This is a genomic window from Pseudothioclava arenosa (assembly GCF_002358085.1).
GTDB lineage: Bacteria > Pseudomonadota > Alphaproteobacteria > Rhodobacterales > Rhodobacteraceae > Pseudothioclava > Pseudothioclava arenosa.
In genome coordinates this window covers 108,888-156,733 of the sequence record NZ_NTJD01000009.1, presented here as the reverse complement: position 1 = coordinate 156,733, position 47,846 = coordinate 108,888, and the positions used below count along the sequence as shown (strand labels likewise).

The following is a 47,846-nucleotide window of genomic DNA, read 5'->3' as shown; positions in this document are numbered from 1 at the left end:
GCGCAGCGTTGTAGTCGGACCAGTTCGTCGTGCGATAGCGGGCGGGCTTGGGCTTGCTCATACCACGCGTCTAACTGCATGGATTCGCGATGTGAATCCTTCGCAGCCAGAGTTCTGCAACAATGCCGATCGAAGGCGCCGTCCTCGTAGGGAAGATCCGCGGCGCTGCCGATGGTGCAGCTGCATTTCTCATAAAGCGCCCCGAGCGACTCGCGCGCGGCAACGAGCATGTCGCCCGAGGCGTCGAGCCCGTGCACCTGATATCCGAGTTCGTCGTAGAAAGGAACGAAACGGCCGGTGCCGAACGGGATGTCGACGACTTTCAGCCCGCGGGGCAGGGTCTCGAGCAGGGATTTCATCTCGTCCTGTTCGACATGCCACCATTCTTGCTTGAGGCGGCGCGCCTCGTAGTTCCGGGCCCGTTTGTTGTAGTAGGTATCGCCCTTGGGCGGGGTCTGTTTCATGAGAATACCTTGCTTTCCGTTTGCGGAAGATAAACAGGTTGATGACGGAAATGTCTAGGTTTTATACGCTCGCAAGCGAAGCCTTGCCGGTTCTCGACCCCCACACCCGCCCATGCGTCACACCCTTGACGCAGATCAACGCGAGCGGGGGCGCTTCGTGCGCTTATGGGCGTCGGGGCGGGTCAGGCTGGACCGCGCCCCGGTTGAACGACGGAGGTGCCGTATGAGTGACGGGGTTCCTCTTGAAACAGGGCCGGGACGAGCCGGCTGGAACTGGCATCTTGCGGTGCTGGGGTTTGCGATCTTGTGGTGGAATATCTATCGCAACCTGCAGCCTGCCGCCGAATGGATGACCGCGCAGCTTCCGCTTGAGCGACATTCGCATGCTGGCGAGGCGGTCGCGTTTTTCCTCTATGATGTGCCCAAGGTGATGATGCTGCTGACGCTGATCGTCTTCGCGATGGGCGTGGTGCGCAGCTTCTTCTCGCCCGAAAAGACACGCGCGTTCCTGTCGGGCAAGCGCGAGGGCGTGGGCAACATGATGGCCGCGGGGCTCGGGGTTCTGACGCCATTCTGTTCGTGCTCGGCGGTGCCGTTGTTCATCGGGTTCGTGTCCGCGGGCATCCCGCTCGGGGTGACGTTTTCCTTCCTGATCGCGGCGCCGATGGTCAATGAGGTGGCGCTGGTGCTGCTGTTCGGGCTGGTCGGCTGGCAGGTGGCGCTGACCTATCTGGCCTTTGGCCTTGCCATCGCGGGCGTCGCGGGCTGGGTGATCGGGCGGCTGCGCCTTGAAGCCTGGTTGCAGGACTGGGTGCGCGAGATCCATGCCGGCGACGGCGCCGAGGGCCTCGATGAGGCGCATCTGACGATGGTCGATCGCTATCGTCTCGGGATTGCCGCCGTGCGCGAGATCTTTGCCAAGGTCTGGGTCTGGATCCTGCTGGGCATCGGGCTAGGCGCGCTGATCCACGGCTATGTGCCGCAGGCGCTGATGGAGCGGATCATGGGCGCCGAAGCCTGGTGGTCGGTGCCGGCGGCGGTGCTTCTGGGCATCCCGATGTACACGAATGCCGCCGGGGTCATCCCGATCGTCGAGGCACTTTTGGGCAAGGGCGCGGCGCTGGGCACGGTTCTGGCCTTCATGATGAGCGTGATCGCGCTCAGCCTGCCCGAAATGATCATCCTGCGGCAGGTTCTGACGCTGCGCCTGATCGCCGTGTTCATCACGGTGGTCGCGGGCGGTATTCTGGCCGTGGGCTACCTGTTCAACCTGATGTTCTGAAGGAGAATGCGATGAAATCCGTCAAGGTCTTTGGCCCGGGCTGCAAGCGTTGCGAAACCACCGCCGAGATGGTGCGCGCGGCGGCCGCGAAGCTGGGCGTCGAGGTCGAGGTCGAAAAGGTCACGGACCCGCGTGCGATCGCGATGGCCGGGGTGATGTCGACGCCGGGGATTTCGATTGATGGCAAGCTCGTGCACGCGGGCGGGCTGCCCGATGCCGCGAAGCTGGAAGGCTGGCTGGGCGTCTGAGGGGGCCTAGAAATAGCTGCGCACCAGCGCGTCGGACAGAAGTGTCCAGCCGTCGGCCACCACGAAGAAGGCCAGCTTGAAGGGCAGGGCGACCACGGCCGGGGGCACCATCATCATCCCCATCGACATCAGGATCGCTGAAACCACGAGGTCGATGATCAGGAACGGCAGAAACACCAGAAAGCCGATTTCAAAGGCGCGGGTGATTTCGGATAGCAGGAAGCTCGGCACCAAGGTCGCCAGCGGCGCGTCGGGCAGGGCGCCCTGAAAGGCGCGATCGGGGCGCAGGTCGTTCAGACGCGCGAAGGTTTCGGGGTCGGCGCGGGTCGCCATGAACTGCCGGAACGGCGCGAGGCCGCGCGTCAGCGCCTCGTGCATTTCAATCTGCCCTTCCATCAGCGGCTGCGCGCCTTGCTCCCAGGCTTCGGTCAGGGTGGGCTCCATGATGAACCACGTCAGGAACAGCGCGAGGCTCACGATCAGCATGTTGGGCGGCGATTGTTGCAGCCCCAGGCCTTGGCGCAGGATCGAAAGTACGGTGACGATGAAGGGAAAGCTGGTGACCATCACCGCGATCCCGGGCGCGAGGCTGATCAGGGTGATCCCCGCGATCAGGAGCATCGAGCGAGAGGCGAGGCTGTCGCCCTCGCCAAGGTTCAGTGTCAGTTCCTGCGCGCCCGCAGGTCCGGCGAGAAGCAGGAAGGCCAGCAGCAGAAATCGCAGGTCAGAGCCCGTTCGAAACATCGGCCACCTCGATCAGCCGCACGGCCAACTGGCCCGCGCGCTCGCCTTCAAGCTCGGTCAACTCGCCGCGGGCGATCAGCCGGTCGCCGACGTAAAGCTCAACCGGGTCGTCGACGCGCCGGTCAAGCGGCAGCACCGCATCGCGCTTGAGCCGCAGCAGGTCGCGCACCAAGGGGCGCGCCTTGCCGACCGAAATCGTGATCTCGATCGGCACCTGGGTGAACGGGTTGGTGCCAGCGGCCTCGGTCTCGTCAGCTATGGTCATGGGCGGCGTCCTCTTCGGTGATGTTGAAATAGGTGCGCACGGCGGTGCCGATGCGCGCGATCAGCCCGTCGATGTCGATCTGCCGCTCGCTGTCGTCGAAGCGCAGGAAAACCTGCCCCTCGGTCAGAGAGGGTTCGGCGCGAAATGCGAGCGGAAGGGTGCTTTTTTCGGTCAGGATGTCGCGCAGTTGCGCCAGCGTATCCGGGTGGGTGACGACCGTCACCGGCAGGGCGCAGACCTCGTCGGCCAGCGCCACGATTTCATCGGTGATCAGCCCGCCCAGCGTGTCGCGCGACACCGCGGGCAGGACCTTGGACGTCATGTCCAGAAGCAGCGGGCGCAGCGCACCCAGCATGGCTGCGCGCGCCTCGTGATAGGTGAAGGACAGCTCCTGCAAGGAGCGCCCAAGTTCGCCATTGAGGCGCTTCATCTCGGTGTTTTGCGCCGCGACCGCATCCTCCCAACCGGCGGAGAAACCTTTTTCGAAGGAGGCGAGGCGCGCCTCTTCGAAGGCGGCGCTGTCGAGGGAAACGAGGTCGCTTTGGGGGGCGGGGTCGTCGAAGGATTCAAGCTGCAAGGGGCGGGCCATCAGGCGGTCTCCTCTTCATCTTCCATCCAGCTGCGCAGGATTTCGATCGTTTCGGCCTGTCGCTCGTCGATCAGGCGCTTGATCCGCGCGACGGGGTCTTCGGTGCTGAAATCATCGTCGAATGCGGAGGCCATCGGCATCGGCAGCTGATCGAGGCCGAAATCGGAGACGATCTGCATGTCCTGCTCGGGCAGGTTGCCCTCGGCGATTTCGCCTGCCAGCGCGGGGGGCGTGTCGGGGCTGGGCGCGGCAAGCGCCGGGGCTGCCGGGTAGGGGGCTTGCGTCAGGATCGGGCGCATCACGAACAGCCCCAGCACCACGGCGACCAGAGCCAGAAGGGCGATCTGGATGATCTGCATCAGGTCCAGCTGCACCCCGGCCAGCAATCCCGCCTGAGCCTCGCTGCCCAGCATCGCGACGGGTTCGAATTCAAGCGAACGGATCGTGATCACGTCGCCGCGCGCCTCGTTGAAGCCGACGGCGGAGGCAACCAGTTCATGCAGATCCGCCAGTTCCTGTTCGGAACGCGGCTGCCATTGCGTCTCGCCAGTGGCCGAAGTGACGCGCATTCCGTCGACCAGAACGGCCACGCTCAGGCGTTTGAGCGCGCCGGGGGTGCGCAGGATTTCCCGTGTCGTCTCAGAGACTTCGTAATTCGTGCGCTCGCGCGTCTCGCTGGAGCTGCTTTGCGATTTGCCGCTGCCGCCTGCGTCGCCCTCGGGCAGGTTCGAGGCGATGGTGACCGCGCCGGGCTTCACGTCATCGGCGTTCTTGCTGCGCTCTTCGAGGTCGGTCGAGATCGCCACGCGCGCCGCCGGATCGATCACGCGTTCGGTGATTGCCTCGCGATCGGTAACGGTTTCAACTGCGACTTCCACGATCGCGTTGCCATAGCCCACACGCGCTTCCAGCAGGCGTTCGACATTGCGGCGCAGTTCCTCGGCGCGCTCTTCGCCTTGGGGCAGCGTGTTGGCTTCGGGCGCGCCGATCAGGCCCTTTTCACTGTCGATGATCGAGACGTCGTCGGGGTGCATCCCCGCGACGGCAGAGGCCACGAGGAATTTCAGCGCCTTGGCCTGCGGCGCTGAAAGCCCGCCCGCCGCCGTCGAAATGCTGACCGAGGCGGTCGGGCGCAGATCGGTCCGGAAGCTGCGCGCGGGGGCGGCGGAGATATGCACGCGCGCGGCCCGGATTGCCGGGTTCGACAGGATCGTGCGCGCGAGTTCCCCCTCTTTCGCGCGCCAATAGGCGGCATCGAACATCTGCGAGGTCGTGCCAAAGCCCGAAAGCGTATCAAGCAGCTCATAGCCCGCGTTGCCGGTGGCGGGCAGCCCCTCGGCGGCGAGGGTCATGCGCAATGCGTCGCGCTGGGCGGCCTCGACATAGATCGAGTCGCCGCGCACCTCGAATTTCGCGCCGCGTTGTTCCAACGCGCCAACAACCTCGCCCGATTCCGGCCCTGCCAGCCCCGCATAAAGCAGCGCCATCGAGGGTTTCGAAGCGATGGCCGAAAGCGCCAGAACGGCGGCAAACACCGCTGCCGTCGCGCCCAGAACGATCGCGCGGCGCCGCGCGTCGAGCGCCTGCCAGACGGTGAGAAGCTGTTGCACGAGCACCTCCTGAATGCGGACATTCTGTCCCTCGTCAGCGCCGAGATTCCCCTATCTGGATTAACAATCGGTTAGTGGGTTTTCGGTAATGCTGCCCTTGGAACGAAGAAATCGGTGATCCCATGGCAGAGACTGATCCGGCCGCAGAAGAGCCTCCGAAAAAGAAGTCGAAACTCCCGTTGCTGATCGGGCTGGTGCTGATGCTGGCGCTTGGAGGCGGCGGGTTTTACGCGGTCTATTCGGGGATGATCCTGGCGCCGCACGCGCCCGAGGCGCAGGCGCATGGCGATGGCCATGAAGCGCCGGGGGCACTTGGCGATGTGGCCTTCGTCGCGCTTGATCCGATGGTGATTTCGCTGGGCAGCAGCGGCGCGCGGCACTTGCGCTTCAACGCCCAGCTTGAGGTGCCGCCCGCCTATCAGCCCGATGTCGAACTGTTGCGCCCGCGGGTGATGGATGTGCTCAACGGCTATCTGCGCGCGGTGGATATAACCTTGCTTGAGGACCCGAGTGCCCTGATGCGCCTGCGCGCGCAGATGCTGCGCCGGGTGCAGATCGTGGTGGGTGAGGGGCGCGTGCGCGACCTTCTGATCATCGAATTTGTCCTGAATTGAGGAGGGCGCGATGCAACTGGTGCAATTGATCTCCGACGTGCTTCTGGGATTCGGGGCCCTGGCCGCTGCGGGCTACTGTTTCGTGCTGTCACGGCGGCTGAAACGGTTCAACCAGCTTGAATCGGGTATGGGCGGCGCCATTGCGGTGCTGTCCGCTCAGGTCGATGACATGACCAAGGCGCTGGAGCGGGCGCAGGCGACGGCGAGCCTCTCGGCGGAGCAACTGCGCGCCCTCACCGAGCGGGCCGAGGTCGGGGCGGACAAGCTCGAACTTCTGCTGGCCTCGCTCCATGACCTGCCCGAAGGCGATGCCGAGGCCCGGCGTTATCGCGTTCAGCGCCGCCGCCTCCGGGACCGTGACCTGGAGGCCGCGGAATGACCCGCCCGCGTGCAAAGCCCGCCAAGCGCAAACGCAGCCGCATTTGGCGTTTTGGCCTGCAGGCGGTGTTCGTTTTGTTGATCCTGTCCGGGGTGCTGCGGTTTGGCGACGCGGCCTGGGGCGCGCTGGCCGAGAGCGGACATACCGCGTCCGAGGCCACAGGCGCGGGCGAGTGCGTGACGGATGAAGCGGTTCTGGCGATGATGTCGGAACTGACGCTCCGCGAGACCCGCCTCGACGCGCGCGAAGCGAGCCAGGCCGCGCGCGATCAGGCCATGCGGACCGCCGAAGGGCACCTTGAGGCGCGACTGGCGGAGCTGAAAGCGGCCGAGGCAGAACTAGCGCGCACCATCGCGATTGCAGATCGGGGTGCCGAGGATGACGTCTCGCATCTGGTCGCGCTTTACGAAAGCATGAAGCCCAAGGAGGCGGCGCCATTGTTCGAAGAAATGGCGCCTGATTTCGCGGCGGGGTTCCTTGCGCGCATGCGTCCGGATGCGGCGGCGGGGGTGCTGGCCGCGCTCGACCCCAAGACGGGCTACGCGATCAGTGTCCTGCTGGCCGGGCGCAACGCCGATGCGCCCCGAAATTGAGGCCGCTCAGCCTTTCTTAAGCTGTCTCTGCCATCCTGCCCCCGAACCAGAGGAGACCCTGCAATGATTGCGATCATCGGCATCGTCATCATCTTCGCCATGGTGTTTGGCGGATATGTCGCGGCGGGCGGCAAGATGGGGATTATCCTGAAATCCCTGCCGTTCGAGATGATCATGATCGGAGGCGCCGCTGCGGGTGCGTTCGTGCTGTCGAATGACGTCCCCGCGATCAAACATACGCTCAAGGACATAGGAAAAGTGTTCAAGGGGCCCAAATGGAAGCCCGGTGACTATCGCGACCTGCTGTGTCTCTTGTTCGAACTGATCCGTCTTGCGCGGCAGAATCCGGTTGCGATCGAAGAACATATCGAAACCCCTGACAGCAGCTCGATATTCGGGAAATACCCCAAGATTCTGCATGATCACGAAGCGATCGAAATGATCTGCGACACGATGCGTTCGGCGTCGATGAACTACGACGATCCGATGCAGGTCGAGGAGGTTCTGGAGAAACAACTCGAAGCGAACTATCACCATGCGCTGCATTCCAGCCATGCGATGCAATCGGTTGCGGATGCGATGCCCGCGCTGGGGATCGTGGCCGCCGTGCTTGGCGTGATCAAGACCATGGGCTCGATCGACCAGCCTCCGGAAATTCTGGGCAAGATGATCGGCGGCGCCCTTGTCGGAACGTTTCTGGGCGTGTTTCTGGCCTATGGTTTCATCGCGCCATTCGCGACACGGATGAAGGCGGTGATCGACGAAGACAGCCATTTTTACAAACTGATCCGCGAGGTTCTGGTCGCCAACCTGCATAATCACGCTACGAATATCTGCATTGAAGTCGGGCGGCAGAATACGCCCCATCATATCCGCCCGAGCTTTTCCGATCTGGAAGAAGCACTGAAATCGGTGAAGTCGGAGGCGGCATGATCGCGCGGCTCTTTGCGATTTTTATGCTGATCGCGACGCAGCTTGCGGCGGAGCCGATCCTCGTGCGCTCAGGGGAACATGCCGATTTTTCGCGCCTCGTCGTCATGACCCCTACGGGAACCGATTGGACCCTTGAGCGGCAAGCCGACGGGTATCGGCTTGATCTGGATATTGAAAACCCTGAGTTTCTGCTGGAGCAGGTGTTTAATCTGATTCCCCGAACCCGGGTTCTGGACGTTTCCAGAAGTAACCGTCCGTCGGGGCTTACGTTTCGAACTGCGGACTCGGTTTCCGCCGCAGCTTTTCAGCTTTCGGATGGCGGTATTGTACTCGATTTCAGGTCCGAACCGGAGGACACGCATGCGAAGCTGGCGCCGGAGTCAGAGGGTGGCAAACTCGTCCAGGAAATCGCCCGATCTTATCCGAGCATTGCCGTGCATGCGGACTCTTTTCCAGGCGTTTGGGAGGCGGCAGGAACGCCTTCTGTTGTCACCATTCCCGAAGCTTTGCCCTCGGTTGTGCCGAAGCTTTCGGAGGCCCCGGACGCGCGACTGGCTGAGGCGGAATCGAACCTTCTGGAGCAGTTGGGGCGGGCCGCCGCGCAGGGCTTGATACATCTTCCTTTGTCGTCGGGCGAGGATGCGTCGGCTGACCCTGAGTTTGCATCGGATCCGAAGGACGGAATGAACGATGAGGAACAGGGGGCGGGCGAGGCTCCGGCTGGCCACCTCGCCGTGAAAAGCCTGACCGCGATTGATCGTGATGCCGGCGTCGAGGCAAGAGCTATGCCCCAGTTTGTCGGAGCTGGCAGTTGCCCCGCCGAGGGGAGCTTTGATGTCGCAAGCTGGATTGACGATGAACCCGCGACTGCGCAGATCGCAGCCGCGCGGAGGGACCTCTATGGTGAATTCGATCGGACGTCACCCGAGGATGTCGTGCGATTGGCTCGTATCCACATCGCTTTCGGGTTTGGAGATGAAGCGAGGGCGCTGGTCGAGGCGTTTGATCTGCCCGAGAAAGATGCATTGCCAATTCACCTGATGGCGGCAGTCCTCTCTGAAGGTTCAACGCATGAATTCACGGGGTTAGCACAGCTGTCGAGTTGCGATGGGCCGGTGGCCCTATGGGCGGTTTTGGCGACGTCGGAAGACATTGCGACGGTGATTAACTTTGAGGCCATAAAGCGCACCTATTCTGCGCTTCCTTCGCATTTCCGAGGCTTTATCGGGGAGCGGTTGGTGCAAAGGCTGATTGGCCTTGGCGCGAAAGAAGAGGCCAGGGCCATTCTGGCTGCGTTCGAGCGGGTCGCCCCTGCTGAAAGCGGTGCTGCAGATATGATGACCGCACGTATTGATCTTGCGACCGGGGCGAAAGACCGCGCGATCGACCGGCTCGGACATGTCGCAAGGACCGCTGAAGTGGAATCTCCTCAGGCACTTCTCCTTCTTGTCGAGGAAATAGTCGCACGTCATGATGTGGTCGAGCGGCATTTGACAGAAACGGCTGCGGCTCTTGCCTTCGAGCTGCGCAAGGACCAGTCCGGGGCGCCCTTGCAGCGTGCTTATGCTTTGGGGCTGGGGTCGGCCGGAGATTTCGAAGGGGCGTTCGGGGCGGCTACTGTTTTGCCTGAGTTTCCCGACGTAGAGAGTTTGTACCCGCAGACCCTTGCCACGCTGTTCGAGATGGTTGCGCGGATCGAACTCGATCCACTGTTCCTCAAGACCTATTTCAGCCATCGAGAAAAGATTCTGCGGGTTTCCCTGAAAGCGGATACTCGTCTGAAAATTGCGGAACGGCTGGTAGAACTTGGTTTTTCGGCGGCCGCGCGTGATGCGCTGAATGCGGAAACGCGCGCTTTGGGGCGGGGGCGTCGCGTGCTCGCTCAGACGGCTTTGGCCGAAAAGGATGGGCCCGCCGCGCTCGCGTATCTTTCGGGGCTCAATGGCGCGGCGGAAGACAGGTTGCGGGCAGAGGCTTTGATGCTCCTTGGCGATTACTCCGCCGCGCTTGAGCATTTTGAACAAACCGGTGCGCGCCCGGAGGCTGTGCAAGCGGCCTGGCTTGCCGGAAACTGGGGTGTGATCGAAGAAACGGGGGGCGCAGAGGAACAGGAGTTTCTGCGCGCGTTCGAGATTGCGGGGGGCGCCACGCCGCCGGGCTCAGATATGACGTCACAAGCGACAGGCAACGGGGAGGACGCGGCAGCCCTGACGCGCGCACGGGGGCTGTTGAGGAAGTCCGAGGCGGAGCGCGCGGCGCTTGATCAACTGTTGCGCGCTTTGGACGTCCCCGATGCCGGGGAATGAGCGACCACACCGCCATTGCGGCTGAGGAACCACCGTCGAGCGCCCGGTCCGAACTATGCTTCGCCGCTTTTTCGGGCAGTGCCGCTTCATTGGTCGCAGTCGATCCCTTGAAGCTCGGGAATGGAGCGATCCTGACTTTACCGCCAGCTCCGCGCGGCATTAATAGTTAATTGATAGACGTGCCAAGAGCTTGGGGGATGGGGCGATCGCGACACCGACACTTTCGACCGCTTTGGAAGGGCGTCTTCAGGCGCTGCTGCAAGAGATTTATCCCGAGCGGGATAGCCAGGAGTTGGTGAGTGCAGTGATCGCGGCCTATTGGCCCGAGGGGCGGATGCGGCGCCAACGGCAGCGGCGGCCCTCGAACAACCTGTGGAGCGAGTCTGACGCGCTGGTCATCACCTATGGCAACAGCGTCACGGACGGGCAGCACAAACCGCTGGATCTTTTGCTGGATTTCCTGACCGAGCGGCTCTCGGGTGCGGTCAACAGCGTGCATATCCTGCCCTATTTTCCCTACACCTCGGACGATGGCTTTGCGGTGACCGATTTCTACAAGGTCGATCCGGCGCTGGGCGACTGGCCCGACATTCGCCGGATCGTCGCGGAATTCGGGTTGATGTCGGACCTCGTGCTGAACCATGTGTCTTCGCAGGGCGCGTGGTTCAACGCCTATCGGCAGGGGCAGAAACCCTATGACGGGTTCTTCATGGAGGCCTCGCCCAATGAGGATCTGTCGATGGTGGTGCGCCCGCGCACGACGCCCCTGCTGCGCGAAGTGCAGACCGCGATGGGCCCGCGCCATGTCTGGTGTACCTTCAGCCATGACCAGATCGACCTCGATTTTCGTAATCCCGAGGTGTTGCTGGAAATGCTGCGCGTGATCCGGTTTCACGTCGATCAGGGCGTGCGCACGCTGCGCCTCGATGCGGTGGCTTTCTTGTGGAAGCAGCCCGGGACGCCCTCGATCCACCTGCCGCAGACCCATGCGGTGGTCAAACTGATGCGGCTTCTCGCGGATTTTTCGAGCGAAAAGCTGATCCTGATCACCGAAACCAACGTCCCCAAGGCCGAGAACCTGTCGTATTTCGGGCGCCGGGACGAGGCGCATATGGTTTACAATTTCCCGCTGCCGCCCCTGATCCTGCATGCAATGCTGTCGGGGCGGGTGGGTGCATTGCGCAGCTGGTTGCGCTCGATGCCGCCCGCGCCGCTGGGATGCGCCTATTTCAACTTTACCGCCAGCCATGACGGGATCGGGATGCGCCCGGTCGAGGGGCTTTTGCCGCCGACTGAGATCACGCGGATGATCGCGACTATCCGAGGGGTGGGGGGGCTCGTCTCGATGCGCTCGCTGACCGATGGCACCGAGGCGCCCTATGAAATCAACTGCGGCTATTTCGACGCGCTGACCCGCACCTTTGCGGGCGTCGAGGCGCTCAAGGTCGAGCGGTTTCTCTGTTCGCAGACCATCGTGATGTCGCTCGAAGGCATCCCGGCCTTTTACATCCATTCACTGACCGCGACGCCGAATGACAGCGAGTCGGTCACCCGGCGCGGCATGAATCGGGCGATCAACCGCCATCGTTGGCACTACCCAGACCTGCTGTCGCGGCTCGATGACCCGTCGAGCGATCAGGCGCGGGTGCTGTCGGAAATGGCGCGGCGTCTGCGGCTGCGCAGCCATCAGGCGGCCTTCCATCCGAATGCGACGCAGCTCACGTTGCAACTTGACGACCGGGTTTTGGGTGTCTGGCGGCAATCGCTCGATCGCATCCAGTCGATCTTTGCCCTGCATAATGTCTCGGATGAAGTCGTTGAAATGGAAGCCTTTTCGCTCAACCTGATCGCGGATGAGCATTGGCAGGATCTGCTCTCGGGTGAGGTGATCGACCCGGACGGGACGATCACGCTGGCGCCTTATCAGTGCCGCTGGATCACCAATCACGGCTGATCAGGCCGGTGCGAATTCCGCCTGATCGGCCGCGACCGCCGCCTTGAAATCAGCCAGAAGCGTCGGGTCGGCCGAATGCACGAGGTTCCAGTTCGGAATGAAGGGGGCCTCTTGCGGGTTATCAAGGAACACCTGCCCCGCGCGCATGATATTCTCGGCGAAGAGGTTGATCGACATTTCCTCGGCATGGCGGTCGAAGGTGAGCCCGTTCATCGCCGCGTCATGCGAATAGACGTCAAGCATATCGAGCGCGCGCCGGTAATAGGTGGCCTTCAGCGTGCGGAAAACGTTAGGCGTGAACACCGTGCCGTCTGCGGCAAGCTTGCGATAGATCGCCTTGCAGATATCCATCGACATCCGGTTCAGCCCCGCGCGCGCATCCTCGGGCGACAGGTCCTGATGCTTGTGATCGTAGATGTCGGCGATCTCGACCTGACAGACCGCGCGCGGCCCGAGGTTGCGCCAGGCCTCCGACAGCACGCCGATCTCCAGCCCCCAGTCCGAGGGAATGCGCAGATCGGGCAGCGAGGCGGTGCGCAGCGCGAACTCGCCCGAGAGCGGGTAGCGGAAGGCGCGCAGGTAGTCGATGTAATCGCGGTCCCCGATCACCTTCTTCAGCGAGATCAGGAGCGGGCTGACGAGGTTGCGCGTAACCCGCCCGCCCAGCTTGTTATTGCCGATGCGCGGGTAGAAGCCCTTGGCAAGCTGATAGGAAAACCCCGGATGCGCGACCGGATAGACCAGCCGCGACAGCATCTCGCGCGAATAGGTGGTGATGTCGCAATCGTGGATCGCCATCACGGCGCTGTCTGCGCAGGCGATCAGGTAGCCCATGCAGCCCCAGACGTTCTTGCCCTTGCCGGGTTCCTGCGGGGCAAGGTTCAGCGCCTCGAGCCGCGCCATCAGGGCTTTCATCCGCGGGCTGTCGTTCCAGATCACGACGTGGTTTTGCGGCAGGCGGGCAAAGAAGCTGCGCGCGTGGCGGTATTGCGCTTCGTCGGCACGGTCGAGGCCGATGATGATGCGGTGCAGATAGGGAACTTTTGCCAGTTCATTCAGGATGTTATCCAGCGCCGGCCTCTCAAGCTCGGAGTAAAGCGAGGGCAGGATCAACGAGATCTTGCGGGTCTGGGCGAAGGTGGAAATCTCGTAATCCATTTCGGCCAGCGGGCGGGTGCGCAGGTTATGGAACTGCGCGATATTGCCGTTCTGATGGAAGTCAGCCATGGGTCTTTCCTTTGGTCGCGGGCGCGGCTTCGGCCAGCCCGATCTCGTGCAGGATCGTCTCGATCCCTTCGCGCCAGCCCGCAGGGCCTTCGCGCGTTGTGCGCCGGATGCGCCCTTCGGCCTCGCCGGGCAGGGGCGGCAGGCCGGGGCCGTGATCGTTGCGGATGATCACGCCGTAATCGGCGGCCTCGATCATCTCGCGGTCATTCGGGGCATCGCCAAGCGCGATGGTAATGTCGGGGCGGAGCCGTGCGATCAGCTCGGCCATGCGGCCCGCCTTGGTGCCGCCGAAGGACAGCGTCAGAAACCGCCCGCCCGAGCGCGCCTCGATCCCCTTCGCGGCCAGCGCCGTCAAAAACGCCGCCCGGTCCAGCGCATCGCCTGCCCAGAGCCCCGGCTCGGAATGGGCGCGGCGGCAGGCCAATTCTGCGGCCTCGGGTGAGAGCCCGGTGATCCCGGCGACTTCGGCCACGCTCATGTCGCCAAAGCCGCGAAACGGCGCGCGCAGCTCGGGCGGCAGATCCGCAAGGGCCGCGCGGATCGCTCGGTAGTCGCGGTCATCGGGGGTGCCTTCGGCCAGCGCCGCTCCATTTTCGACAATCGCGGGCCAGCGCGTCAGGCCCAGCCGTTCCTGCCAGACCCGCATCTCGGCAGCCGTCTTCGACGAGGCCAGAATGACTGGCGCGCCAAGGGCTTGAAGCTGTTGCAATGCGGGCAGGGCGGGGCTGTGGTCATAGCTCTCATGGTCCAGCAAAGTGCCGTCAAGATCGCTGAAAACCAGAAGTCGCACGCCGTTCCTTTCGGTTGCCTCTGGCCGATCTTAGGCGCGGCGCGCGGGGGATGGAACCTCTGGCGGCGGAAAACTGTAGTGGGCAGGCGCATTTCGGCGTCTTTGGGGGTTAGCCCCGTGCCGCCTCCGAAAGCGCCAGTGCCAGCGCGCCATCCAGTGCCGAGCCTCGGGGGGGCAGCGCGGGCCAGCGCGCGCCGAGCCGTGTGGCATAGCTGGGCCCGAGGCCTCCAAGGAAGACCACCGGCAGGGCGGTTTCGGGTTGCAGATGCGCGATGATCGCGGCGACCTCCTCGGTTGCCTCGCGCAGGATCGCCTCGGCGGCGGGGTCGGCGCTGTCGATCAGCCGGGGGGCGAGGGCCGCGAAATCGGCGGGTCGGGCGTCGCGGGCGAAAGTCATCAGGCCGTTGGGGCCGCCCAATTCCTCCAGCACCGCACACAGGAGCGGCGTGAGCGGCGCGCGACCTTCCTCGGCGCGGAGCGCGGCCTGCAGGAGGCTGCGCCCCAGCACCGCGCCGCTGCCCTCATCGCCCAGCAAAAACCCGTGGCCGCCGATCATCCGGGTCTCGGGGCCTTGTCGGCGCACGAAGACCGAGCCGGTGCCGATCGCGGCGACGATCCCGTCATCCGGTCCCAGTGCGCCATGCGCTGCCGTCAGCGCGTCCGAGATCACACGCGCGGGAAAGGGCAGGCGGCGGGCGAGCGCCTCGGCCAGCTCGGGCAGGTTCGCCCCGGCAAGGCCCAGAACGGCGGTGACGATGGTGTCGATCCCCGCGCCGGCCTCGGCCAGCGCGGCCTCGGTTGCGCGCAGGATATTGGCCAGCGCGGCGTCGAAATCGCTGTGGATATTGGCGGGGCCGGCCTCGCCGCGCCCGAGCACGCGACCCGTGGCATCGGCCAGAGCCGCGCGGCAACCGGAGCCGCCGCCATCAATCCCGAGAACCAGAGCCATGCAACCTCCGCCAGCCTTAGGACCAGACATAGCAAATGGCGGGGCCACCGCAATGCCTCGCGGCTAGAGGGGCTTGCCGCTCCAGGCGGCGGCGCGGGGCGGGCCGAGGCGCAGCATGTCGACGGCGCGCGCGGCGATCTGGGCGCAGGCTTCGTCCAGCGTCTGGGGCTTCAGGTAGAAGGCGGGCACGGGCGGCGCGATCACCGCGCCCATCTCGGTCGCGGCCAGCATGTTGCGTAGATGCGCCAGCGTCAGCGGCGCCTCGCGCGCGAGCAGGAGCAGCGGGCGGCGTTCCTTGAGTTGTACCGAGGCCGCGCGGGTCAGCAGGTTGTCATCCAGCCCCTGCGCGATTGCCGCGAGCGAGCGCATCGAACAGGGCGCGACGATCATCCCCGCGACCGGGGCTGAGCCCGAGGCGATGCGCGCGCCGATGTCGTTGACCGGATGGCGGGCGGTGGCCAGCGCCTCCAGCTCGGCGCGTGCCTCGGGCGGGCATTCCTCGGCCAGCGTGCGCTCGGCGGCGGGGCTCATCACCAGCTCGATGCCGACACCAAGTGCCGCCAGATGACGCGCGGCCCAGAGCCCGAGGGCCGCGCCGGATGCGCCGGAAATCCCAAGGATCACAGAAGGTTGTCTCATCGTATCAGCTCCGGAAGGTGGCGCGCGAGCAGCTCGGTGGCAAAGGCTTCGTCGGCGGGCGCCATGGCCATCACCTCGCCCCAGTCGCGCCGGGTCTCGGGGCCGAGCTTGTTGGTCGCGTCTATCCCCATCTTGCCCGCCAGCCCCGGCTCGGGCGCGGCGAAATCGAGGTAATCCATCGGCGTGTCGCGCAGGATCATCACATCGCGCGACGGGTCCATCCGCGTGGCCAGCGCCCAGGCGATATCGTCCCAGTTCGCCGGGTCGATATCGTCATCCACGACGATGATCGTCTTGGTATAGCTGAATTGCGGCAGCATCCCCCACAGCGCCATCATCACGCGCCGCGCCTGCCCGGGATAGCGCTTGTCGATCGCCACCACCGCCATGCGGTAGGAACAGGCCGCAGGCGGCAGCCAGAGGTCGCGGATCTCGGGGATCTGGGCGCGGATCGTGGGCAGGGCGAGCCGGTTGAAGACCTCGCCGATGATCGCGGGCTCGTCCGGCGGGCGGCCGGTGTAGGTGGACAGGTAAAGCGGATCGCGGCGGTGCGTGATCGCGGTGATCTGCATCACCGGGAAGGGCTCGACGGCGTTGTAATAGCCGGTGTGGTCGCCGAAGGGGCCCTCGGGGGCGGTTTCTTGCGGATCGACCCAGCCTTCCAGCACGATTTCGGCGTCGGAGGGCACGAGGATCGGCACGGTGCGCGCGGCCACAAGCCGGGGGCGGGTGCCCGACAGAACGCCTGAAAAGCTCAGTTCCGACACGGTTTCCGGCAGCGGCAGCGCGGCCGAAAGCAACAGCCCCGGCGATCCGCCCAGCACTATCGCGACGGGCATCTTTTCGCCCCGGCGCTGCCAGCTGCGGTGATGGGCCGCGCCGCCGCGATGCGCGAGCCAGCGCAGGATCAGCCGGTCGCGCCCGATCACCTGCGCGCGGTAGACGCCCGCGTTATAGGTCTGCACCGCGTCGGGCGCGCTTTCCGCAGGCCGTGTCAGCACCACGGGCCAGGTAATCAGCGGCCCCGCATCTCCGGGCCAGAGCGTCTGCACCGGCAGCGCGCCCATGTCCACTGCCGCGCCCTCCAGCACGACCTCCTGCACCGGGGCCTTGCCACCGATCTTGGGCCGGGTGGCCAGTGCCGCTTTCAGCATCGGCCAGCGCGAGAGCGCGTCGCGCAGCCCTTCGGGCGGCGGGGGCGCGCGCAGCGCAGCCAGAAAAGCGCCCAGCTCGCCCACCTCGTCCAACGTCACGCCGAGCCCTGCGGCGACGCGCGCGGTGGTGCCGAAGAGGTTGGTGACGACGGGCATGGAGAGGCGCGCGCCGGTCTTGGACACCGGGGCGTCAAAGCGCAGCACCGGTCCGCCGCGCCCCAGCACCGCCCGATGCACAGCCGACATCTGGTGACGGATCGCGACCGGCTCGGGGATCAGCCGCAACTCGCCCGCCTCGGCGCAATGGTCGAGAAAGGAGCGCAGGCTCGGGAAGGGGGGCAGGGTGCGCATGGCAGGCTCCGGTTTCGGGCTGTTCCCGGCCTAACACTGCGTCGCCCCGCCGCATTTGATAATCGTCAAGTCGGGCAGAGGCTGGGCTGGCTACAACCGGGCATCCCCCCGGGGAGCCGCGCAGGAGGGCCCATGTCCGAAACCCCCGATCAGATCCCGATCTTTCCCCTTTGGCCGGGCCGCGCGCTGCGGCTGGCGCCGCTCAGGCCGTTGCAACTGGGGCTCAATCGGTTCGTGGCGCGACTCGCGCGCGAACATCCGAAAATGTTCCGCCGCTTGGGCGAGCATGGCGCCAAGCGCTTTGAAATCGACCCCGTCGATCTGCCCGTGGTGATCTTGCTGGAGCCGCGCGAAGGCGCGCCGAGGGTTACGCTTGCGCGCGCGACGCAGCCGCATGACGCGCGCATCGCGGGGCCGCTGGCGGCGCTTTTGGGGATGGTGCATGGCGCCTATGACGGCGACGCGCTGTTTTTCTCGCGCGATCTGGTGATCGAGGGGGATACAGCCGCGGTTCTGGCGCTGCGCAATGCGATCGACGCGGCCGAGCTGGATTTGGCTGCGGAAATCGAGGCGCTCGCGGGCCCCGCGCGCGGCATGGTCGAGCGCATCGTCGCGCTGGCCGAGAAACGAACCGGCGTGGCGCTGACCCGCCATGAGGAGGCAGAGGCTTGGTAATGGAAATCGTTTGTCCGGCAGGCACGCCGGCAGCCCTGCGCGCCGCCGTCAAGGCCGGCGCGCATACCGTCTATTGCGGTTTCGCGGATGAAACCAATGCCCGCAACTTCCCGGGGCTGAACTTTGAGCGCGACGAGATGCGCGAGAGCATCGCGCGTGCCCATGAGCATGGCGCCAAGGTGCTGATCGCGATCAATACCTACCCGCGCGCGGGGGCGGAGGCCCTTTGGCATCGCGCGGTGGCCGATGCGGCGGGCTGCGGCGCCGATGCGATCATTCTTGCCGATCCGGGGCTCTTGGCCTTTGCGGCGCGCGAATTCCCCGATCTGCGCCGCCACCTCTCGGTGCAGGCGGCCGCCGCCAATGCCGATATCATCAATTTCTACGCCGCCGAATTCGGGGTGAAGCGGGTGGTCTTGCCGCGCGTTCTCTCGGTGCCGGAAATCGCCGCGATTAATGCCGAGACCGATGTCGAGACCGAGGTTTTCGTCTTCGGCGGGCTCTGCGTGATGGCCGAGGGGCGGTGTTCGCTCTCGTCCTATGCCACCGGCAAGTCGCCCAACATGAACGGCGTCTGCTCGCCCGCGAGCCATGTGGAATATCGCGAAGAGGCCGGACGGCTCGATGCGCGGCTCGGCGGCTATACGATCCACCGCGTGGGGGCGGGCGAGCCCGCGCCCTATCCGACGCTCTGCAAGGGCTGTTTCACGGCGGGCGACAAGACCGGGCACCTGTTCGAAGACCCCGTCAGCCTCAATGCCGAGGCGCTGATGCCTGCGCTGCAAAAGGCGGGTGTCACCGCGCTGAAAATCGAGGGTCGGCAGCGCTCGGTGTCTTACGTCTCGCAGGTGGTGCGCAACTTCCGCGCCGCGGTCGATGCGCTCGAGGCCGGGCTGCCGATGCCCGAGGGGATGCTCGCGCGTCTGTCGGAAGGGCAGGCGGGCACTACGGGCGCCTACAAGAAAACCTGGCGCTGAGGAGGGCAAGCGATGGAACTGACAGTCGGCGCTGTGCAATTTTTCTGGAAGCCCGAGCAATGGGCCGAATTTCATGCCGAACTGGCCGATGTGCCGGTCGATCGGGTGGTGCTGGGCGAGCTGGTCTGCTCAAAACGGTTGCCGTTTTATCAGGATCTGATCCCGGATGCGGTGGCGCGGTTGCAGGCGGCGGGCAAGGAGGTCGTGCTGACGAGCCTCGCGCTGATTACCCTGAAGCGCGAGCGCAAGCTGACGGCCGAGCTGGCCGGGATGGGCTGCGAGGTCGAGATCAACGACCTCACCGCGCTCAGCTATCTGCCCGAGGGCGCGGCGTTTTCGGTCGGGGCGCTTGTGAACGTCTATAACGAGGGCACGCTGAACTGGCTGGCCGACAAGGGCGCGCGGCGGATCTGCCTGCCGCCCGAGCTGCCGCTGGCCTCGATCGAGGCGTTGGCCAAGGCGGGCGCCGCGCGGGGCGTGGCGATCGAGGTCTGGGGCCATGGCCGGTTGCCGCTGGCGATCTCGGGGCGCTGCTATCACTCGCGGCTCTACAACCGGCCCAAGGACAATTGCCAATATGCCTGCGAGGAAGACCCCGATGGCCGCCCGGTCGAGACGCTGGAAGGTCAGAGTTTCCTTGCGATCAACGGGGTGCAGACGCTTTCCGACAGCCATGCCTGCGCGGCGCGTCAGGTCGAGAAGCTGCGTGCCGCGGGCGTTTCGGCGCTGCGGCTTTCGCCGCAATCGAAGGGGTTCGCGGATCTCTGCCGGGGCTATCGCGCGGTGCTTGAAGGCACGATGAGCGCGGAGGCGCTGGTGGCAGATCTGATCGCTTCCGATCCCGATCTGCGGCTTTCGGACGGGTTCATCGACGGCGCGCGGGGCGTTGACTGGTCGGGTCTGCGCGAACCGGCCTGAGCCTTTCAGGCCCTCGGGCAAAATGAAAAAGGGGGCGAATTTCGCCCCCTTTTCCCGTTCTCGTGGCTGCGATCAGCCGAAGATCGCGTTCAGCGTCGCCGAGGGGCGCATCACCGCTTCGACCTTCGCCGGGTCGGCGTGGTAATAGCCGCCCAGATCCGCGGGCTTGCCTTCTTCGGCTTTCAGCTCGGCGAGGATCGTGGCTTCGTTCTCGGCCAGCGCCTTGGCCATCGGCGCGAAATGCGCGGCCAGCTCGGCATCGTCACCCTGCGCGGCCATGGCCTCGGCCCAGTAGCGGGCGAACCAGTAATGCGACGAGCGGTTGTCGTTCTGGCCGACGCGGCCCTGCGGGCTGTCGCCATTGTCCAGAACCTTCTGGGTCGCGGCATCGACCGCAGCGCCCAGAACCGCCGCCTTGGCATTGCCACGGGCTTCGGCGAAGAAGTTGAAGCTCTCGCCCAGCGCGCAGAACTCGCCGAGGCTGTCCCAACGCAGGTGGTTTTCGCCCACGACCTGCTGCACGTGCTTGGGTGCGGTGCCGCCAGCGCCGGTCTCGAACATGCCGCCGCCGTTCATCAGTTTGACGATCGAGAGCATCTTGGCCGAGGTGCCCAGTTCCAGGATCGGGAACAGGTCGGTCAGGTAGTCGCGCAGCACGTTGCCGGTGATGGTGACGCAATCCTTGCCCGCGCACATGGTTTCCAGCGTGAAGCGGGTCGCTTCGCGCGGCGCAAGGATCGGGATCTCGATGCCGGCCTCTTTCAGCGCGGGCTCGACATATTTGATCAGCTCGGCGTCATGGGCGCGGTTCGCGTCGAGCCAGAAGGCCGCGGCGCCGGTCGCCTTGGTGCGCGCGATGCCCAGCTGGATCCAGTCGAGGATCGGCGCCTTCTTGGCGGTGGCCGAGCGCCAGATGTCGCCCGTGTCCACGGCATGCTCGTGCAGCACTTCGCCCGAGGCGAGCACGATGCGCACGGTGCCCGGCGCGGCGATCTCGAAGGTGGTCGGGTGCGAGCCGTATTCCTCGGCCTTCTGCGCCATCAGGCCCACGTTCGACACGGCGCCCGCGGTGGTGACGTCGAGTTTGCCGTTTTCCTTGAAGTAGTTGATCGTCTCGTCATAGACGACCGAATAGCAGTTGTCGGGGATGCAGCACTTGGTGTCGGCTTCCTTGCCATCCGGGCCCCAGCCCTTGCCGCCAGCGCGGATCACGGCCGGCATCGAGGCGTCGATGATGACGTCCGAGGGCACGTGCAGGTTGGTGATGCCCTTGTCCGAGTTCACCATGTACATCGGCGGCTTGGCGGCCAGCGCGGCCTTGAGGTCGGCCTCCAGATCGGCATTGCCCTTGATCTTGGCTTCCAGGTCGCCCAGGCCCGCGTTCGGGTTGAAGCCGAGCGCCTTCACGGTCTCGCCGTGCTTGGCCAGGAAGTCCTCGATGTAGACCGAGACGAAATGGCCGAAGATGATCGGGTCCGAGACCTTCATCATCGTCGCTTTCAGGTGCACCGAGAACAGCACGCCCGGCTCCATCGAGGCGACTTCCGCCTTAATGAAGGCGCGCAGCGCCTTGGCCGACAGGAAGGTCGCGTCGACGACGGTGCCTTCTTCGTATTTCAGCCCGTCTTTCAGCACCTTCTCGCTGCCGTCGGCGCCGGTGAAGACGATCTTGGCGGCACCGGCCTGCGCGGCGGTGATGGTCGCCGATTTTTCGTTGGCGAAGAAGTCATCGCCCGACATCGAGGCAACGGTGGTTTTCGAGGTTTTCACCCATTCGCCCATCGAGTGGGGGTTCTTCTGGGCAAAGGCCTTCACGGCCTTGGCGGCGCGGCGGTCCGAGTTGCCTTCACGCAGCACCGGGTTCACGGCCGAACCCTTGATCGCGTCGTAGCGCGCCTGGATCTTTTTCTCTTCGTCGGTCGCGGGCTCAGCCGGGTAATCCGGGATCGCATAGCCCTGCGACTGCAGTTCCTTGATCGCGGCGGTCAGCTGCGGCACCGAAGCCGAGACGTTCGGTAGCTTGATGACGTTGGCTTCGGGGGTCTTCACCAGCTCGCCCAGTTCCGCCAGGTCGTCCGAGATGCGCTGATCTTCGGTCAGGTAATCGGCGAAGGTGGCGAGGATACGGCCAGCCACCGAGATGTCGCGGGTTTCGACATTGATGCCGGCCGGGCCCGCGAAGGCGCGGATCATCGGCAGCAGCGAGACGCGGGCAAGCTCGGGCGCTTCGTCCACGATGGTGTAGATAATGTCGGGGGTCTTGGCCATGGGGTCCGTCCTTTTCGCATCAGGCCGCCCGCGCGCGGGCGCGTGACAGGTTGCAGGCATAGCCGGACGAAACATTGGGCCGAGATTTTGGACCGAGCGCCGCTCCCCCGTCCGGCAGGCTCGGAAATCGGGTAGCCGAGGTAGGGCCACAAGTCAATGTGTGCCATTGTATACCGCGTATTTTTGCCGAATTTTCGCGCCTTTCGGTCGTTCAGGGAGTGGCAGGAGGCCCTGCGGTGCGGGCCTGACCTGCGATCCAGTCGCGAAACGGCGCGATCGGCGCGGTGTCAGCCGTGTCGGGGGGGAAGATAAGCCGGTAGGATTCGCCGGTCTTGAAGCCGCGCTCGGTCGCCAGCCGCAGGCTGCCCGCCGCCAGCGCCCGCGCGGCCAGCACCTCGGGCACGAGCCCAACGCCCAGCCCCGCGATCGCGGCATCAAGCACCATGTCGAAGTGATCGAACCGCGCGCCGCGCAGGATCCTGCGCGGGTCGATCTCGCGGCCGCGGAACCAGTCGAGCCAGAGCGTCGGTCGAGTCGATTGTTGCAACAGCGGCAGGTTCAGCAGGTCTTCGTCGCTCAGTGCGGCGCGGTCCTGCAAGAGTGCGGGCCGCGCGATCGCCACGAGGCGCTCGGGCAGGATTTCGAGCGACGTGGCGCCGGGCGGTTCATGCTGAGAACGCATGATCGCGCAGTCGAACGGGTCGTGCAGGAAATCTACCGGCAGCAGCCGGGACGAGATTTCAAGGCTGATTTCGGGATGGCGCTCGGTGAAATCGGGCAGGCGCGGGATCAACCAGGAGCGCGCAAAGGAGGGCAGGGCCGCCAGCCGCAACACCCGGTCGCGCCCGCCAAAGGCCATGATCCCGGTCGCCGCACTGTTCAGTCGCGCCAGCACCTCTTCGGCCTGCTCCAGAAAGACGTGCCCCGCCTGCGACAGCACCAGCCTTTGACGCTGACGATGAAACAGCGCCGCGCCCAGCCGGTCTTCGAGGCTCGCGAGCGCGCGCGAAATCGCGCTTTGCGTCAGGTTCAGATGCGCTGCCGCCAGCGTCGTCGTGCCCAGCCGCGCGCAGGCCGCGAAGGCCTCAAGCTCGGTGATGGTGGGGATGTAGCGTTTGCGCATGGCGGTCCTTGGTTTTCATAATTATGCGAAAAACTCATGAACTGCGCAAATTATATCGTTAGGCAATTGCGCGGCGCGGCGCTAATCTGGCGCAAATCGAACACCGAAAGGACTTCCGATGAGCGACACCCGCGAGATGAAGGCGAAAGAGCGCCCCGATCTGTCCACCTTCGACTGGGAGGATGCGCTGCGCCTGGCCGACCAGCTGACCGAAGAAGAGCGGATGCTCTCGGACGCGGCGCGCGCCTTTGCCGAGGACCGGCTGGCCTCGCGGGTCGAGCGTGCCTATCTCGACGAATACACCGACCCCGCGATTTTCGCCGAGATGGGCGAGCAGGGGCTTTTGGGCGCGACGATCCCCGAGGAATACGGCGGGCTCGGCGCGGGCTATGTGAGCTATGGACTCGTTGCGCGCGAAATCGAGCGGGTGGATTCGGGCTATCGCTCGATGATGTCGGTGCAAAGCTCGCTGGTGATGTATCCGATCTACGCCTACGGCACCGAGGAGCAGCGCAAGAAATACCTGCCGAAACTGGCGTCGGGCGAGTGGATCGGCTGCTTCGGCCTGACCGAACCCGAAGCGGGCTCGGACCCGGGCAGCCTCAAGACCCGCGCCGAGAAGATCGACGGCGGCTACCGTCTGACCGGCGCCAAAATGTGGATCACCAACGCGCCCTTCGCCGATGTCTTCGTGGTCTGGGCGAAGTCCGAGGCGCATGGCGGCAAGATCAAGGGTTTCGTGCTGGAAAAGGGCATGAAGGGCCTGTCGGCGCCGAAAATCGAGGGCAAGCTGAGCTTGCGCGCCTCGGTCACCGGCGAGATCGTGATGGAGGGTGTTGAGGTCGGCGAAGACGCGCTCTTGCCGCATGTCGAGGGGCTGAAGGGCCCGTTCGGCTGCCTCAACCGCGCGCGCTATGGCATCGCCTGGGGTGTGATGGGCGCGGCCGAGGATTGCTGGCTGCAGTCGCGCCAATACGGGCTTGACCGGCAGCAGTTCCGCAAGCCGCTGGCGGGCACGCAACTCTACCAGAAGAAGCTCGCTGACATGCAGACCGAAATCACGCTGGGCCTGCAGGCCGCGCTGCGCGTGGGCCGGCTGATGGACAAGGGCCGTGCCGCCCCCGAGATGATCAGCCTGATCAAGCGCAACAATTGCGGCAAGGCGCTGGATATCGCGCGGATCGCGCGCGACATGCATGGCGGCAATGGCACGCAGATCGGCTACAAGGTGATGCGCCACGCGCAGAACCTCGAAACGGTGAACACCTACGAGGGCACGCATGACGTCCATGCGCTGATCCTCGGGCGCGCGCAAACCGGCCTTCAGGCCTTCTTCTGATGGCATCCGAGGCGCCCCTTGCCGGGCTGAAGGTGGTTGAGCTTGCCCGCATCCTGGCCGGTCCCTGGGCCGGTCAGGTGCTGGCCGATCTGGGCGCCGAGGTGATCAAGGTCGAGGCCCCCGAGGGCGATGACACGCGCCGCTGGGGCCCGCCCTTCATCGAACGCGAGGGCGACCGGGCAGCGGCCTATTTCCACGCGACGAACCGGAGCAAGGCCTCGGTCATCGCGGATTTCACCACGCCAGAGGGCCAGCAGACCGTGCGCGATCTGGTGGCGGATGCCGATGTGGTGATCGAGAATTTCAAGCTCGGCGGCCTGCGCAAATATGGGCTGGATTACGAGAGCCTGAGCGCGCTGAACCCGCGGCTGGTCTATTGCTCGATCACCGGGTTCGGGCAGGAGGGACCCTATGCCGAGCGGGCGGGCTACGATTTCCTGATCCAGGGGATGGCGGGCTGGATGGACCTGACGGGCGACCCGGCGGGCGAGCCGCAAAAGGTCGGCGTGGCTTTCGCCGACATCTTCACCGGGCTTTACGCGGTGATCGGCATTCAGGCGGCGTTGGCGGCGCGGGCGCGCACGGGGCGCGGCCAGTTGGTCGACATGGCGCTCTTGGACTGTGCGGTGGGTGTGCTGGCCAATCAGGGCATGAATTATCTGGCCACCGGGCGCGCGCCGCACCGGCTGGGCAACGCGCATCCCAATATCGCGCCTTACGAGGTTCTGCCGGTGGCGGATGGCTCGATCATCCTTGCGGTCGGCAATGACGGGCAATTCCGGCGGTTCTGCGGGGTCGTGGGGCTGGAGGCGTTGGGCGCCGATCCGCGGTTCGCCACCAACGAGGCGCGGGTCGCAAACCGTGCCGAATTGCGTCCGCAGATTGTCGCGGCGCTGGCGCGGTTCTCGAAGGCCGAGATTCTGTCGGCGCTTGAGGCCGCGACCGTGCCCGCCGGCCCGATCAACGCGGTGGATGAGGTCTTTGCCGATCCGCAGGTGATCGCGCGCGGCATGCGCATCGAGGCCGCAGCGGAGCAAGGGGCCATCCCCGGCATCCGCCTGCCGATCAAGTTTTCCGAAAGCCCGCTGGCGCCCGCGCGCCCTGCGCCGAAGCTCGGGCAGGGGCGCGATTAACCAGATTTCCGCAAAAGGTTAATGCCCCTCGGGGAAGTGACAGGCCGCCGGATGCGCGCCGTCGCCCAGCTCGGGCCGGGTCTGGCGGCAGAGATCCTGCGCCTTCCAGCAGCGCGGCGCGAAGGGGCAACCTTCGGGCACATTGAGCGGCGAGGGCAGCTCGCCTTCCAGCTTGATCCGCTCGCGGCGCAGATGCGGCTCGGTCGTGGGTGTCGCGGACAAAAGGGCCTTGGTGTAGGGGTGGCGCGGCGCCTCGAACACCTGATCGCGCGTGCCATATTCCACCGGCCGGCCCAGATACATCACGATTACTTCGTCCGCCATGTGGCGCACCACCGAGAGGTCGTGCGAGATGAACAGATAGGCCAGATCGAGCCGCTCTTGCAGGTCCATCAACAGGTTCAGCACCTGCGACTGGATCGAGAGGTCCAGCGCCGACACGGGTTCGTCCAGCACCAGCAGTTTTGGCTCCAGCATCAGCGCACGGGCAATGGCGATGCGCTGGCGCTGCCCGCCCGAGAACATATGCGGGAAACGGTCGTAATGCTCGGGGCGCAGGCCGACCAGCGCCATCATCTCGCGCGCTTTCGCCTGCCGCTCGGCCGCGGGCATCTGCGGGCGGTTGATTCTCAGCGGTTCCTCAAGGATGGCGCCGATGCGGTGGCGCAGGTTGAGCGAGCCGTAAGGGTCCTGAAACACGATCTGCACCGAGGCGCGCAGGCTCGCCCAGGTGTCGGGCGTGGCCGCCTTGCCGTCGATTCTCAGCGTGCCGGCGGTCGGCTCTTCGATCAGGGTGACAAGCCGCGCGAGCGTCGATTTCCCGCAACCGGACTCGCCCACGACCGCAAGCGTCTTGCCCGGTTCGATCGAAAAGCTCGCCTCCGACAACGCCTTGACGACCTGCGGTTTCGAGAACAGCCCGCCGCCCACGACGTAATGGCGCGCGAGGTTTTCGGCGATGATGACGGGGGCGGTCATTGGGTGGCCTCTTCGGGCTGGGTGACGGGGTGGTGGCAGCGCGCAAGGCCCAGCTCGGCGCCCTGCACGGGCGCGCGGGTGCTGTGGCAGATCTCGGTGGCCTTGGCGCAGCGCGGCGCGAACAGGCAGCCTGCCGGGCGGTCATACTGGCCCGGTACGACGCCCGGAATGGTGGGCAGGCGGCGGGTGGTAGCGCGCTCGGGCAGGGCGGCCAGAAGCGCCGCCGTGTAGGGATGATGGGGCGTGGCAAAGAGGCCTTCGACCGGCTGCTCCTCGACCTTCTGGCCTGCGTATTGCACCTGCACACGCTGCGCGGTTTCCGCGACCACGCCCATGTCATGGGTGATCAGGATCAGCGCCATGCCGGTTTCCTTTTGCAGGTCGCTCAACAAATCGAGGATCTGCGCCTGGATCGTCACATCGAGCGCCGTGGTCGGTTCATCGGCGATCAGGAGGCGCGGCTTGCAGGCCAGCGCCATCGCGATCATCACGCGCTGGCTCATGCCGCCCGAGAGCTGGTGCGGAAAGGCGGAAAGCCGCTTTTCCGGGGCCGGAATGCCGACCAGATCCATCAGCTCGATGGCGCGGGCGTGGCGCTGCGCGCGATCGAGGTTGAGGTGCTGACGCAGGGCTTCCTTGATCTGGAAGCCGACGGTGAAGCAGGGGTTGAGCGACGACATCGGCTCTTGAAAGATCATCGCCATGTCGCGGCCGATCACCTTGCGCCGTTCGCGTGCCGAAAGCCTGCGGATGTCGCGGCCGTCGAAGCTCATTTCATCGGCGGTGATCGTGGCGGTCCAGGGCAGAAGCCCCATCATCGCCAGCATCGAGACCGATTTGCCCGAGCCGGATTCGCCCACGATCGCCAGAACATCGCCTTGGTCCACGGTCAGATCGACGCCGTCGACGGCGCGGAAGGGCCCGGCGGCGGTGGCGAATTCGACGGAGAGATTGCGGATGGAGAGAAGGGCCATGGCTCAGCTCCGCTTCAGCTTCGGATCGAGCGCGTCGCGCAAACCGTCGCCCATCAGGTTGATCGACAGGACCGTGATCAGGATCGCGAGGCCCGGGAAGGTCACCACCCACCAGGCGCGCAGGATGAACTCGCGCGCCTCGGCCAGCATCGTGCCCCATTCTGGCGTCGGCGGCTGCGCGCCCATGCCCAGAAACCCGAGCGCGGCAACATCAAGGATCGCGTTCGAAAAGCTCAGCGCGGCCTGCACGATGATCGGCGCAAGGCAGTTCGGCAGCACGGTGATGAACATCAGCCGCGCGCGTCCCGCGCCCGCGACGCGGGCCGAGACGACGTAATCCTTGGTGCGCTCGGTCATCACGGCGGCGCGGGTGAGGCGCACGTAATGGGGCTGCAGCACGATCGCGATGGCGATCATAGCGTTCAGGAGCGACGGGCCCAGAATGGCCACCAGCACCAGCGCCAGCAGGAGCGAGGGGAAGGACAGGATGATGTCCATGATCCGCATGATGATGGTGTCGAGCCATTTCGGCGCGAAGCCCGCGATCAGCCCCAGCAGGATGCCGCCGGTCGCGGCGATCACCACGACGACAATGCCGACAAAGAACGAGTAGCGCGCGCCATGCAGCAGCCGCGAGAGGATGTCGCGGCCCAGAGGGTCGGTGCCGAGCGGGAAGCTCCAGCTGCCGCCCTCGGACCAGGCCGGGGGCAGGAGGGTGGCGGTGCGGTCCTGCACGGTCGGGTCATGCGGCGCGATCAGATCCGCGCCCAAGGCCAACGCGACGAAGGCGGCAAAGACGTAAAGTCCGATCACCGCGCCGCGGTTCTCGCGGAAATAGCGCCAGAATTCGCGCAGGCGGCCGGGGCGGGCGGGGGTGTTGGTGGTGGTCTCGGCCATCTCAGCGCTTCCGGATCTTGGGGTTGATGAGGCCGTAGAGCAGGTCCACGACGAGGTTCACGACCATCACGGCCACCGCCACCAGCAACAATCCCCCCTGCACCACCGGGTAGTCGCGGCGGAAGATGCTGTCGACCATCCACTTGCCGATGCCCGGCCAGCTGAAGATCGTTTCGGTCAGGATCGCGCCGGCCAGCAGCGTGCCGACCGAGAGGCCGATCACGGTAATCACCGGGATCATCGCATTGCGTAGCGCATGCAGCCCGTTCACGCGCAGGGGCGAGAGGCCCTTGGCGCGCGCGGTGCGGATGTAGTCTTCGGAGAGCACTTCAAGCATCGCCGAGCGGGTCTGGCGCGCGATCACCGCCAAGGGGATCGTCGCCAGCACGATCGAGGGCAGCACCAGATGCGAGACCGCCGAGGCGAAGGCGCCTTTCTGTCCCGACAGCAGGCTGTCGATCAGCATGAAGCCGGTGACGTCCTTGAAATAGTAAAGCAGGTCGATCCGCCCCGAGACCGGCGTCCAGTGCAGGTTGCCCGAGAACACGATGATCAGCAGCAACGCCCACCAGAAGATCGGCATCGAATAGCCGATCAGCGCCGTCGACATCAGCGCCCGGTCAAAGAACTTGCCGCGATGGGTGGCCGCGATCACGCCCGCCGGAATGCCCAGGGCAATCGCGATGATGATCGCGCAGATCGACAGTTCGAGCGTGGCCGGAAAGAGCGCGAAGAACTCGTTCCAGACCGGTTTTTTCGTCACGAAAGAGGTGCCAAGGTCGCCCTGCAGCACGCCCGTCAGGTAATCCCAGAATTGCACCAGGATCGGGCGGTCATAGCCGAATTGCTCGACCAGCTCCTTGTAGCGCTCGGGCGTCACGCCGCGCTCGCCCGCCATCACGATGATCGGATCACCGGGTAGGGCGCGGATGAAGGCAAAGGAAATCAGCGTGACGCCGATGAAGGTCGGCACGAAGGTCAGCAGCTTTGAGAGCAGATAGCGCAACATCAGGGCGCCTCGCGACGGGCTGGATGGTCAGGGGACATGTGGCTTTTCGCGGATATGAAAGGGCGGGGCCGGTTGCCCGGCCGCCGCCCGGTTTCGTCAGCGTCGGATCACTTCAGGCCGACTTCGGTGAAGATATGCGAGCCGAGCGGGTGGACCTTGTAGCCCTCCACTTCGGGACGCATCGGCATGAACACGACCGAATGCGCGATCGTGGCCCAAGGCGCCTGCTCCTTGAAGATCACCTGCGCCTCTTCGTAAAGCGCGGTGCGCTCTTCGGCGCTGGTCACGGTTTTCGCCTTCTGGATCGCGTCCTCGAACGGCTGGTAGCACCATTGCGCGCGGTTCGAACCGCCCACGCCGTCACAACCCAGAAGCACCGCGAGGAAGTTGTCCGGGTCGCCATTGTCGCCGGTCCAGCCGAGCAGCACCGCGCCATCGCGGTCTTCGGCCTTCGAGCGGTCGAGGTATTCGCCCCATTCATAGGAGACGATCTCGACATTGACGCCGATCTTGGCGAAATCGGCCTGGATCAGCTCGGCCATGCGGCGCGCGTTCGGGTTGTAGGGGCGCTGAACCGGCATCGCCCAGATCTTCATCGACAGGTCCGAGACACCGGCTTCGGCCAGCATCGCCTTGGCGGCTTCGGGGTCGAACGCGTCGTCCTCGACCGCGTCGTTATACGACCACATGGTCGGCGGGATCGGGTTTTTCGCAGCCTGGCCCGAGCCCTGGAACACCACGTCGATGATCGCCTGCTTGTCGATCGCCATGTTCAGCGCCTTGCGCACCATCGGGTTGTCGAAGGGCGCAACCTTGGTGTTATAGGCGAGGTAGCCGACGTTCAGGCCTTCCTGCTCCATCAGCACGACATCGGGATTGGCCTTGATGCCTTCGATGTCAGCGGGGTTCGGGTAGGGCATGACATGGCATTCGCCCGCCTGCAGCTTCTGATAGCGCACCGAGGCGTCGGGCGTGATCGCGAAGACGAGGTTGTCGAGCTTCGGCAGGCCCTCGCGGTAGAAGTCCGGGTTCTTGGTGTAACGGATCACCGCGTCCTTCTGATAGGCGACGAACTGGAACGGGCCGGTGCCGATCGGCTGCTGGTTCAGCATCTCGGGGGTGCCAGCGGCCGCCATCGCATCGGCATATTCAGCCGAGAGGATCGAGGCGAAATCCATCGCCATATTGGCGATGAAGGGGGCTTCGGGGCGGTTCAGCACGAATTTGACGGTCAGATCGTCGACCTTCTCGATCGACTTGATCAGGTCGCCCATCGACATGCCTTCGAAATATTCCCAGGTGCCGCCCGAAACGCCATTATAGGGGTGCTCCTTGCTCAGCTGACGCTCGAAGGAGAAGATCACGTCATCGGCGTTGAGGTCGCGGGTGGGGGTGAAGAACTCGGTCGAGTGGAACTTGACGCCCGGACGCAGGTGGAAGGTGTATTCCAGCCCGTCGGCGGAGGCTTCATAGCTTTCGGCGAGGCCGGGGACCACTTCGGTGGTGCCGGTCTTGAATTCGACGAGGCGCGAATAGACCGTCTGGCCCGAGGCGTCGAAGGTCGTGCCCGAGGTGTAAAGCGCCGGGTCGAAGCCTTCGGGCGACCCTTCCGAGCAATAGACCAGCGTCTGGGCCGAGGCCGCGCCTGCCATCGCCAGCAAGAGGCTGGTGGTGGTCAGGAATGTGCGAAACTGCATGGGAAACTCCCTGTTGGATTGGATTGAGCCCGACCGGTCGTTTCCAGCCTTGCCGCGACGGCGCGCTTCTGTGGCGTGTCCGTCGGCGGTTCGATCTCTGCCCCTGAACGGAGGGCTTGGGCCCCCTTCTGTCGCAAAGCCAGCGGCCGGCGCCGGGGCGTCGGTCGGGCTGCACCATCTTTGATCGAGTGGTAAATAAATTGCAACACCCCGGAGACGCCCGCAAATCAAAGGTTTCGCGGGCTGCCCCAAGGTAAGTTTGTCGCGCGGTGGCGCGACTCAGGCCGCGTGCCGGGTCGAGCCGAATCCCTCGGCCATCGTGGCATGTGCCTGCGCGGCGACCAGCGGCATGGTTTCGCGATGCGCGAACTCCGCCGGCATCCGCAGCGCGGCATAGACCCGCCCGTCTTCGTCGTTGCGATAGGTCGGCCCGGCGCGGGTGACATCGTAGCCGATCTGGCGCAACGCGCGCATCAGCGCGATCGACGACAGACAGATCATCTCGGTGGCGCCCTGCGCACGGGCGCGCTCGACCAAACCGTCGACGATCATCCGCAGACAGGCCGCGCGGGCCTCGTGGGTGGTCAGCTTGTCGGCAATCACCAGCCGCGTGCATTCCCAGACCTCGGGGGTGGCGATGTCATGGGGCAGGATTTCCGGCGGGATATACTTGAGCTTGCCGAGATGGGCGTCCCGCAGCATGTAGCTATGCACCCCCCACATTGCGGTCGTGGCCATCGCGCGCGCGCCGCCGACCACCTCGCCATCCTCGTCGACCACCAGCGAGTAATGCGCGACGGGGGTGTCGTACTGGTCCATCTCGACCTGCGCGTCATGGGGAACATCCCACCCGAGCTGGTCAACAAAGACCTTCTTGCGAAGTTTAAGGAAGTCGTAAAACGCCGAGCCGTGGCGGTGAAGATCGGAAAAATCGAACGTGATATTGTGCATGTTGCCCTCCATTCTGGATAGGCAATTCCAAGCACGTATTTCCTAAATTTACACCAATAACGATAGTAATTTTCTTAAAACAATCTCTTTTGAGTTGCAATTTTGAGGAGTTCCGACGGTGTTTTTGCGCCAAGTTTGCGTTTCGCGCCGGCGAGGCGTGCCTTGACCGCGGAGTCGGAAATGCCAAGTTCTCCGGCGATCTGCTTGATGCGCAGGCCATCCGCCTGCATCCGGATTGCCTCGATTTCGGCGGCTGTCAGCTTGGGCTGCTCGGCGCCGGCGCAATGCAAGCGGCTCACCATCCGGCAGAGCGCCTCCATCTCGGCTTCGGTGAATTCCCGGTCCGTGCGAAACAGCGTGGCATAGCTGCGCAGCCCGGCGTCGTTCGGGCGCGTGTAAGACGCGGTGGCGGCATATTTCAGCCCCAGCGTGCGCGCGAGCGGCAGGATGCCGGCGGGATCATGCTCGGTAATCTCGCTCCAGCGGGTGACCCCGACGGTCGAATAGATCCAGCGCATCACCGGATCGAAGACGACCAGCCCGCGCTCGGTATAGGTGTCGACCCAGCGCTGCGGCAATTCGTTCAGGTCTTCCTCGGGGAAGGCGTAACCGACCCGCAGGGCAACATAAAACCCGGCCGGCGCAAGGTCGGCGAAGAAATCCCGCTGATCGCTCAGGGATGCCATGGGTTCAAACTTGTTGCGAAGCTGGTGCTGCAAAACTAGTCTTTGGTTGTGTTGCGGTTCATCATTGAAGGCGCGATACACCTTAGAGGCGAAATTCGTGTATGAAAACTGAAAATCTTACAGTCATGGAGGCGATCCGCGAGGAGTTGGCGGATCTCTGCGATACGGGCTACGCCTTTGCGCTGCATATCCGGTTCACGCGGCCAGCGATCCTGCTGCGCACCTATGATGACGCCTGGCTGGAGGAATATTCCAGGCAGGGCATGATGATACGTGATCCCGTGGTGATCTGGGGCATGCAGAATTCGGGCTTTGTCTATTGGTATGACCTCCCCGATCCCGAGGGGATTCTGACCAAGGCCAAGAGTTTTGGCATCCACAATGGCGTGACCTGTTCGGTCGGTCCGGCGTCGTCGCGGACGATTTCGGGCTTCTCGCGCAGCTCCGGCCCCTTCTCGACGCAAGAGGCCGGGTATTTTCTCAACCTCACGCAGAAGTTGCACGATCTGACCGCCGACGTGGAGTGAGCGCAGCCGGGTCAAAGGGGGATTCGATGAAACTGGTGCGTTTTGGGCAGCCCGGGGCGGAGCGTCCGGGGATTCTGGCGTCGGATGGCACGCTGCGTGACCTGAGCGGGTTGGTGCCCGATATCGGCGGCGCGGTGCTGTCGGATCAGGGGCTGGCGATGTTGCGCGCGCTCGATCCGCTGGTGCTGCCGCAAGTGCCCGAGGGGGCGCGGCTGGGGCCTCCGGTCGCGGGCGTGGGCAAGTTCATCTGCATCGGCCTGAATTATGCCGATCACGCGGCTGAATCCGGTATGGAGGTGCCGCCCGAGCCGGTGATCTTCATGAAGGCCACCTCGGCGATCTGCGGCCCCGATGACCCGGTCCTGATCCCGCCCGGCTCGGAAAAAACCGACTGGGAGGTGGAGCTGGCCTTTGTCATCGGCAAGCGCGCCCGTCACGTGCCCGAGGAGCGCGCGATGGAGCATGTCGCGGGCTACATGATCGCGAATGATGTCTCGGAGCGCAGCTTCCAGATCGAGCATGCGGGGCAATGGACCAAGGGCAAGAGCTATGACCATTTCGGGCCGGTCGGGCCCTGGCTCGTGACCCGCGACGCGGTTGCCGACCCGCAGGATCTGGCGATGCGCTGCACGGTCTCAGGGCAGGTGATGCAGCAGGGCTCGACGCGCACGATGGTTTACGGCGTGGGGTTCCTCGTGTCCTACCTGTCGCGGTTCATGACGCTGGAGCCGGGTGATATCGTCTCGACCGGCACGCCGCCGGGCGTCGGCATGGGGATGAAACCGCCGCGCTACCTGCGGGCGGGCGATGTGCTGGAACTTGAGGTCGAGGGGCTCGGTCGCCAGCGCCAAGAGGTCGTCGCCGACCCGCTGGGCTAATCAGCCCGGCGTGCCGCGCGCGGTCACATCCTCGGCGGCCATCGAGACCGATTTCACCAGCGCCCAGACCGGCAGGCCCGGTCGTAGCCCCAGCGCCGCGACCGAGCGCCGCGTGACCTTGGCCAGCAGCCGCTGATCGCCCAGATCAAGGCGCACATGGGCCGAGGCGCCGGGCGCCTCGATCACCTCGGAAATCCGCGCCTGCAACAGGTTCAGGGCCGAGATCCCCTCGGGCCGCGTGAGCGCCAGCGTCACGTCGGAGGCGTGGATATGCAGCCCGATCCGTTGCCCGGGCACGAGCCCCGGCTGGTCCAGAAAGATCGGCCCGCCGGCGGTTTCCACCCGCATCAGCCCGTCGGGTTCGGCGCCCGCGACGGTGCCGGCAAGGATCGCGCCGATCTCGCGCGGGCCGAGCACGGCGGCGGCGGCGGGGGTGGCAAAGACCTCGGCCACCGGACCCGCGGCGCGCAGCTGCCCGCCTTCGATCAGCACCAGCGTCGTTGCCAGCCGCGCGAGCTCTTCGGGGGCGTGGCTGATGTAAAGGATCGGCAGGCCGAAGCGGTCGCGCAGCCCCTCGAGATAGGGCAGGATCTCGGCCTTGCGGGCGGGGTCGAGCGCCGAGAGCGGCTCGTCGAGGATCAGCGCGCGCGGGTTCGCCAGAAGCGCGCGGCCAAGCGCCACCCGCGCCACTTCGCCGCCCGACAGATGCGCGGGACGGCGGTTCAGCAGCGGCGCGATGCCCAGCAGATCGGCGATCTCGTCAAGTTGCGGTGCGGTTAAGGAGCGTGGCGCAAGTTTTTGGCCATAAATCAGATTTTGTCGAACGCTCAGATGCGGAAACAACCGCGCATCCTGAAACACATAGCCGATGCGGCGGCGTTGCGGCGGCACGAAGATGCCGCGCGCGCTGTCCAGCAATACCTCGCCGCCCAGCACGATCCGCCCGCGCTCGGGGCGCAGGAGCCCCGCGACCGATTGCGCGATCGTGCTCTTGCCCGCGCCCGAGCGTCCGAAGAGCGCCGTCAGCCCGGCGGGCGCGGTAAAGGCGAGGTCGAGGGTGAAATCCTCAATGCGGTGGTGCAGCTCGATCTCCAACATCAGCGCGCCCCCTTGATCCGGGCGGCGACGCGGCGCGCCACCCATTCCGAGAGCACCAGCGCGACCATCGCCACCGCCACCGCCACCAGCACCAGCCGCGCCACCGTCGCTTCGGCGCCGGGCACCTGCAGGAAGCTGTAGATCGCGGTCGGCAGGGTCTGGGTCTGGCCGGGGATGTTCGAGACGAAGGTGATCGTCGCGCCGAACTCGCCCATCGCCTTGGCGAAGGCCAGCACCGCGCCGGCGAGGATGCCGGGCAGGATCAGGGGCAGGGTGATTGTGGCGAAGATGCGCGGGGTCGAGGCGCCGAGCGTGGCGGCGGCCTCTTCCAGCCCCGGATCGACCGCCTCGATCGCCAGCCGGATCGCGCGCACCATCAGCGGAAAGGCCATGATCGCCGCCGCCAGCGCCGCGCCCGTCCAGCGAAAGGCCAGCACGATGCCCAGGTCGGCCAGCGGCGCGCCAAGCCAGCCGGTCCGCCCGAAGGTCAGCAACAGCAGGTAGCCGGTGACGACGGGCGGCAGGATCAGCGGCAGGTGCACGAGCCCGTTGACAAGGCTCTTGCCCGGAAACTCCCAACGCGCGAGCGCATAGGCGGTGAACAGCCCGGCGGGCAGGCTGGCCAGCACCGCCACCAGCGCCACGCGCAGCGACAGCAGGACCGCCTGCGCCGCCTCGGGCGGCAGGCCGAGCGCCTCGGTCAGGCTCATGCCGCGGGCCTCACGGTGAAGCCCTCGGCGCGGAATTCGGCGGCGGCCTCGGGGCCCGCGAGCCAGTCGTGAAAGGCGCGGGCGGCGTCGGAGGCGGGGGCGATCAGCGCCTCGGGATAGGTGATCTCGGGGTGGCTGCCCGCGGGAAAGGTGCCGACGACCTGCACGCGCGGCTCGGCGCGGGCGTCGGTGGCATAGACGATGCCATAGGGCGCCTCGCCGTTGGCGACCAGCGCCAGCGCCGTGCGCGCATTGTCGGATTGTGCAAGGTGGGGCGCGGTTTTGTCCCAGATTTCAAGGGATTGCATGGCGCTTTTCGCGTATTGACCGACCGGAACAGCCTCGGTCAACGCGGTGGCGAGGTGGCCGCCATCCAGCGGCGTGACCAGATCCACGCCCGGCTCCAGCGTGATCGGTGCGGCCTGCGCGTCATGCGCGATCAGCACGAGGCTGTTGCCCAAGAGGTCGCGCCGCGTGCCGGGCTCCAGGAGCCCTTCGGCGGCGATGGCCTCCATCCAGTTGGGGCTGGCCGAAAGGAACACCTGCGCGGGCGCACCTTGGCGGATCTGCAGCGCCAGCTTGCCCGAGCCCGCGTAGGAAATCACCACCTCATGGCCGGTCGCGGCCTCGAACCCGTCGGCCACGCGGTCGAGCGCGGTCTTGAGCGAGGCGGCGGCAAAGACGGTGACGGTCTCGGCCAGAGCGGGATGGGGCATGGCGAGGGCCAGAAGCAGGAGGGCTGCGCGCATCGGGAGGCTTTCGTTGTGTTCGGGTGGGAATATCGCTTGCGCGTGGCGACCTTGCAAGCGGTATTTCCGCAAGGATATAGCGCTGCGCGATGCCGCCTCGTCAGGCTTGCCTGCGCGCGCGGGTCGGGCAAGAGTTTGGGCAAACGGGTGGAGGAGGCAGAGATGGCACAACAGGATGATCCGATCGAGGCGGCGGTGGCGGAGATGCTCGACGGGAGCACGGCCGAACCTGTGCCTGAGGCGGGCGCAAAGCCTGCGCCGAAACCCGCCGATCCGCGCCCCGAGCCCGCCGCGCCCGCGGATGTGCCCTTGGCCGCGATCACCGCGCGGTTTCAGGCGATGGCCGACGGTGCGCCCGCGCGCCGCGCCGGGCTCGATTACGCGCGCCGGGTGACCGCGCTCAAGACCCTCTCGGCGGCGATCCGCAAGAGTGAGGCGGAGATCATCGCGGCGCTGGCCGAAGACCTTGGCAAGCCCGAGCCCGAGGTGCGCCTGACCGAGATCATGCCGGTTCAGGCCGAGATCGCCCACACGCTGAAGCACCTGAAACGCTGGATGCGCCCGAAACGCGCGCGCGGCACGCTGATCGCCTTTGGCACGCGGGCGCGGATTCGGCCCGAGCCCAAGGGCACGGCGCTGATCGTCTCGCCCTGGAACTACCCGTTCGGGCTGGCGCTGGGGCCGCTGGTCTCGGCGCTGGCGGCGGGGAATGCGGCGATCATCAAGCCCTCCGAGCTGGCGCCGGCGACATCGGCGCTGGTGGCGCGGCTGGTGTCGGAGGCCTTCGCGCCCGATTTCGTCTGGGTGGCCGAAGGCGGTGTCGGGGTGGCGCAGGCGCTGATGGATCTGCCGTTCGATCACCTGTTCTTCACCGGCTCGCCCGAGGTCGGGCGCAAGGTGATGGCGGCGGCGGCGCGGCATCTGACGCCGGTCACGCTGGAGCTGGGCGGCAAGTCGCCGGTGATCGTGGGCGAGGGGGCGGACCTGAAGGCGGCGGCGCGGGCAATCGCCTGGGGCAAGTTCGCCAATGCCGGGCAGACCTGCATCGCACCCGACCATGTCTACGTCGCGCGCGGGGTGGAAAAGCGGTTCGTGGCCGAGCTGAAAGCCGCGATCGCGAAGATGTATGGGCGCACGCCCGAGGCGCAGGCGGCGGGGCGCGACTATGCGCGGATCGTCTCGGGGCGGCATTTCGTGCGGCTGACGGGGATGATCGACGAGGCCTGCGCGGCGGGGGCCGAGCTGGTCGCGGGCGGCGAGAGCGACCGGGCGACGCGGTTCCTCGCGCCGACGGTGCTGCGCAATGTGAACCCGGGCGCCGCGCTGATGCGCGAAGAGATTTTCGGGCCGGTCCTGCCGCTGGTGCCGTTTGACGATCTTGACGGCGTGATCGCGCGGATCAATGCCGGGCCGAAGCCGCTGGCGCTTTATGTTTTCGACAAGGACCGCGCGCGGATCGAGGCGATCTGCGCGCAGACCTCGTCGGGCGGGGTCGGCATCAATGTGACGCTCGCGCATTATATGCACCTGAATCTGCCCTTTGGCGGGATCGGCAATTCCGGGATCGGGGCGGCGCATGGCGAATGGGGGTTCCGGGCCTTCAGCCATGAAAAGCCCGTTCTGGAGAACCGCTTTGCGCCGCTTGGGGGCTTCATGCCGCCCTATCGCGGGATGAAGGCGCGCCGGATCCGGTTGATGGCGCGCATCCTCGGGCGCTGAGCCGCGCCGCCCAAGGCCTTGCCCCGGCCGGGAAAATGACGCAGAGCTTGGCGCAAAGAGGAGTGTCCCATGAGCAAGACCAATCCCGATCCGCGCGCGCCCGAGCAGGTGGCGCCTGCGCTGGGGATCCTGGGGCTTCTGACGCTGGCCTTGCCGCCCCTGTTCTGGGCGGGGAATTTCATCGTTGCCCGCGCCGCCCGCGCCGAGGTGCCGCCGTTCGCACTGTCGTATGGGCGCTGGCTGATCGCGGGGCTGGTGCTCTTGCCCTTTGCCTGGCGCGCGATCGGGCGGGACTGGCCGGTGTATCGGCGGCATTGGAAGCGGGTCGTGGCGCTGGCGGTGCCGGGCGTTCTGGCCTTCAACTCGCTGGTCTATCTGGGGCTGCAGCAGACGGCGGCGACGAACGGGATGCTGCTCAATTCGACGATCCCGGTGTTGATCCTCGTGCTGGGCGCGATCTTCTGGCGCCAGCCGCTGAACCTGGGCCAGATCGCGGGGTTGATGGTCTCAACTTTCGGGGTGGGCGTGGTGATCCTGCATGGCGAATGGTCGCGGTTGGTCGCGCTGGAAGTCTCGCAGGGGGACCTGATCATCTTCGCGGCGATGGTGTGCTGGGCGATCTACACGATGGGGCTGCGGTTCTTCCCGGCCGAGGTCAACCGCATCGGCTTTCTCGAAGTGCAGATCGCGGTGACGCTGGTCCTGTTGCTCCCCTTCCTGATCTGGGAGATCGCCTCGGGGCGCACGCCCAGCTGGAGCGCCGAAGCGGTGGGTGCGCTGATCTATGTGGGCATCGTGCCCTCGATCCTCGCCTATCTGCTCTATATGCGGGGCGTCGCCGTGGCGGGGCCGGCCCGCGCGGGGATGGCGATCCATCTTTTGCCGGTTTACGGGGCGGTGCTGTCCTCGATCTTTCTGGGCGAGCATCTGCAAGCCTATCACGCGGTCGGCTTTGCCGCCATCCTCGCCGGAATTCTCGTTGCCGGGCGTGCAAGCCGTAGCCGCTGAACCCCGCGTAAAACCCGGAAATTCAGGGGTTTTTCACTTGCATCGGCGCGCCAAACCCGTATAAGGCCCCATCTTCCGCGTGACTTGTAACCGGCGATGCCTCTCGTGGTGGGCTGCGGAAGCCTTGGTCCCACCGTTGAAGCCGCCTTGAAAAACAGGAGCTTACATGCCGCTTTACGAGCATGTCCTCATTGCGCGTCAGGATCTGTCCAACGCGCAGGCCGAAGGCCTTGTCGAACATTTCTCCACGGTCCTCTCGGACAACGGCGGCAAAGTCGTCGAATCCGAATACTGGGGCGTGAAGACCATGGCCTACAAGATCAACAAAAACCGCAAGGGTCACTACGCCTTCCTGAAAACCGACGCCCCGTCGTCGGCCGTGCAGGAAATGGAGCGTCTGGCCCGTCTGCATGACGACGTGATGCGCGTTCTGACCATCAAGGTCGAAGCCCACGAAGAGGGCCCCTCGGTCCAGATGCAGAAGCGCGACGAGCGTGAACCGCGCGGCGAACGCCGCGAGCGTCGTTGATCGGGTAAGGAGCAAGAACCATGGCAAAACCGTTTTTCCGTCGCCGCAAGGTCTGCCCGTTCTCGGGCGAGAACGCGCCGAAAATCGACTACAAAGACGTTCGTCTTCTGCAGCGCTACATCTCGGAGCGCGGCAAGATCGTCCCGGCCCGCATCACCGCCGTCTCGGCCAAGAAGCAGCGTGAACTGGCCCGCGCCATCAAGCGCGCCCGCTTCCTCGCCCTGCTGCCCTACGCCGTGAAGTAAGGAGAGAGACCATGCAAGTCATCCTTCTGGAACGTGTGGCCAAGCTTGGCCAGATGGGCGAAGTCGTCAACGTGCGTGACGGCTACGGCCGCAACTACCTGCTGCCGCAGGGCAAGGCGCTGCGCGCCTCGGAAGCCAACATCAAGGCCTTCGAAGCCCAGAAAGCCCAGCTCGAAGCCCGCAACCTCGAGACCAAGCAAGAGGCCGAGGCTCTGGGCGAGAAGCTCAACGGTCAGCAGTTCGTCGTGATCCGTTCGGCGTCGGACGCCGGCTCGCTCTACGGCTCGGTCACCCCGCGTGACGCCGCCGAGGCCGCCACCGCCGCTGGTTTCACCGTCGACAAGAAGCAAGTCGCTCTGAAAGCCCCGATCAAGGATCTGGGCCTGCACGAGATGCACGTGCGTCTGCACCCCGAAGTCGACGTGACCATCGTTCTGAACGTGGCCCGCTCGGCCGAAGAAGCCGAACTGCAGGCTTCGGGCAAGTCGATCCAGGAACTCGCCGCCGAGGCTGACGCCCAGGCCGAGTTCGAGATCGCCGAACTGTTCGACGAAGTCGGCGCCGCCGCTGGCGACGAAGACGAAGAATAATCGGACCGACCTTTCGGTCTGATCGAACCGCGCCCCTCGGGGCGCGGTTTTTTCGTTCCCGGGGCAGCACCTTGCCGCGCAGGGCGCTTGCCGGAACCTGGACCTTTGCGTAAACCTGTGGCGCACAGCCAGCGCCGGAGACCGAGATGACCGACCTGCTCGAAAAACTTCGCCCCTATCTTGAGATGGCCCGCGACTGGGCGGTGACGCCCGCAGCCTGGGGGCAGGCGGTGGCGCTGGTGGTGGCGGTGCTCGGCGCGCGCATGGCGACGCGGGCGCTGCGCCCGATCCTGCTACGCGTGCTGACGCCCGCTGAGGGGGCGCGCGGCGTGATCGCGCTTGGCCAGCGCCAGCTCGCGCGGCTGATGCCGCTGCTGGCGCCCTTGCTGATCGCGGGCTTCGTCGCGGTCGCCGAAGAGGTGATCCGGGGCGCTTTTGGCACCGGCGGGATCCTTGGATTTGCCAAGCGGTTCATGCTGTTCCTCGTGGTGCGTAGCTTCGTGCGCGACGTGCTGCGTGACAATTTCCTACGCACCTATGGGCGGTTTTTCATTCTGCCGATCGCGGCGGTCTATGCGCTGGGGCTGCTGCCGGTCGTCTCCGAGTACCTGTCGCAGCTCAAGGTGCCGCTGGGCAATCTATCGTTCGACCTGCTTTGGCTGGTCAAGTTCGGGCTGTTCGGCGGGTTGATCTTCTGGCTCGGGCGCTGGTCCGACAATCGCTCGCAGGCCTATATCGAGGGCCAGACCGACCTGCGCCCGGCGACGCGGCAGCTGGCGCTGAAGGCCTCGGTGGTGGCGATCTACGGCGTCGCCTTCCTGATCCTGATGAACGTGATGGGCATCAACCTGACGGCGCTGGCGGTGATCGGGGGCGCGCTTGGCGTCGGGATCGGCTTTGGCCTGCAACAGATCGCCTCCAACTTCATCTCGGGCATCATCCTGCTGCTGGAGGGTCAGGCGACGGTTGGCGATTACGTCGAATTGGATGGCGGCGAACAGGGCACGATCGTCAAGATGACGATGCGCTCGATCATCCTCGAAACCTTCGACGGCAAGTGGATCGTGGTTCCGAACGAGCATTTCATCACCACCCGGGTGGTGAATTATTCGGATCAGGGCTCGGCGAACCGGCTCGAGGCGGAGTTTTCCGTGAGCTACGACACCGATATCAACCTTGTGCCCGCGATCATCGAGGCGGCGGTGGCCAAGCATCCCAAGGTGCTCGACTCGCCCGCGCCGCCCGATTGCGAGCTGCGCGGTTTTGGCGAGAGCGGCATTGATTTCGCGGTGGAATTCTGGGTCAGCGGGCTGGATGACGGTCCGAACAAATATGTCTCGGACGTGCTGTTCCTGATCTGGAACGCACTGAAAGACAACGGCATCGAGATCCCCTATCCGCATCGCGTGATCGAGATCAAAGGGCAGGGCGGGGCACCTCTGGCCGGCTGATTGGCGCAACGGGGTTGGACAGGCGCGCCGCCTGACCTAGCTTGGAGGTCATAGCCAGACCGGACCTTGCCATGCCCCATTTCCTGCCCCGCCTTTCCCTTTCCCTTTCCCTTTCCCTCGCTCTTTGCGCCGCGCCCGCGCTGGCCGAAGAGAATGCCGGCGGCAATCGTGCCGTCGATCCCACCTTTCGCAGCGAGACGATCGCGCGGTTTGACACGCCCTGGTCGCTGACCCGCATCCCCGAGGGCGGTTGGCTGGTGTCTGAGCGCGGCGGTGCGCTCTATCGGGTCAGCGACGCGGGGGAGAAGCAGCGGCTTGCGGGCGTGCCCGCGGTCGAGGCGGCGGGGCAGAACGGGCTCTTGGATACGGCCTTCGCGCCGGATGGGCGGCTTTTCCTGACGGCAGTCGTGCCGGGAGCCCGAAAAGGCGGGGACCTCGCGCTGTTCTCGGCGCGGCTGGGGGCGGCGGGGCTGGAGGATCTGCGCGAGCTGTGGCGCCAGGTGCCGTCGGGCGGGGGCGGGCAGCCGGGCGGCATCATCGCCTTTCAGGACGGCATGCTTTACCTTAGCGTCGGCGACCGGATGCGCCCCGAGACGATGGGGCCGGGCGTGATGCGCGGGGTGATCCTGCGCTTTGCGATGACGCCGGAGGGGCTGGCCGCACCGGAGGTCGTCTCGACCGGGCATCGCAACCAATATGGGCTGGTCTTTGACGCCGAGGGTCAGCTTTGGGAGCATGAGATGGGCCCGCGCGGCGGCGATGAGCTGAACCTGATCCGCGCGGGGCGCGACTATGGCTGGCCGCGCGTGTCCTGGGGCGATCACTACTCGCTCCTGCCGATCCCGGATCATGACACCGACCCCACCGCCGAGCGCCCACAGCTTTACTGGACGCCGGTGATCGCGCCTTCGGGGATGATCGCCTATCAGGGCGCGCTGTTTCCCGACTGGCAGGGCAGGTTGCTGATTGGCGGGCTGCGCAGCCAGGCGCTGGTGGTGGTGACGCGTGACCCCGCGCGTGAAGAGGCGCGCTATGACATGGGCGCGCGGATCCGGGATGTCGCCGAGGCGCCCGATGGCGCGGTCTGGGTGATCGAGGATGACGCGCGCGGGCGGCTGCGGCGGCTCACGCCCTGAGTTGAAAGCCGAACGAAAAAGGGCCGCGCCTTGCGGCGCGGCCCTTCGATCACGCGGCTGGGCGCGATCAGATCTGGTCGAGGGCCTCGATGGCTTTCTCGAGGTCTTCCTTGGTGATTTCCTTGTCGGTCACTTCGGCGCCTTGGGTGATGAAATCGACGACCTTGTCTTCGAAGATCGGCGCGCGCAGCTGCTGTTGCATCTGGGCGTTCTGCTGCACGAATTCGAAGAAGGCACGTTCCTGACCCGGGTACTGACGCGCCTGGTTCATCACGGCTTGCGTGAACTCGGCGTCGGTCACTTCGATCTCGTTCTTGCGGCCCAGTTCAGCGAGCAGCAGGCCCAGACGCACGCGGCGCTCGGCAAGCTTCTTGTGCTCGTCGGTGGGCTCGATCGAGCCGTGGTTGTGGTCGTGGACCTCGGGGTTTTCCTCGTGCCAGAGCTGGTGCGCGATCTGGCCGGCTTCGGCCTCGACGAGGCTCGGCGGCAGGTCGAACTTGACCTTCTCGTCGAGCTGGTCGAGCAGGCCGCGCTTGAGGATCGCACGGGCCGCGCCCTTGTATTCGGCTTCCAGACGCTCGGCGACCTGGCCTTTCAGCGCGGCGAGGTCTTCGGCACCGAATTTCTGCGCCAGCTCGTCATCGATCTCGGCGTCTTTCGGGCCGCGAACTTCCTTCACGGTGCATTTGAACAGCGCGTCCTTGCCGGCGAGATGGGCGGCGCCATACTGCTCGGGGAACTTGACGTTGACTTCGGCCTCTTCGCCTTCCTTGGCGCCGACCAGCTGGTCTTCGAAGCCCGGGATGAACGAGCCCGAGCCGAGCACGAGCGGGTAATCCTCGCCCTTGCCGCCTTCGAAGGCCTCACCGTCGACGAAACCTTCGAAGTCGATCACGACCTGATCGCCCTCTTTCGCCTTGGTGCCCTTGCGGCGCTTCTCGAAGTTCTGAACCGATTTCGCGAGGTTTTCGAGGGCCTCGGTCACGGCGGCGTCTTCGGCCTTGACCACGAGGCGCTCAAGCTTGAGGCCGGTCAGGTCGACTTCCGGGATCGCGGGCAGGGCTTCGTAGGACACGGTCACCACGACATCATCGCCCGGCTTCCAGCTTTCGCCGTTTTCCATCTCGATCTGCGGCTGCATCGCCGGACGGTCGCCCGAGGTCTCGAAATGCTCGGACATCGCGCCGTCGACGGCTTCCTGCATGGCTTCGCCCATCAGGCGCTCGCCGAATTGCTTGCGCAGCATGGCCATCGGGACTTTGCCCTTGCGGAAGCCTTTCATCCCGATTTCGGGCTGGGCTTCTTCCAGTTTCGCGGTGACTTTCGCATCCAGCTCGGCGCCGGTGATGGTGATCTTGTAGCCGCGCTTGAGGCCTTCGTTGAGGGTCTCGGTGACCTGCATGGGATGTCCTTCGTTCTTGGGCCGCGGACGCTCCGCGGCAGGCAATCGAAATTTCAGCCGCCCTTCTATTGATCGCGGGCCTTGGAGGCAAGGCGAAAACGGGCGTGTTCGCCAGCTTGCGCGGGCAAAGCCCGGGGGAAGAGGGGATTTGGTGCGGGTGAAGGGACTCGAACCCCCACGCCAAAGGCGCCAGAACCTAAATCTGGTGCGTCTACCAGTTCCGCCACACCCGCATTGGCGCCTCTCTAGCAAGGCGCGCGGGCGGGGGAAAGGGGGATTTCCGCGCGCTCAGAGGCCGAGCGCGCGGAACACTGCGGGGAGTTCCTCGGGGAGGTCTTCGGCGATCAGGCCGGGGCCGAATCTGCGCGCCGCCTCGGCATGAAGCCAGGCGCCGGTGCAGGCCGCGTCAAAAGGCGCAAATCCGCGCGCCAGAAGCCCGCAGATGATCCCCGCCAGCACATCGCCCGAGCCCGCCGTGGCGAGCCAGGGCGCCGCCTGGTCGCCGCTCGCGCCGTTTTGCGCGATCGCGCCGTCGGGCGCGGTGATCAGCGTGTCGGCGCCTTTCAGGAGCACCGTGCAGCCCGCGCGCGCAGCGGCCTGCCGGACAGCCTCGGGGCGGGGCAGGGCGCCTGTGCGCAGGGCTTCGGCGAGATCGGGAAAGAGCCGGGCAAACTCGCCCTCATGTGGGGTCAGCACGCAGGCGGGGTGGAGGTGGTTGAACAGGCGCTCGGGGTCGTCGGCAAAGGCGGTCAGCGCATCGGCATCGAGCACCGTCGCGCGTTGCCCCCAGAGTGCTGCGGGCACCATTTCCTGCGCGCGCGCGAGGCCCAGCCCCGGGCCCAGCAAAAGCGCGTTCTTGCGCTTGTCCTGCAAGATGCCGCGCAGGCTGAAGGCATCGGGTAGGGGATCGAGCATCACGGCGGTGAGTTGGGCCGCGTTCTCGGCCAGCGCGGATTGCGGCGCGAGCACGGTCACCAGCCCCGCCCCCACGCGCAGCGCCGCGCGGGCCGCAAGCCGTGCGGCGCCGCCTTTGCCCGGGCCACCCGCCAGCACCAGCGCATGGCCGTGGCTGTATTTATGCGCCTCGGGGGATTTCGCGAGGGCCGCGCGCATCGCGCTATCCGGGGTGATGTGTTGGATCATGGGGTCTCCGGCGGTTTAGGCGGTTCGGGCGCGGTCACAGGCCGATATCCGCGACCACGATTTTTACGCCCTCACGCTTTAGCATTTCGTGAACGGGTTTTTCACGGTGAAAGGTGACGCAGAGATCGGCGGGCAGGGCGGGGCCGAGGTCTTGGGCTGCATCGGCATCACGCCCCGAGGGCACATCCACCGCGATCCGGTGGCCTGGCAGTCGGAGTCCCGCGACGCCCGGCGGCAGCGGGCGGGTCAGACCAATCCCAAAGAGCGCGTCGATGCTCAGATCGGCTTCCGGCAGGGCGGTGGGTGTTTGCGGGTCGAGGGGCGTGCTGCCGATGTCGCACGCCTGCCAGCGCGCTGCATTGGCTGCGGCGTCGGGCGGCAGGCGCGCGGGGTCGCCAAGAGTATAAAGGCGCAGATCCCAGCCGCGCTCGAACAGGAGGCGCGCGATCACATATCCGTCGCCGCCATTATTGCCCGGCCCGCACAGCACCACCGCCCGGCCCGGCGCGCAGATCAGCTCGGGCCAGGTCGCGAAGGTGGCGTCCGCGACGCCTCTGCCCGCCCGCTCCATGAGCTCAAGGCCCGAGACCCGGCCGCTGTCGATCGCAGCGGCTTCGATGGCGCGCATTTGGGCGGAAGTGAGTATTTCGGTCATTTAATCCCGGAAAAAGTTTTCAAATCGCTTGCGGATGAGGCGAAGTGATGAAAATTTAAGCGCACCACTTGGAATCCCGTGGCCTCGCTGGCCTCTTCCAAGCTAGCCGATTGCGGGCGCGCGTGGAAAGTGGTCTGAGGGGGTGCGCAAAATATGTCGGGGGAGTCGGCTGCATGAAAAAGATTGAGGCGATCATCAAGCCCTTCAAGCTCGATGAGGTGAAGGAAGCGCTGCAAGAGGCCGGAATTCAGGGTCTTTCGGTGATCGAAGTGAAAGGCTTTGGCCGTCAGAAAGGTCATACCGAACTCTATCGCGGCGCCGAATATGTCGTTGATTTCCTGCCCAAGGTGAAGATCGAGATGGTGCTGCCCGACGATATGGTCGATGCCGCCATCGAAGCGATCACGTCGGCCGCGCGCACCGAAAAAATCGGCGACGGCAAGATCTTTGTCTCGCCGATCGAACAGGCGATCCGCATCCGCACCGGTGAAACCGGCGACGACGCGGTCTGATAACAGAAATTCGAATTCGGGCCGCAGGCCTGATGACCCACGCTCCACAGAAAGGGTAATTTGCAATGGGCGCAGTGAAAAAAGCTCTCGAACTGATGAAGTCGGAGGAAGTCGAATACGTTGACGTTCGCTTCACCGACCCGCGCGGCAAACTGCAGCACGTGACGCTGATCGCCGACCTGGTCGATGAAGACTTCTTCGAAGAAGGCTTCATGTTCGACGGTTCCTCGATCGCTGGCTGGAAGTCGATCGATCAGTCGGATATGAAGCTGATCCCGGACGCGAAGTCGGTCTACATCGACCCCTTCTACGCCGAGAAAACCCTCTGCGTGCACTGCAACGTGGTCGAGCCCGACACCGGCGAAGCCTATGATCGCGATCCGCGCGGCACCGCTGCGAAAGCCGAAGCCTACCTGAAAGCCACCGGTATCGGTGACGCGTCCTACTTCGGCCCGGAAGCTGAATTCTTCCTGTTCGACGACGTGCGTTACTCGGTCACCCCGGACAAGGTCGGCTACCAGATCGACGCCGAAGCGGCGGCCTGGAACACCGATGCGGCGATGGAGATGGGCAACCTTGCTCACCGCGCCGGCCACAAGGGCGGCTACTTCCCGGTCAACCCGATCGACGAAGCTCAGGATCTGCGCGGCGAGATGCTCTCGACCATGAAGCGCATGGGCATCAAGGTCGACAAGCACCACCACGAAGTGGCGACCTGTCAGCACGAGCTGGGCATGATCTTCGGCGGTCTGACCGAGCAAGCCGACAACATCCAGAA

At 65.5% G+C, this 47,846-nt stretch carries 49 protein-coding genes and 1 tRNA gene (1 of these 50 only partly in view); 24 read left to right on the top strand and 26 right to left on the bottom strand.

Going from position 1 to position 47,846, the window contains the following annotated elements; all coding sequences use genetic code 11:
• Positions 1 to 464, bottom strand: a 464-nt coding sequence (locus CLN94_RS12315; RefSeq protein ID WP_143598923.1) for a class I SAM-dependent methyltransferase, incomplete at its 3' end; no start/stop codon positions are given.
• A gap of 223 nt (positions 465 to 687) precedes the next feature.
• Here CLN94_RS12315 and CLN94_RS12310 point away from each other — a divergent pair.
• Positions 688 to 1,746, top strand: coding sequence for a permease (locus tag CLN94_RS12310; protein WP_096434246.1), 1,059 nt, complete (start codon positions 688 to 690; stop codon positions 1,744 to 1,746).
• An 11-nt stretch (positions 1,747 to 1,757) separates the two neighbouring features.
• On the top strand, positions 1,758 to 1,994 hold the full coding sequence (locus CLN94_RS12305) for a thioredoxin family protein (RefSeq protein WP_096434245.1): 237 nt from the start codon (positions 1,758 to 1,760) through the stop codon (positions 1,992 to 1,994).
• 6 nt (positions 1,995 to 2,000) lie between these two features.
• Here the strand turns inward: CLN94_RS12305 and fliP are convergent, their stop codons facing one another.
• Genes fliP through fliF form a run of 4 tightly spaced genes read right to left on the bottom strand, consistent with a single transcriptional unit; the run spans position 2,001 to position 5,202 of the window.
• The gene (gene fliP, locus CLN94_RS12300) at positions 2,001 to 2,738 is read right to left on the bottom strand and encodes a flagellar type III secretion system pore protein FliP (protein ID WP_096434244.1); all 738 of its coding nucleotides are present in this window, start codon (positions 2,736 to 2,738) and stop codon (positions 2,001 to 2,003) included.
• On the bottom strand, positions 2,719 to 3,003 hold the full coding sequence (locus CLN94_RS12295; RefSeq protein ID WP_096434243.1) for a FliM/FliN family flagellar motor switch protein: 285 nt from the start codon (positions 3,001 to 3,003) through the stop codon (positions 2,719 to 2,721). Before CLN94_RS12295 ends, fliP begins: the two co-directional genes overlap by 20 nt.
• Positions 2,990 to 3,592: a FliH/SctL family protein gene (locus CLN94_RS12290; RefSeq protein WP_096434242.1), complete on the bottom strand. Its 603-nt coding sequence runs from the start codon at positions 3,590 to 3,592 to the stop codon at positions 2,990 to 2,992. Before CLN94_RS12290 ends, CLN94_RS12295 begins: the two co-directional genes overlap by 14 nt.
• Positions 3,592 to 5,202, bottom strand: a complete 1,611-nt coding sequence (fliF, locus tag CLN94_RS12285; protein WP_096434259.1) for a flagellar basal-body MS-ring/collar protein FliF — start codon at positions 5,200 to 5,202, stop codon at positions 3,592 to 3,594. The genes CLN94_RS12290 and fliF overlap by 1 nt, the downstream gene beginning before the upstream one ends.
• A gap of 122 nt (positions 5,203 to 5,324) precedes the next feature.
• Between fliF and CLN94_RS12280 the strand changes: the two genes are divergently transcribed.
• The 6 genes from CLN94_RS12280 to CLN94_RS12255 all read left to right on the top strand — a co-directional run bounded on the left by CLN94_RS12280 (position 5,325) and on the right by CLN94_RS12255 (position 11,981).
• The gene (locus CLN94_RS12280) at positions 5,325 to 5,816 is read left to right on the top strand and encodes a flagellar basal body-associated FliL family protein (protein WP_096434241.1); all 492 of its coding nucleotides are present in this window, start codon (positions 5,325 to 5,327) and stop codon (positions 5,814 to 5,816) included.
• Positions 5,817 to 5,835: 19 nt separating this feature from the next.
• Positions 5,836 to 6,195 carry a hypothetical protein gene (locus CLN94_RS12275; RefSeq protein WP_096434258.1) on the top strand — a complete coding sequence of 120 codons (360 nt, stop codon included), beginning with the start codon at positions 5,836 to 5,838 and terminating at the stop codon, positions 6,193 to 6,195.
• Positions 6,192 to 6,788 (top strand): MotE family protein, encoded by a 597-nt coding sequence (locus tag CLN94_RS12270; protein WP_096434240.1) that lies wholly within the window; start codon positions 6,192 to 6,194, stop codon positions 6,786 to 6,788. The genes CLN94_RS12275 and CLN94_RS12270 overlap by 4 nt, the downstream gene beginning before the upstream one ends.
• A 63-nt stretch (positions 6,789 to 6,851) precedes the next feature.
• On the top strand, positions 6,852 to 7,721 hold the full coding sequence (motA, locus tag CLN94_RS12265; RefSeq protein WP_096434239.1) for a flagellar motor stator protein MotA: 870 nt from the start codon (positions 6,852 to 6,854) through the stop codon (positions 7,719 to 7,721).
• Positions 7,718 to 10,027: a hypothetical protein gene (locus CLN94_RS12260; protein ID WP_096434238.1), complete on the top strand. Its 2,310-nt coding sequence runs from the start codon at positions 7,718 to 7,720 to the stop codon at positions 10,025 to 10,027. The genes motA and CLN94_RS12260 overlap by 4 nt, the downstream gene beginning before the upstream one ends.
• Before the next feature lie 295 nt (positions 10,028 to 10,322).
• Positions 10,323 to 11,981 carry a sugar phosphorylase gene (locus CLN94_RS12255; RefSeq protein WP_245845226.1) on the top strand — a complete coding sequence of 553 codons (1,659 nt, stop codon included), beginning with the start codon at positions 10,323 to 10,325 and terminating at the stop codon, positions 11,979 to 11,981.
• On the opposite strand, the gene CLN94_RS12250 is transcribed toward CLN94_RS12255, so the two are convergent.
• The 5 genes from CLN94_RS12250 to CLN94_RS12230 all read right to left on the bottom strand — a co-directional run bounded on the left by CLN94_RS12250 (position 11,982) and on the right by CLN94_RS12230 (position 17,091).
• On the bottom strand, positions 11,982 to 13,208 hold the full coding sequence (locus CLN94_RS12250) for a glycosyltransferase family protein (protein WP_096434237.1): 1,227 nt from the start codon (positions 13,206 to 13,208) through the stop codon (positions 11,982 to 11,984).
• Positions 13,201 to 13,998 (bottom strand): HAD-IIB family hydrolase, encoded by a 798-nt coding sequence (locus CLN94_RS12245; protein WP_096434236.1) that lies wholly within the window; start codon positions 13,996 to 13,998, stop codon positions 13,201 to 13,203. Before CLN94_RS12245 ends, CLN94_RS12250 begins: the two co-directional genes overlap by 8 nt.
• Positions 13,999 to 14,107: 109 nt before the next feature.
• The gene (locus CLN94_RS12240) at positions 14,108 to 14,947 is read right to left on the bottom strand and encodes a glucosamine kinase nucleotide-binding domain-containing protein (RefSeq protein WP_096434235.1); all 840 of its coding nucleotides are present in this window, start codon (positions 14,945 to 14,947) and stop codon (positions 14,108 to 14,110) included.
• 63 nt (positions 14,948 to 15,010) lie between these two features.
• Positions 15,011 to 15,586 (bottom strand): UbiX family flavin prenyltransferase, encoded by a 576-nt coding sequence (locus CLN94_RS12235; protein WP_096434234.1) that lies wholly within the window; start codon positions 15,584 to 15,586, stop codon positions 15,011 to 15,013.
• The gene (locus CLN94_RS12230) at positions 15,583 to 17,091 is read right to left on the bottom strand and encodes a UbiD family decarboxylase (RefSeq protein WP_096434233.1); all 1,509 of its coding nucleotides are present in this window, start codon (positions 17,089 to 17,091) and stop codon (positions 15,583 to 15,585) included. Before CLN94_RS12230 ends, CLN94_RS12235 begins: the two co-directional genes overlap by 4 nt.
• 132 nt (positions 17,092 to 17,223) lie before the next feature.
• Between CLN94_RS12230 and ubiT the strand changes: the two genes are divergently transcribed.
• From ubiT to ubiV, 3 genes are read left to right on the top strand one after another with little or no spacing between them, the layout of a single operon-like run.
• A complete protein-coding gene (gene ubiT, locus CLN94_RS12225) occupies positions 17,224 to 17,766 on the top strand; it encodes a ubiquinone anaerobic biosynthesis accessory factor UbiT (protein ID WP_096434232.1) in 543 nt (180 codons plus the stop codon).
• A complete protein-coding gene (gene ubiU / locus CLN94_RS12220) occupies positions 17,766 to 18,743 on the top strand; it encodes a ubiquinone anaerobic biosynthesis protein UbiU (RefSeq protein ID WP_096434231.1) in 978 nt (325 codons plus the stop codon). Before ubiT ends, ubiU begins: the two co-directional genes overlap by 1 nt.
• A 12-nt stretch (positions 18,744 to 18,755) precedes the next feature.
• Entirely contained in the window at positions 18,756 to 19,661 is a 906-nt protein-coding gene (ubiV, locus tag CLN94_RS12215) for a ubiquinone anaerobic biosynthesis protein UbiV (RefSeq protein WP_096434230.1), read from the top strand.
• A 72-nt stretch (positions 19,662 to 19,733) separates the two neighbouring features.
• Here ubiV and CLN94_RS12210 read toward each other — a convergent pair whose 3' ends face one another.
• The gene (locus CLN94_RS12210; protein WP_096434229.1) at positions 19,734 to 21,929 is read right to left on the bottom strand and encodes an NADP-dependent isocitrate dehydrogenase; all 2,196 of its coding nucleotides are present in this window, start codon (positions 21,927 to 21,929) and stop codon (positions 19,734 to 19,736) included.
• 211 nt (positions 21,930 to 22,140) lie between these two features.
• Positions 22,141 to 23,052, bottom strand: coding sequence for a LysR substrate-binding domain-containing protein (locus tag CLN94_RS12205; protein WP_096434228.1), 912 nt, complete (start codon positions 23,050 to 23,052; stop codon positions 22,141 to 22,143).
• A 118-nt stretch (positions 23,053 to 23,170) separates the two neighbouring features.
• Between CLN94_RS12205 and CLN94_RS12200 the strand changes: the two genes are divergently transcribed.
• Positions 23,171 to 24,391, top strand: a complete 1,221-nt coding sequence (locus tag CLN94_RS12200; RefSeq protein WP_096434227.1) for an acyl-CoA dehydrogenase — start codon at positions 23,171 to 23,173, stop codon at positions 24,389 to 24,391.
• Entirely contained in the window at positions 24,391 to 25,524 is a 1,134-nt protein-coding gene (locus CLN94_RS12195; RefSeq protein WP_096434226.1) for a CaiB/BaiF CoA transferase family protein, read from the top strand. The genes CLN94_RS12200 and CLN94_RS12195 overlap by 1 nt, the downstream gene beginning before the upstream one ends.
• Positions 25,525 to 25,542: 18 nt before the next feature.
• Here the strand turns inward: CLN94_RS12195 and CLN94_RS12190 are convergent, their stop codons facing one another.
• From CLN94_RS12190 to CLN94_RS12160, 7 genes are all read right to left on the bottom strand, one after another.
• Positions 25,543 to 26,502, bottom strand: coding sequence for an ABC transporter ATP-binding protein (locus tag CLN94_RS12190; protein ID WP_096434225.1), 960 nt, complete (start codon positions 26,500 to 26,502; stop codon positions 25,543 to 25,545).
• The gene (locus CLN94_RS12185) at positions 26,499 to 27,476 is read right to left on the bottom strand and encodes an ABC transporter ATP-binding protein (RefSeq protein ID WP_096434224.1); all 978 of its coding nucleotides are present in this window, start codon (positions 27,474 to 27,476) and stop codon (positions 26,499 to 26,501) included. Before CLN94_RS12185 ends, CLN94_RS12190 begins: the two co-directional genes overlap by 4 nt.
• 3 nt (positions 27,477 to 27,479) lie before the next feature.
• Positions 27,480 to 28,373, bottom strand: a complete 894-nt coding sequence (locus tag CLN94_RS12180; protein WP_096434223.1) for an ABC transporter permease subunit — start codon at positions 28,371 to 28,373, stop codon at positions 27,480 to 27,482.
• 1 nt (position 28,374) lies between these two features.
• Positions 28,375 to 29,382 (bottom strand): ABC transporter permease subunit, encoded by a 1,008-nt coding sequence (locus CLN94_RS12175; protein WP_096434222.1) that lies wholly within the window; start codon positions 29,380 to 29,382, stop codon positions 28,375 to 28,377.
• 107 nt (positions 29,383 to 29,489) lie between these two features.
• The gene (locus tag CLN94_RS12170) at positions 29,490 to 31,079 is read right to left on the bottom strand and encodes an ABC transporter substrate-binding protein (RefSeq protein ID WP_096434221.1); all 1,590 of its coding nucleotides are present in this window, start codon (positions 31,077 to 31,079) and stop codon (positions 29,490 to 29,492) included.
• A gap of 279 nt (positions 31,080 to 31,358) precedes the next feature.
• The gene (locus tag CLN94_RS12165) at positions 31,359 to 32,030 is read right to left on the bottom strand and encodes an acyl-homoserine-lactone synthase (protein ID WP_096434256.1); all 672 of its coding nucleotides are present in this window, start codon (positions 32,028 to 32,030) and stop codon (positions 31,359 to 31,361) included.
• A gap of 74 nt (positions 32,031 to 32,104) precedes the next feature.
• Positions 32,105 to 32,797, bottom strand: coding sequence for a helix-turn-helix transcriptional regulator (locus CLN94_RS12160; protein ID WP_245845224.1), 693 nt, complete (start codon positions 32,795 to 32,797; stop codon positions 32,105 to 32,107).
• 20 nt (positions 32,798 to 32,817) lie between these two features.
• On the opposite strand from CLN94_RS12160, the gene CLN94_RS12155 reads away from it, so the two are divergent.
• Both CLN94_RS12155 and CLN94_RS12150 read left to right on the top strand, forming a co-directional pair.
• Positions 32,818 to 33,243 (top strand): autoinducer binding domain-containing protein, encoded by a 426-nt coding sequence (locus CLN94_RS12155; protein ID WP_096434219.1) that lies wholly within the window; start codon positions 32,818 to 32,820, stop codon positions 33,241 to 33,243.
• A gap of 26 nt (positions 33,244 to 33,269) precedes the next feature.
• On the top strand, positions 33,270 to 34,121 hold the full coding sequence (locus CLN94_RS12150; protein ID WP_096434218.1) for a fumarylacetoacetate hydrolase family protein: 852 nt from the start codon (positions 33,270 to 33,272) through the stop codon (positions 34,119 to 34,121).
• Here CLN94_RS12150 and modC read toward each other — a convergent pair whose 3' ends face one another.
• Genes modC through modA form a run of 3 tightly spaced genes read right to left on the bottom strand, consistent with a single transcriptional unit; the run spans position 34,122 to position 36,678 of the window.
• Complete coding sequence (gene modC / locus CLN94_RS12145) at positions 34,122 to 35,219, bottom strand: molybdenum ABC transporter ATP-binding protein (protein ID WP_425439463.1); 1,098 nt, start codon at positions 35,217 to 35,219, stop codon at positions 34,122 to 34,124.
• Positions 35,219 to 35,929: a molybdate ABC transporter permease subunit gene (gene modB, locus CLN94_RS12140; RefSeq protein ID WP_096434217.1), complete on the bottom strand. Its 711-nt coding sequence runs from the start codon at positions 35,927 to 35,929 to the stop codon at positions 35,219 to 35,221. The genes modC and modB overlap by 1 nt, the downstream gene beginning before the upstream one ends.
• On the bottom strand, positions 35,926 to 36,678 hold the full coding sequence (gene modA / locus CLN94_RS12135) for a molybdate ABC transporter substrate-binding protein (protein WP_096434216.1): 753 nt from the start codon (positions 36,676 to 36,678) through the stop codon (positions 35,926 to 35,928). Before modA ends, modB begins: the two co-directional genes overlap by 4 nt.
• Before the next feature lie 162 nt (positions 36,679 to 36,840).
• Here modA and CLN94_RS12130 point away from each other — a divergent pair, with 162 nt between their 5' ends.
• The 7 genes from CLN94_RS12130 (at position 36,841) to CLN94_RS12100 (ending at position 43,356) form a co-directional block, all read left to right on the top strand.
• Positions 36,841 to 38,397 carry an aldehyde dehydrogenase family protein gene (locus CLN94_RS12130; protein WP_245845222.1) on the top strand — a complete coding sequence of 519 codons (1,557 nt, stop codon included), beginning with the start codon at positions 36,841 to 36,843 and terminating at the stop codon, positions 38,395 to 38,397.
• A 69-nt stretch (positions 38,398 to 38,466) separates the two neighbouring features.
• Complete coding sequence (locus CLN94_RS12125; protein WP_096434215.1) at positions 38,467 to 39,405, top strand: DMT family transporter; 939 nt, start codon at positions 38,467 to 38,469, stop codon at positions 39,403 to 39,405.
• Positions 39,406 to 39,571: 166 nt separating this feature from the next.
• On the top strand, positions 39,572 to 39,934 hold the full coding sequence (gene rpsF, locus CLN94_RS12120) for a 30S ribosomal protein S6 (RefSeq protein WP_096434214.1): 363 nt from the start codon (positions 39,572 to 39,574) through the stop codon (positions 39,932 to 39,934).
• Positions 39,935 to 39,954: 20 nt separating this feature from the next.
• Positions 39,955 to 40,179, top strand: a complete 225-nt coding sequence (rpsR, locus tag CLN94_RS12115) for a 30S ribosomal protein S18 (protein WP_096434213.1) — start codon at positions 39,955 to 39,957, stop codon at positions 40,177 to 40,179.
• Between the two features lie 11 nt (positions 40,180 to 40,190).
• A complete protein-coding gene (rplI, locus tag CLN94_RS12110; RefSeq protein WP_096434212.1) occupies positions 40,191 to 40,769 on the top strand; it encodes a 50S ribosomal protein L9 in 579 nt (192 codons plus the stop codon).
• 146 nt (positions 40,770 to 40,915) lie between these two features.
• Positions 40,916 to 42,220: a mechanosensitive ion channel family protein gene (locus CLN94_RS12105; protein ID WP_096434211.1), complete on the top strand. Its 1,305-nt coding sequence runs from the start codon at positions 40,916 to 40,918 to the stop codon at positions 42,218 to 42,220.
• 71 nt (positions 42,221 to 42,291) lie between these two features.
• Positions 42,292 to 43,356: a PQQ-dependent sugar dehydrogenase gene (locus CLN94_RS12100; protein ID WP_096434210.1), complete on the top strand. Its 1,065-nt coding sequence runs from the start codon at positions 42,292 to 42,294 to the stop codon at positions 43,354 to 43,356.
• Between the two features lie 67 nt (positions 43,357 to 43,423).
• Here the strand turns inward: CLN94_RS12100 and tig are convergent, their stop codons facing one another.
• From tig to CLN94_RS14240, 4 genes are all read right to left on the bottom strand, one after another.
• Complete coding sequence (tig, locus tag CLN94_RS12095; protein WP_096434209.1) at positions 43,424 to 44,758, bottom strand: trigger factor; 1,335 nt, start codon at positions 44,756 to 44,758, stop codon at positions 43,424 to 43,426.
• Between the two features lie 149 nt (positions 44,759 to 44,907).
• Positions 44,908 to 44,991 (bottom strand) — tRNA-Leu (locus CLN94_RS12090).
• 55 nt (positions 44,992 to 45,046) lie between these two features.
• Positions 45,047 to 45,901 (bottom strand): NAD(P)H-hydrate dehydratase, encoded by an 855-nt coding sequence (locus CLN94_RS14245; RefSeq protein ID WP_096434208.1) that lies wholly within the window; start codon positions 45,899 to 45,901, stop codon positions 45,047 to 45,049.
• Between the two features lie 34 nt (positions 45,902 to 45,935).
• Positions 45,936 to 46,556: an NAD(P)H-hydrate epimerase gene (locus tag CLN94_RS14240; RefSeq protein WP_096434207.1), complete on the bottom strand. Its 621-nt coding sequence runs from the start codon at positions 46,554 to 46,556 to the stop codon at positions 45,936 to 45,938.
• Positions 46,557 to 46,729: 173 nt separating this feature from the next.
• On the opposite strand from CLN94_RS14240, the gene CLN94_RS12075 reads away from it, so the two are divergent.
• Both CLN94_RS12075 and glnA read left to right on the top strand, forming a co-directional pair.
• A complete protein-coding gene (locus CLN94_RS12075) occupies positions 46,730 to 47,068 on the top strand; it encodes a P-II family nitrogen regulator (RefSeq protein WP_096434206.1) in 339 nt (112 codons plus the stop codon).
• Between the two features lie 65 nt (positions 47,069 to 47,133).
• Positions 47,134 to 47,846, top strand: the 5' portion of a protein-coding gene (gene glnA, locus CLN94_RS12070) for a type I glutamate--ammonia ligase (protein ID WP_096434205.1). 697 nt of this gene lie beyond the right edge of the window; only the first 713 of its 1,410 coding nucleotides appear in the window; its start codon is at positions 47,134 to 47,136; its stop codon lies off the right edge, out of view.

Excerpts from the sequence above, each read along its gene's own strand:
- CLN94_RS12200 (WP_096434227.1), top strand. The coding sequence starts at position 23,171 with ATGAGCGACACCCGCGAGATGAAGGCGAAAGAGCGCCCCGATCTGTCC.
- rpsR (WP_096434213.1), top strand. The coding sequence starts at position 39,955 with ATGGCAAAACCGTTTTTCCGTCGCCGCAAGGTCTGCCCGTTCTCGGGC.
- CLN94_RS12105 (WP_096434211.1), top strand. The coding sequence starts at position 40,916 with ATGACCGACCTGCTCGAAAAACTTCGCCCCTATCTTGAGATGGCCCGC.
- ubiT (WP_096434232.1), top strand. The coding sequence starts at position 17,224 with ATGTCCGAAACCCCCGATCAGATCCCGATCTTTCCCCTTTGGCCGGGC.
- CLN94_RS12295 (WP_096434243.1), bottom strand. The coding sequence starts at position 3,003 with ATGACCATAGCTGACGAGACCGAGGCCGCTGGCACCAACCCGTTCACC.
- modA (WP_096434216.1), bottom strand. The coding sequence starts at position 36,678 with ATGCGCGCAGCCCTCCTGCTTCTGGCCCTCGCCATGCCCCATCCCGCT.
- CLN94_RS12190 (WP_096434225.1), bottom strand. The coding sequence starts at position 26,502 with ATGACCGCCCCCGTCATCATCGCCGAAAACCTCGCGCGCCATTACGTC.
- rpsF (WP_096434214.1), top strand. The coding sequence starts at position 39,572 with ATGCCGCTTTACGAGCATGTCCTCATTGCGCGTCAGGATCTGTCCAAC.
- fliP (WP_096434244.1), bottom strand. The coding sequence starts at position 2,738 with ATGTTTCGAACGGGCTCTGACCTGCGATTTCTGCTGCTGGCCTTCCTG.
- CLN94_RS12150 (WP_096434218.1), top strand. The coding sequence starts at position 33,270 with ATGAAACTGGTGCGTTTTGGGCAGCCCGGGGCGGAGCGTCCGGGGATT.
- CLN94_RS12310 (WP_096434246.1), top strand. The coding sequence starts at position 688 with ATGAGTGACGGGGTTCCTCTTGAAACAGGGCCGGGACGAGCCGGCTGG.
- CLN94_RS12250 (WP_096434237.1), bottom strand. The coding sequence starts at position 13,208 with ATGGCTGACTTCCATCAGAACGGCAATATCGCGCAGTTCCATAACCTG.
- CLN94_RS12230 (WP_096434233.1), bottom strand. The coding sequence starts at position 17,091 with ATGCGCACCCTGCCCCCCTTCCCGAGCCTGCGCTCCTTTCTCGACCAT.
- CLN94_RS12305 (WP_096434245.1), top strand. The coding sequence starts at position 1,758 with ATGAAATCCGTCAAGGTCTTTGGCCCGGGCTGCAAGCGTTGCGAAACC.
- CLN94_RS12170 (WP_096434221.1), bottom strand. The coding sequence starts at position 31,079 with ATGCAGTTTCGCACATTCCTGACCACCACCAGCCTCTTGCTGGCGATG.
- rplI (WP_096434212.1), top strand. The coding sequence starts at position 40,191 with ATGCAAGTCATCCTTCTGGAACGTGTGGCCAAGCTTGGCCAGATGGGC.
- CLN94_RS14240 (WP_096434207.1), bottom strand. The coding sequence starts at position 46,556 with ATGACCGAAATACTCACTTCCGCCCAAATGCGCGCCATCGAAGCCGCT.
- CLN94_RS12075 (WP_096434206.1), top strand. The coding sequence starts at position 46,730 with ATGAAAAAGATTGAGGCGATCATCAAGCCCTTCAAGCTCGATGAGGTG.
- CLN94_RS12205 (WP_096434228.1), bottom strand. The coding sequence starts at position 23,052 with ATGCGCAAACGCTACATCCCCACCATCACCGAGCTTGAGGCCTTCGCG.
- CLN94_RS12185 (WP_096434224.1), bottom strand. The coding sequence starts at position 27,476 with ATGGCCCTTCTCTCCATCCGCAATCTCTCCGTCGAATTCGCCACCGCC.
- CLN94_RS14245 (WP_096434208.1), bottom strand. The coding sequence starts at position 45,901 with ATGATCCAACACATCACCCCGGATAGCGCGATGCGCGCGGCCCTCGCG.
- CLN94_RS12130 (WP_245845222.1), top strand. The coding sequence starts at position 36,841 with ATGGCACAACAGGATGATCCGATCGAGGCGGCGGTGGCGGAGATGCTC.
- CLN94_RS12290 (WP_096434242.1), bottom strand. The coding sequence starts at position 3,592 with ATGGCCCGCCCCTTGCAGCTTGAATCCTTCGACGACCCCGCCCCCCAA.
- motA (WP_096434239.1), top strand. The coding sequence starts at position 6,852 with ATGATTGCGATCATCGGCATCGTCATCATCTTCGCCATGGTGTTTGGC.
- CLN94_RS12235 (WP_096434234.1), bottom strand. The coding sequence starts at position 15,586 with ATGAGACAACCTTCTGTGATCCTTGGGATTTCCGGCGCATCCGGCGCG.
- CLN94_RS12260 (WP_096434238.1), top strand. The coding sequence starts at position 7,718 with ATGATCGCGCGGCTCTTTGCGATTTTTATGCTGATCGCGACGCAGCTT.
- ubiV (WP_096434230.1), top strand. The coding sequence starts at position 18,756 with ATGGAACTGACAGTCGGCGCTGTGCAATTTTTCTGGAAGCCCGAGCAA.
- CLN94_RS12195 (WP_096434226.1), top strand. The coding sequence starts at position 24,391 with ATGGCATCCGAGGCGCCCCTTGCCGGGCTGAAGGTGGTTGAGCTTGCC.
- CLN94_RS12270 (WP_096434240.1), top strand. The coding sequence starts at position 6,192 with ATGACCCGCCCGCGTGCAAAGCCCGCCAAGCGCAAACGCAGCCGCATT.
- CLN94_RS12210 (WP_096434229.1), bottom strand. The coding sequence starts at position 21,929 with ATGGCCAAGACCCCCGACATTATCTACACCATCGTGGACGAAGCGCCC.
- CLN94_RS12155 (WP_096434219.1), top strand. The coding sequence starts at position 32,818 with ATGAAAACTGAAAATCTTACAGTCATGGAGGCGATCCGCGAGGAGTTG.
- CLN94_RS12175 (WP_096434222.1), bottom strand. The coding sequence starts at position 29,382 with ATGTTGCGCTATCTGCTCTCAAAGCTGCTGACCTTCGTGCCGACCTTC.
- CLN94_RS12125 (WP_096434215.1), top strand. The coding sequence starts at position 38,467 with ATGAGCAAGACCAATCCCGATCCGCGCGCGCCCGAGCAGGTGGCGCCT.
- CLN94_RS12100 (WP_096434210.1), top strand. The coding sequence starts at position 42,292 with ATGCCCCATTTCCTGCCCCGCCTTTCCCTTTCCCTTTCCCTTTCCCTC.
- modC (WP_425439463.1), bottom strand. The coding sequence starts at position 35,219 with ATGTTGGAGATCGAGCTGCACCACCGCATTGAGGATTTCACCCTCGAC.
- CLN94_RS12280 (WP_096434241.1), top strand. The coding sequence starts at position 5,325 with ATGGCAGAGACTGATCCGGCCGCAGAAGAGCCTCCGAAAAAGAAGTCG.
- CLN94_RS12165 (WP_096434256.1), bottom strand. The coding sequence starts at position 32,030 with ATGCACAATATCACGTTCGATTTTTCCGATCTTCACCGCCACGGCTCG.
- ubiU (WP_096434231.1), top strand. The coding sequence starts at position 17,766 with ATGGAAATCGTTTGTCCGGCAGGCACGCCGGCAGCCCTGCGCGCCGCC.
- tig (WP_096434209.1), bottom strand. The coding sequence starts at position 44,758 with ATGCAGGTCACCGAGACCCTCAACGAAGGCCTCAAGCGCGGCTACAAG.
- CLN94_RS12180 (WP_096434223.1), bottom strand. The coding sequence starts at position 28,373 with ATGGCCGAGACCACCACCAACACCCCCGCCCGCCCCGGCCGCCTGCGC.
- modB (WP_096434217.1), bottom strand. The coding sequence starts at position 35,929 with ATGAGCCTGACCGAGGCGCTCGGCCTGCCGCCCGAGGCGGCGCAGGCG.
- CLN94_RS12240 (WP_096434235.1), bottom strand. The coding sequence starts at position 14,947 with ATGGCTCTGGTTCTCGGGATTGATGGCGGCGGCTCCGGTTGCCGCGCG.